The 57,671-nt window shown below is 38.0% G+C and carries 51 protein-coding genes, 1 pseudogene and 1 other annotated feature (1 of these 53 cut by a window edge); of the genes and pseudogenes, 47 read left to right on the forward strand and 5 right to left on the reverse strand.

The features are described 5' to 3' along the window. From HMPREF3106_RS02775 to HMPREF3106_RS02805, 7 genes are all read left to right on the forward strand, one after another. The coding region (locus tag HMPREF3106_RS02775; RefSeq protein WP_168160688.1) for an ATP-binding cassette domain-containing protein at window positions 1-896 on the forward strand (896 nt) is incomplete at its 5' end. A gap of 185 nt (window positions 897-1,081) precedes the next feature. Then, window positions 1,082-2,050: an asparaginase gene (locus tag HMPREF3106_RS02780; protein ID WP_070444461.1), complete on the forward strand. Its 969-nt coding sequence runs from the start codon at window positions 1,082-1,084 to the stop codon at window positions 2,048-2,050. A 15-nt stretch (window positions 2,051-2,065) separates the two neighbouring features. Continuing rightward, a complete protein-coding gene (rlmN, locus tag HMPREF3106_RS02785; protein ID WP_048709914.1) occupies window positions 2,066-3,181 on the forward strand; it encodes a dual-specificity RNA methyltransferase RlmN in 1,116 nt (371 codons plus the stop codon). A 190-nt stretch (window positions 3,182-3,371) separates the two neighbouring features. After that, on the forward strand, window positions 3,372-4,256 hold the full coding sequence (locus HMPREF3106_RS02790) for an ABC transporter ATP-binding protein (RefSeq protein ID WP_070444320.1): 885 nt from the start codon (window positions 3,372-3,374) through the stop codon (window positions 4,254-4,256). A gap of 36 nt (window positions 4,257-4,292) precedes the next feature. Beyond that, entirely contained in the window at window positions 4,293-5,483 is a 1,191-nt protein-coding gene (locus HMPREF3106_RS02795) for a hypothetical protein (protein ID WP_049555310.1), read from the forward strand. Next, window positions 5,480-6,541, forward strand: a complete 1,062-nt coding sequence (locus tag HMPREF3106_RS02800) for a hypothetical protein (RefSeq protein WP_070444322.1) — start codon at window positions 5,480-5,482, stop codon at window positions 6,539-6,541. Before HMPREF3106_RS02795 ends, HMPREF3106_RS02800 begins: the two co-directional genes overlap by 4 nt. A 110-nt stretch (window positions 6,542-6,651) precedes the next feature. Beyond that, complete coding sequence (locus HMPREF3106_RS02805) at window positions 6,652-8,250, forward strand: ABC transporter ATP-binding protein (RefSeq protein ID WP_070444324.1); 1,599 nt, start codon at window positions 6,652-6,654, stop codon at window positions 8,248-8,250. Window positions 8,251-8,314: 64 nt separating this feature from the next. Here HMPREF3106_RS02805 and HMPREF3106_RS09525 read toward each other — a convergent pair whose 3' ends face one another. Further along, a complete protein-coding gene (locus tag HMPREF3106_RS09525; protein WP_168160689.1) occupies window positions 8,315-8,455 on the reverse strand; it encodes a hypothetical protein in 141 nt (46 codons plus the stop codon). A 97-nt stretch (window positions 8,456-8,552) separates the two neighbouring features. On the opposite strand from HMPREF3106_RS09525, the gene HMPREF3106_RS02810 reads away from it, so the two are divergent. The 10 genes from HMPREF3106_RS02810 (at window position 8,553) to HMPREF3106_RS02855 (ending at window position 21,359) form a co-directional block, all read left to right on the forward strand. Next, window positions 8,553-9,404 (forward strand): helix-turn-helix domain-containing protein, encoded by an 852-nt coding sequence (locus tag HMPREF3106_RS02810; RefSeq protein ID WP_070444326.1) that lies wholly within the window; start codon window positions 8,553-8,555, stop codon window positions 9,402-9,404. Window positions 9,405-9,490: 86 nt separating this feature from the next. Next, window positions 9,491-11,104 (forward strand): ABC transporter ATP-binding protein, encoded by a 1,614-nt coding sequence (locus HMPREF3106_RS02815; protein ID WP_070444327.1) that lies wholly within the window; start codon window positions 9,491-9,493, stop codon window positions 11,102-11,104. A 379-nt stretch (window positions 11,105-11,483) separates the two neighbouring features. Next, a complete protein-coding gene (locus tag HMPREF3106_RS02820; protein ID WP_246826958.1) occupies window positions 11,484-12,263 on the forward strand; it encodes a 3D domain-containing protein in 780 nt (259 codons plus the stop codon). 179 nt (window positions 12,264-12,442) lie between these two features. Beyond that, the gene (locus HMPREF3106_RS02825) at window positions 12,443-13,390 is read left to right on the forward strand and encodes a peptidylprolyl isomerase (RefSeq protein WP_005607355.1); all 948 of its coding nucleotides are present in this window, start codon (window positions 12,443-12,445) and stop codon (window positions 13,388-13,390) included. 177 nt (window positions 13,391-13,567) lie between these two features. Next, window positions 13,568-13,822 (forward strand) — a binding site (T-box leader). A gap of 107 nt (window positions 13,823-13,929) precedes the next feature. Next, entirely contained in the window at window positions 13,930-14,778 is an 849-nt protein-coding gene (locus HMPREF3106_RS02830) for a MetQ/NlpA family ABC transporter substrate-binding protein (RefSeq protein WP_049555001.1), read from the forward strand. A gap of 271 nt (window positions 14,779-15,049) precedes the next feature. Beyond that, a complete protein-coding gene (locus tag HMPREF3106_RS02835) occupies window positions 15,050-16,513 on the forward strand; it encodes an NCS2 family permease (RefSeq protein ID WP_070437723.1) in 1,464 nt (487 codons plus the stop codon). Window positions 16,514-16,643: 130 nt separating this feature from the next. Continuing rightward, window positions 16,644-18,839, forward strand: coding sequence for a Tex family protein (locus HMPREF3106_RS02840; RefSeq protein ID WP_070444329.1), 2,196 nt, complete (start codon window positions 16,644-16,646; stop codon window positions 18,837-18,839). 708 nt (window positions 18,840-19,547) lie between these two features. Next, entirely contained in the window at window positions 19,548-19,820 is a 273-nt protein-coding gene (locus HMPREF3106_RS02845) for a DUF1507 family protein (RefSeq protein WP_070437729.1), read from the forward strand. 12 nt (window positions 19,821-19,832) lie between these two features. Beyond that, a complete protein-coding gene (locus tag HMPREF3106_RS02850; protein WP_246827507.1) occupies window positions 19,833-21,047 on the forward strand; it encodes an FtsW/RodA/SpoVE family cell cycle protein in 1,215 nt (404 codons plus the stop codon). Window positions 21,048-21,059: 12 nt separating this feature from the next. Continuing rightward, window positions 21,060-21,359 carry a YlbG family protein gene (locus HMPREF3106_RS02855; RefSeq protein ID WP_005607343.1) on the forward strand — a complete coding sequence of 100 codons (300 nt, stop codon included), beginning with the start codon at window positions 21,060-21,062 and terminating at the stop codon, window positions 21,357-21,359. Between the two features lie 40 nt (window positions 21,360-21,399). Here the strand turns inward: HMPREF3106_RS02855 and HMPREF3106_RS02860 are convergent, their stop codons facing one another. Further along, entirely contained in the window at window positions 21,400-21,717 is a 318-nt protein-coding gene (locus HMPREF3106_RS02860) for a hypothetical protein (RefSeq protein ID WP_049554336.1), read from the reverse strand. A gap of 147 nt (window positions 21,718-21,864) precedes the next feature. On the opposite strand from HMPREF3106_RS02860, the gene opp3b reads away from it, so the two are divergent. The 23 genes from opp3b (at window position 21,865) to HMPREF3106_RS02970 (ending at window position 45,422) form a co-directional block, all read left to right on the forward strand. Then, window positions 21,865-22,809 (forward strand): oligopeptide ABC transporter permease, encoded by a 945-nt coding sequence (gene opp3b / locus HMPREF3106_RS02865; protein WP_070437735.1) that lies wholly within the window; start codon window positions 21,865-21,867, stop codon window positions 22,807-22,809. Beyond that, on the forward strand, window positions 22,809-23,801 hold the full coding sequence (locus tag HMPREF3106_RS02870; RefSeq protein ID WP_049554338.1) for an ABC transporter permease: 993 nt from the start codon (window positions 22,809-22,811) through the stop codon (window positions 23,799-23,801). Before opp3b ends, HMPREF3106_RS02870 begins: the two co-directional genes overlap by 1 nt. A gap of 10 nt (window positions 23,802-23,811) precedes the next feature. Beyond that, complete coding sequence (locus HMPREF3106_RS02875) at window positions 23,812-24,858, forward strand: ABC transporter ATP-binding protein (RefSeq protein WP_070444331.1); 1,047 nt, start codon at window positions 23,812-23,814, stop codon at window positions 24,856-24,858. After that, on the forward strand, window positions 24,851-25,744 hold the full coding sequence (locus HMPREF3106_RS02880) for an ABC transporter ATP-binding protein (protein ID WP_070444333.1): 894 nt from the start codon (window positions 24,851-24,853) through the stop codon (window positions 25,742-25,744). The genes HMPREF3106_RS02875 and HMPREF3106_RS02880 overlap by 8 nt, the downstream gene beginning before the upstream one ends. 180 nt (window positions 25,745-25,924) lie before the next feature. Then, on the forward strand, window positions 25,925-26,167 hold the full coding sequence (acpP, locus tag HMPREF3106_RS02885; protein WP_049554341.1) for an acyl carrier protein: 243 nt from the start codon (window positions 25,925-25,927) through the stop codon (window positions 26,165-26,167). Between the two features lie 257 nt (window positions 26,168-26,424). Beyond that, window positions 26,425-28,218 (forward strand): oligopeptide ABC transporter substrate-binding protein, encoded by a 1,794-nt coding sequence (locus tag HMPREF3106_RS02890; protein ID WP_070437748.1) that lies wholly within the window; start codon window positions 26,425-26,427, stop codon window positions 28,216-28,218. 244 nt (window positions 28,219-28,462) lie between these two features. Beyond that, a complete protein-coding gene (locus HMPREF3106_RS02895; protein WP_070437751.1) occupies window positions 28,463-30,262 on the forward strand; it encodes an oligopeptide ABC transporter substrate-binding protein in 1,800 nt (599 codons plus the stop codon). A gap of 193 nt (window positions 30,263-30,455) precedes the next feature. Then, window positions 30,456-32,240, forward strand: coding sequence for an oligopeptide ABC transporter substrate-binding protein (locus HMPREF3106_RS02900; protein WP_070437754.1), 1,785 nt, complete (start codon window positions 30,456-30,458; stop codon window positions 32,238-32,240). Window positions 32,241-32,548: 308 nt separating this feature from the next. After that, on the forward strand, window positions 32,549-33,550 hold the full coding sequence (locus tag HMPREF3106_RS02905; protein ID WP_005607318.1) for an ABC transporter ATP-binding protein: 1,002 nt from the start codon (window positions 32,549-32,551) through the stop codon (window positions 33,548-33,550). After that, window positions 33,550-34,494 (forward strand): ABC transporter ATP-binding protein, encoded by a 945-nt coding sequence (locus HMPREF3106_RS02910; RefSeq protein WP_049554349.1) that lies wholly within the window; start codon window positions 33,550-33,552, stop codon window positions 34,492-34,494. Before HMPREF3106_RS02905 ends, HMPREF3106_RS02910 begins: the two co-directional genes overlap by 1 nt. 2 nt (window positions 34,495-34,496) lie before the next feature. Next, window positions 34,497-35,459 carry an oligopeptide ABC transporter permease gene (gene opp4B, locus HMPREF3106_RS02915; RefSeq protein ID WP_070437757.1) on the forward strand — a complete coding sequence of 321 codons (963 nt, stop codon included), beginning with the start codon at window positions 34,497-34,499 and terminating at the stop codon, window positions 35,457-35,459. An 18-nt stretch (window positions 35,460-35,477) separates the two neighbouring features. Next, a complete protein-coding gene (locus tag HMPREF3106_RS02920; protein WP_070444335.1) occupies window positions 35,478-36,398 on the forward strand; it encodes an ABC transporter permease in 921 nt (306 codons plus the stop codon). A 134-nt stretch (window positions 36,399-36,532) separates the two neighbouring features. Next, window positions 36,533-36,832, forward strand: a complete 300-nt coding sequence (locus HMPREF3106_RS09645) for a CAAX protease (RefSeq protein ID WP_246827517.1) — start codon at window positions 36,533-36,535, stop codon at window positions 36,830-36,832. Then, window positions 36,721-37,287, forward strand: a complete 567-nt coding sequence (locus HMPREF3106_RS02925) for a CPBP family intramembrane glutamic endopeptidase (RefSeq protein WP_246827508.1) — start codon at window positions 36,721-36,723, stop codon at window positions 37,285-37,287. The genes HMPREF3106_RS09645 and HMPREF3106_RS02925 overlap by 112 nt, the downstream gene beginning before the upstream one ends. Window positions 37,288-37,486: 199 nt before the next feature. Next, window positions 37,487-37,942, forward strand: a complete 456-nt coding sequence (locus tag HMPREF3106_RS02930; protein ID WP_070444337.1) for a hypothetical protein — start codon at window positions 37,487-37,489, stop codon at window positions 37,940-37,942. Further along, window positions 37,926-38,357, forward strand: coding sequence for a NusG domain II-containing protein (locus HMPREF3106_RS02935; protein WP_049554353.1), 432 nt, complete (start codon window positions 37,926-37,928; stop codon window positions 38,355-38,357). The genes HMPREF3106_RS02930 and HMPREF3106_RS02935 overlap by 17 nt, the downstream gene beginning before the upstream one ends. 510 nt (window positions 38,358-38,867) lie before the next feature. Further along, entirely contained in the window at window positions 38,868-39,443 is a 576-nt protein-coding gene (rsmD, locus tag HMPREF3106_RS02940; protein WP_049554354.1) for a 16S rRNA (guanine(966)-N(2))-methyltransferase RsmD, read from the forward strand. Between the two features lies 1 nt (window position 39,444). After that, a complete protein-coding gene (gene coaD, locus HMPREF3106_RS02945; protein ID WP_049554355.1) occupies window positions 39,445-39,978 on the forward strand; it encodes a pantetheine-phosphate adenylyltransferase in 534 nt (177 codons plus the stop codon). Next, window positions 39,965-41,008, forward strand: a complete 1,044-nt coding sequence (locus HMPREF3106_RS02950; RefSeq protein WP_160313177.1) for a SepM family pheromone-processing serine protease — start codon at window positions 39,965-39,967, stop codon at window positions 41,006-41,008. The genes coaD and HMPREF3106_RS02950 overlap by 14 nt, the downstream gene beginning before the upstream one ends. Window positions 41,009-41,067: 59 nt before the next feature. After that, entirely contained in the window at window positions 41,068-41,712 is a 645-nt protein-coding gene (locus tag HMPREF3106_RS02955) for a helix-hairpin-helix domain-containing protein (protein WP_083281583.1), read from the forward strand. Continuing rightward, entirely contained in the window at window positions 41,709-44,036 is a 2,328-nt protein-coding gene (locus tag HMPREF3106_RS02960; RefSeq protein ID WP_070444339.1) for a DNA internalization-related competence protein ComEC/Rec2, read from the forward strand. Before HMPREF3106_RS02955 ends, HMPREF3106_RS02960 begins: the two co-directional genes overlap by 4 nt. Before the next feature lie 47 nt (window positions 44,037-44,083). Next, window positions 44,084-45,103, forward strand: coding sequence for a DNA polymerase III subunit delta (gene holA / locus HMPREF3106_RS02965; RefSeq protein ID WP_070444341.1), 1,020 nt, complete (start codon window positions 44,084-44,086; stop codon window positions 45,101-45,103). Between the two features lie 40 nt (window positions 45,104-45,143). Beyond that, window positions 45,144-45,422, forward strand: coding sequence for a hypothetical protein (locus HMPREF3106_RS02970; protein ID WP_070444343.1), 279 nt, complete (start codon window positions 45,144-45,146; stop codon window positions 45,420-45,422). A 447-nt stretch (window positions 45,423-45,869) separates the two neighbouring features. Here HMPREF3106_RS02970 and rpsT read toward each other — a convergent pair whose 3' ends face one another. After that, window positions 45,870-46,124 carry a 30S ribosomal protein S20 gene (gene rpsT, locus HMPREF3106_RS02975; protein WP_049554361.1) on the reverse strand — a complete coding sequence of 85 codons (255 nt, stop codon included), beginning with the start codon at window positions 46,122-46,124 and terminating at the stop codon, window positions 45,870-45,872. Between the two features lie 181 nt (window positions 46,125-46,305). Between rpsT and uvrB the strand changes: the two genes are divergently transcribed. From uvrB to HMPREF3106_RS03000, 5 genes are all read left to right on the forward strand, one after another. Beyond that, entirely contained in the window at window positions 46,306-48,288 is a 1,983-nt protein-coding gene (uvrB, locus tag HMPREF3106_RS02980) for an excinuclease ABC subunit UvrB (protein ID WP_070444345.1), read from the forward strand. Window positions 48,289-48,300: 12 nt separating this feature from the next. Further along, a complete protein-coding gene (locus tag HMPREF3106_RS02985; protein WP_070444347.1) occupies window positions 48,301-48,945 on the forward strand; it encodes an MmcQ/YjbR family DNA-binding protein in 645 nt (214 codons plus the stop codon). Between the two features lie 37 nt (window positions 48,946-48,982). After that, window positions 48,983-49,975: an aspartate-semialdehyde dehydrogenase gene (locus HMPREF3106_RS02990; RefSeq protein ID WP_070444349.1), complete on the forward strand. Its 993-nt coding sequence runs from the start codon at window positions 48,983-48,985 to the stop codon at window positions 49,973-49,975. 517 nt (window positions 49,976-50,492) lie between these two features. After that, window positions 50,493-52,223, forward strand: coding sequence for an ABC transporter ATP-binding protein (locus tag HMPREF3106_RS02995; protein WP_083281584.1), 1,731 nt, complete (start codon window positions 50,493-50,495; stop codon window positions 52,221-52,223). Then, on the forward strand, window positions 52,220-53,965 hold the full coding sequence (locus HMPREF3106_RS03000) for an ABC transporter ATP-binding protein (protein WP_070444351.1): 1,746 nt from the start codon (window positions 52,220-52,222) through the stop codon (window positions 53,963-53,965). The genes HMPREF3106_RS02995 and HMPREF3106_RS03000 overlap by 4 nt, the downstream gene beginning before the upstream one ends. 91 nt (window positions 53,966-54,056) lie before the next feature. Here the strand turns inward: HMPREF3106_RS03000 and HMPREF3106_RS03005 are convergent, their stop codons facing one another. After that, the gene (locus tag HMPREF3106_RS03005; RefSeq protein ID WP_070444353.1) at window positions 54,057-56,003 is read right to left on the reverse strand and encodes an ABC transporter ATP-binding protein; all 1,947 of its coding nucleotides are present in this window, start codon (window positions 56,001-56,003) and stop codon (window positions 54,057-54,059) included. A 257-nt stretch (window positions 56,004-56,260) separates the two neighbouring features. On the opposite strand from HMPREF3106_RS03005, the gene HMPREF3106_RS03010 reads away from it, so the two are divergent. Further along, window positions 56,261-56,890, forward strand: coding sequence for a redox-sensing transcriptional repressor Rex (locus HMPREF3106_RS03010; protein ID WP_039849269.1), 630 nt, complete (start codon window positions 56,261-56,263; stop codon window positions 56,888-56,890). A gap of 95 nt (window positions 56,891-56,985) precedes the next feature. Here HMPREF3106_RS03010 and HMPREF3106_RS03015 read toward each other — a convergent pair. After that, window positions 56,986-57,163, reverse strand: a pseudogene (locus HMPREF3106_RS03015) (tyrosine-type recombinase/integrase); the annotation flags it as partial. A gap of 183 nt (window positions 57,164-57,346) precedes the next feature. On the opposite strand from HMPREF3106_RS03015, the gene HMPREF3106_RS03020 reads away from it, so the two are divergent. Further along, window positions 57,347-57,671 carry the 5' portion of an EXLDI protein gene (locus HMPREF3106_RS03020; RefSeq protein WP_005607275.1) on the forward strand. 44 nt of this gene lie beyond the right edge of the window, so the window shows 325 of its 369 coding nt (coding positions 1-325); it begins with the start codon at window positions 57,347-57,349; the stop codon falls past the right edge of the window.

Here is a 57,671-nt window from a genome sequence, read left to right on the forward strand (position 1 = left end):
TAGCAAACTTACTTTCAGGATTAAGTTCATTTGTACCGCTAGCTATTGGGGTATATTTAGTTATTGTTGGGGACACTAAGTTAGCCACAGTTATTGCAATTTATTTAGCGAGTGATCGTATTGTTAGCCCGTTACTCAATGCAATAGATTACTATCAAAGATTTAATTCAATAATTCCTGTAATCGAAAGAGTGGAAAAGTATACGGAGTTTGAATGGACTCATTTAGAAAGCAAATCAAGTATCAGTACGGTATTTCCAATTGAGTTAAAAGAGTGCACTGTTCAAATTGATGGAATGACTATATTAAAGAAAATTAATATAGAAATGAATGGGAATGATAGGATACTAATTATGGGGCCATCAGGTTCTGGGAAATCTACACTTTTGGAATTACTATATGGAGTGCATGTATCTGAAGTTGGTGTGCAGAAGTATAATGGAGTTCATAGACAATTAGTTTCAGGAGATGATTTGAAGAAACATATTGGCTTCTTTACCCAGGAATCAAGGATTTTCTATGAATCATTAAAATTTAATCTCTCTTTAGGGGAAGACTATTCTGATAGTGAAGTTACTTCTGTTCTTCAAAAAGTGGGACTAGGTTATTTAGTGGATAGACTAGGATTACATAACTCAGAAGTAAATCTTGATGAGTCACTTTCTGGAGGAGAGAAAGCTAGAATTTGCCTAGGCCGACTATTACTTAGAAAATACCAATTACTGCTATTAGATGAGTTTTCTTCTGCCATTGATGAGGATACAACGATGATGATTAGAGAACTTCTTATAAAGGATAACATTCCATTTATAGAGATAGCTCATAGAGTTCCGAAGAATATACACGTATATAACAAACAGTATACTTTGGAATCAGGAGAACTAACTCTAAATTGAAGTGCTTTTTATGTTGAAAAAGAAATAGAATGTGAATTACGCGAAGTAGGGACTTGTTCCGTACTTCGCGTTTTAAATTTCGAAGGTATCATCATTTTATGTGTATTCATTTATAAATACTTCTTCACTTTTTATTATTTTGTGGTATCCTATGTAAAGAGAAAATGAAAGAAAGTAGTAGCACCATGAAGAAAATTATCGTCATCAATACTGGTGGTACGATTGCTATGAGTGAAGACCGCTCAACGGGCAGCGTAACACCAACAGGAACAAATCCATTAACAAACTCAGATACTCTTTTCGCACCGATCGCAAGTGTCGTTGTAGAGGACTTATTTAACTTACCATCCCCACATATGACGGAAGAAAAAATGTGGGAAGTTCAAAAGAGAATCGTCCAAGCACAAAAGGATGGTTTTGACGGAGCTGTGGTAACTCACGGAACGGACACCTTAGAGGAAACCGCGTATTTCTTAGAGTTGACAACAGATGGAACCTTCCCAATTGTATTGACCGGAGCGATGCGTTCCAGCAATGAAATCGGAGCGGACGGTTTAGCGAACTTACGCAGTGCCATTATTACGGTAACGAGTCCAGAGAGTGTAGATAAAGGCGTTCTTGTCGTGATGAACGATGAAGTCCATGCAGCAACGTATGTGACAAAGACACATACTACAAATGTTGCGACTTTCCAAACACCCACTTTTGGACCGCTTGGCTTAGTGTCAAAGAGTGAAGTTATTTACTTCCAAAAGTTCTTACATCATGAATATTATCCAATTAAAGAACTCGTGGATAAGGTATACTTATTGAAGGCGTATGCTGGAATGGATTCGATGTTATTTGATGCCATTGCCGATTCAGATGCTAATGGATTAGTCATCGAAGCTCTTGGGGCAGGGAATCTACCGCCAACGACACTTCCTGGGTTGCAACGTTGCTTGGATAAAGGAATTCCAGTCGTTCTCGTATCCCGTGCATTTAACGGTGTAACGTACGATGTATATAATTATTCAGGTGGGGGCAAACAGCTACGTGAAGCAGGAGTGATTTTCACAACTGGGCTTAGCGGACAAAAGGCTCGTGTGAAATTATCGGTGTTATTAAGCGCTCATGCGAATAGAGAAACAATCGTTAGAGCATTTCAAGTATAGGAAAGAGGATTAAATATGGTTAGAAAAATTGGACGAGTGGTTCGTCAATATGAAGGAAAACCGATTATTTACGGCATGCCACTAGAAGAACTAACTGCTTGGTTTGAAGCAAAAGGCGAAAAGAAATTCAGAGCAGGACAATTATGGGATTGGCTTTACCGCAAACGTGTAACCAGTTTTGAAGAAATGACAAACTTGCCAAAATCACTGATTGAAGAGTTACAAGAAGAGTTCACATTCCCAGTGTTAAACGAACGTATCAAACAACAATCAACAGACGGAACACGTAAATTCCTCTTTGAATTAGCAGACGGCCTCTTAATCGAAACGGTATTAATGCCACAAGAATACGGATTATCTATCTGTGTGACCACACAAGTAGGATGTAATATCGGATGTACTTTCTGTGCCAGCGGAATTATCGCAAAACAACGTGACCTTGTTGCAGGGGAAATCGTAGCGCAAGTCATGCACGTGCAACGTACTTTAGACGAAGTGTCTCCTGGGGACCGCGTTAGTCACATCGTAGTTATGGGGATTGGGGAACCATTCGATAACTACGATAATGTCATCAAGTTCTTAAAAGTTGTGAACTCTGATAAAGGGCTTGGAATCGGGGCTCGTCATATCACTGTGTCTACCAGTGGTTTGGCTCCAAAGATTCGTGAGTTCGCTGACGAAGGATTACAAGTCAACCTTGCACTTTCACTTCACGCGCCAGATAACGATACACGTTCTCGTATCATGCGTATTAACCGTAAATATCCAATTGAAGTCGTGATGGATGCGATTAATGAATATATTGCTAAAACCAATCGTCGTGTAACCTTCGAGTACATCATGCTCGATCACGTGAATGATTCGGTGGAACAAGCACAACAATTAGCTGATCTTCTTGCGGACAAGAAACGTCTTTCATACGTGAACTTAATTCCTTATAACAAAGTTCGAGAGCATGACCAATACGAACGAAGTGGAAAAGAACGCGTAGTTGCCTTCTACGATGTGTTGAAGAAAAACCACATCAACTGTGTCGTTCGTAAAGAATTCGGACATGATATCGAAGCAGCCTGCGGACAATTACGTTCAAGCCAAATGAAACGTGACCGCGCTGAAAAAACAAAAGCATAATAAAATAGATGAACCACACTTCAGAAGAGAGGTGTGGTTTTTGTGTGCAAAAATCAAATAATAGCAGATATTTTTATTGGAATTTGATTGAAATCTACAAAAGAACTCTATTTTACAAAAGAAAATTTGCTATAATATTAACAAAGAAAGCGGTTAAATTAAGATACAAGTACAGGAAGGAGTCGCTCGAATGCTAGAAGTTCATATTCAAAATTTTTCATATGGAAAAAAAGAGATTCTAAATCAGATTGACTTGCATCTTCCACCATCTCAGATTATTGGGCTAGTAGCACCAAATGGAGTAGGGAAATCTACGCTTATCCAAATACTGTCTGGACACTTAAGAAATAATGGCATTTCGGTGTGCTATCAAGGGAAGGATTATACAAACGAACCATTATTTATGAGACAACATATCGTGAAGATGCCGGATCAATCTGAATTATACGATGAGTTAAATGGAATCGAACATTTGAATTTCTATGCCTCGATGTGGAAGGTAGCTTCTGGAACTGTTCAAACTGTGATAGAGCAGTTGAAAATGGAAGACTATATTCATCAAAAAGTGGGTGGGTATTCACTCGGGATGCGGCAACGTCTTTGTTTTGCATTGGTGCTGGTTACAAAAGCAGATTACATGCTTGTGGATGAAGTGATGAACGGTTTAGATCCTGATAATGTGGAATTGATTTCTAAAGTATTGATACAGTTACGGGATGAAGGAAAAACAATTGTGATGGCCTCTCATTTACTGAACAATCTCGATTCGATTGCCGACAAGATTTATTTTATGAAAGAGAAACGAATCGCATTGGAATATTCACCGCAAAAAGAAGGCATCGATACACTTCAATTGACCTTTATTTCAAAAGTGTATTTCGAAAAGTTTGTAGAGCAATTTTCAAAAGAAGTAGAAATAATGAATCGCGAAGGAAGACAAATTAGCATTCACCTTACGGATGGGGAGTTTCCAAAAGAAATATGGAAGTGGATACTAGAAAACATCCATCAATGTAGTGAAATTAAGATTGGTGCAAAAGGTTGCTACGCCCTTTATAAAGAACTGTACGGATAGTACATTCAAAAGTTGAAAAAGAGAGGAGAAGCTAGAATGAGAACACAATTACTGTTGATTGTTCGAAATCGATTAATGAAAATTCAGTTCATCGGTTGTGTAGTGCTGATGGTTATTTTTCTTGTGATGAATTTTCAACAAAAATCTTCTCTCAATGAACTTTTGAATACCACTTTAAATCAAGGAGATAAAATTCATTTGATACTAATCAATGAATATGAAGAGGAAGCTAAGAAAAGAAGTTTAACGGAAACAGAGGAAAAATGGTTAGAGGATGCCGTTGCTTATCATCGTGCAGTAACAGCGTTTCAAAACCAAGATTATAAAACTTATATAAAAGAACAGATTCATTTTTGGGAGTTGCGACTTGAATTAAGAGATAAAGAACAATCGCCCCTTCCGATTTACAATACAATTGGATTTAATCCTAGTAAGCAGGAACAGTTAGAGTATAAAAATGTCAAACAATATTTAATGGAATTTCGTTCTTTAGAGGAGAAGGGTCGCTATCAATTAGACGATATTTTACAAATGCAGAATCGAATTTTTTGGATGGAATGGACAAAATATAATGAACCGATGCTTTACTGGTTGCCAGTTCTATTTTCAATCTTGCTACTATTTATCAGTCCTATCCTTTTAGACGATTGGAAGCATCGAAGTATATTAGGGGTGAAGCCGATTCGTCAGTGGAAATATTTATTACAAAAAATCAGTAGTTACTGGCTGGTGAACATGGCGCTTGTAATTCTTGTTTTATTTGTAGTTTCCCTAGTACAGAGTGTATCTTTTGGCTGGGACGCCCTCACTTCGCCGTTACTTGTATTTCGTGGGGAAGAGGAGGTTCTCATGCTTCCGTTTCAATTTATCGGGATTGTCCTACTCTTTGCAGCGTGTGTTCTCCTATTCTTAATCAATCTCGTCGCATGGTGTAATCAGTTGAGTAGAAATAAGATGGTAGGGTTCATCGCAGGGCTGATGGTTATTTGGGCAGAGCCTATCTTCCGTTCCATGAAGATTTATCCTTCTTTTGCAGACAAGTTGCCACTGTATTATGTGAACTTTGGCTCTGTCATCCAAGGAATGAAAGATGATTTTTATGCGACAGGTACATTTACGATTTCAAACGGATGTGCCAGTTTACTTGTAGGAGCGTTCGTGTTCTTCTTATTCACGGTTGGAACTTCTTGTTGGCAAGAGCGTCAGATACGAGGGGGTTCGGTATGAGTAGATGGGTTCAGTTAGATAGAATGCATTTAAAAAAACGAGGATTTTTCTATAAGATACCGCTTCTTATCTTAGTAGTTGCCACGCTTGTCATTGGATATCATCGCGTTACAGGGAAACCGGCCTTAAGAGATGTGATAGAACGACAATTTGCTCAGATAGATGATCTGAAAGATTCGTTTGAGAACCAAGTGACAATTGATGAAGATACAAAGAAAGAGATGGATACTACTTTTCAAGCGCTCTATCAAACCTATGCGCAAGAAAATGGGATTTATACAGTGAAGGGGAAAACGGAGCGGCTACTTCCGATTTATGAAAAGCGATTGGAATTGGTGGAATCTCTTCTAAGGCGTGCCCCAGAAGAATGGGCGGATTCGCTAGAGAGTCCTATGCAGATTAAAGCTAAACTCCAATTATTCCATTATTTAGTTGAAAAAGAGATATCCTACCAAACCTATTACCAGTATGGTGATTTTATACAGACGATTTTCCAACTTCTTGGTTACGGTATCCTTGTCTTCTTTTTCCTTGTGCAAGTAGGGGGATATTTAGAAAGAAAACAACGGCACCGAACGCTACTAGAAGTAGTGCCAATTTCTAATAAAGAAGAATTATTGGCAGAAACGCTCTATTCTTTGAAATACTTTTATGCTTTTCCTAGTCTGCTGGTGATTCTGCCTTTTGTGGCTTATGGATTCCTAATTCAAGAGAATGTTTTTTTGTTTCCTGTATCGTATGTTTCTAATGGGGAAACAATCTTTATTTCAGCGATTCAAGGGATTCTACTGGCGATCGGATATCCATTATTAGCAATTGTTGGGTTATTCATTGCACAGATGCTGCTCTTTTCTTTGATTAAAGATACGATGGTATCGACGATTGTCCTCTTTATTCTTGGATGTTTGAGTATTGGAGGATATTCGTTAGGGACTATTTTACCGATTAGTTTGTTACCAGCTCTACAACAGGGAGTACCGCTTGTGATAGGAGCTATTGTAGGAGTGGCCTTCTCCATTTTGTTTATTGGCATAAGACTAAAAAATATAAGGAAGTGAGGAACTAAGAAATCCTCACTTTTCTTTTATTTTCCGTCCAAAGTCCTATACACATTAGATTAAGACGATGTTAAACTATGAGCATAATAATTTGAAGTGGAGAGATTTAGATGAAGGTGATTTTCCAAAAATTTAAAAAAGAGGTGTTCGTGACTATTGCGATTTTAACATTAATTGCGACCTCTCAATTATTAACAAGTATTGTCAATGCAGAGATTTTAGACTATTTAGTAAAAATGGATATGAACGGGTTTATCCGTGAGACGATTCTTTTAGTCGCAATTTTTGCTTTATATTTGTTGTTTACCTATATGTTGATTCGCTATCAAGCGTTCTTTGAACAAAAGGTAGTTACTTGGTTACGAGATCGAATTAGTCATGCCATAAAGAACACTTCTTATGAACGCTTTTATGAGAAAAATAGTCAAACCTATATTTCTTGGTTTACAAGCGATATGGAACAAATCAGAACAAAAGCTTTTACGCCTACGGTTGAAGTCGTTGGGGGAGCCATCTCTGCTGTATTTTCTGCGGTAGCGCTATTTATGTATCATTGGTCTATTGTATTATTAACCGCTTTTTGTATTATTTTGATGGCAGTATTACCCGCATTGTTTTCTGGAGAGTTAACAGCTAAAACGATGAAAACATCTGAAGAAAACGAGCATTTTTCAAAACATGTTTCGGACTTATTAAGTGGATACGATACTTTATTCGTATTTAGAAAATTGAACTATTTGACTCAAAAAATCCATGAAAGATCTGTCAAAGTTGGAGATACACAACGAGATTTTAGTAAAACAATGGCAAAAGTTGCCGTAAGTGGTGGAATTAGTAATTTATTTTGCCAAGTTTCTGTCTTTGTTTTAACAGGATATCTAGCCTATATCGGAGAAGTGAGTATCGGTAGTATCATTGCGACAACAGGCCTTAGCGGAATCATTTTTAATGTTCTTGGAAATATCAGTCAGAAAATCGGTTCGATTAAAAGTACAGCTCCTCTCTTTGAAAAATATGAACTACTTGAGTCTGCGCAAAATAATGAGAATGTGGATAAAGAAGATTCTCATACGTTAATTGAAGTAACAGATGTCTCTTTCAATTACGGAGAAAAGGTGATTTTAAATCATGTGTCTCTTGGATTCAACGAAGGACAAAAATACGCGATTACTGGTGAAAGCGGAACAGGGAAATCAACGCTATTAAATATTATCGCTGCTAAATTAACGGAGTATTTAGGAGAAGTAAAATTTGCTGGGGTCGATGTGAAGAAACAATCCTATGATGAGTTATATCGTCAAATGGTCTATATCGCCCAAAAGCCACATATCTTCACGACAACCATTCGCGAAAACGTAACGCTCACAGAAGAGTATACGGACGAAGAAGTTTGGGCATCCCTTGAAAAAGTCGGACTCGCCACGATCGTACGAAACTTGCCACAAGGATTAGACACCGTTCTAGGCGATGGCGATTCAAATCTATCTGGCGGCCAGTTGCAACGCATTGCCTTCGCGCGTGGACTCATAAAAAAACCAAAAGTCTTCTTGCTGGATGAAGTTAGTTCCAACTTAGATGAAAAAACAACTATTGAGGTGTTGAAGCCAATCTTAGAAGATAAGAGTGTGACAGTCCTATGGGTAACGCACCATCTTCCTGAAGACTTGAAAGAAACAATCGATCAAACGATTCAGATGAGTGAGTTATAAGAATCTACTAAAACTAAAAAGAGACTTTCTATGAACTGTAGAAGTCTCTTTTTTGCTTGCTTTATTAATCTCCCCCGCGAATATTGATAATTTCAAATAATTCATATGAGTTCAAAGAAACATTATGCTTTAGGGCATTTGAAGCAAATACTGCCATTATAACCCCAGTAATAATTATAGTTGCGACCAAAAATTTTCGCATCACAAACTTCCTCCTTTCATATTCCTTATATTGAATTGTAACTTTTGGAAATTTATAATAGATATAAATCACAGTATTGTTGGAATGAGGCAGAATAGAAATGGAAAATAATGGTTATTTCATAAAAAAATTACGATTGTCTAAGAATCTTACTCAATCGCAACTTGCAGAAGGAATTCTATCAAAGAATTTTTTATCTCGTTATGAAAGAGGGGAGAGTCAAGTTAATGATTCAACATTCCTTCGATTACTAGAACGAATGAATATTTATTTTAGTGAGTTTGAGGAATTGTTTCAAGGAGAGAATAGCCAGAAAGAATTTTTGAATGAAGTCATCAAAGCAAAAAAAGAAAATGATGCGTATTTATGGGAAGTGTTAAAAAAACGCGAAGAAGAGGCGTTCGAAAAAAATAAGAATATAAGGCATTTACATAACAAAATTCTTATGGAAGCATTTCTTGCAGAGATGGATGGGCAAACATTGTCGAAAATATCAAAGCGTCAGATTTTAAACTACTTATTTGATATTGAGAATTGGGGGTTGTATGAAATCGAGCTTTTTGGGAATTTCACAATATTCTTTTCTCCTGAAGAAAACCATCAATTTGTTCATTTGTTGAGAAAGAAAAAGAATCACTTCTCTTCAGAAAGAAGATATATTGAAATTGCATCGAAATTATTATTGAATATTTTATTGAAAGACATTCTTCTAGGCTCTAAATATGGAGATGATATTTTAAGAGAAATTGAGCAATTATTAAACAGAGAAGGATTTTATGCGGAAAAAATGTCTGCACAATTTTTCAAAGGGATATTAATGATTCAGCGAAATCAAAAAACGGACGGAGAAAAGTTATGCCTTAAATCTATTCAATTCTTCTATGATTTTGAAGAAAATCATAAAGGAAAGTTATATCGTCAATTTTTATCAGAGCAGTTAAATCACAAGTAACACGATATGATTACTTTTTATGGCAAAAGAGGGGAGAGAATTATACTGAATTTGTTCGAACGAATCTATTTGAAGGAAGAAGAATAATGATTGAGATAGCACGAAAATTCAAAAAAGAAATTATAGCTTGTTTATTCTTATATATCATTATAGAAGGATTGAATTTGTCGACCAGTTTAATGAATACAAAATTAGTTGATAATTTAGTACAATCCGATTTTGAACATTTTTTTCAAAACGGCCTTATATTAATTACGATATTTGTATTCTTCTTGTTGTTTCAATATGGAATGATTCGTTATAAGGCATTCGTTACACAGAAAATTGCCACGTATTTACGAAACCGAATTGCGTTAGCTATTTCTAAAACAAGTTATGAGGAATTTTATAGTAAAAATAGCCAGAAATATATTTCTTGGTTTACCAGTGATATCGATCAAATTGAGAAAAAAGGAATCTCCATTGGGTTAGAATTTATTGCAGGGATGATTTCTGTCCTATTATCGATGATTGCGTTGGCGTGTTTTCATTGGTCACTTATTGTAGCCACATTAGTCTTGATTGTTTGTCTCTCCTATTTACCAAAGTTGTTTATGAAAGAGCTATCTAGCAAAACAGAAGAAGTAGCAATATCGAATGAGGAATTTTCAAAAACAGTTTCAGATTTGCTAAGTGGATATGAAACCCTATTTGTTTTTAGAAAGTTCAATTATTTCTTGGGAAAAATCAATAACCAATCCACTCAATTAGGAGGTACTCATTGCCGCTATAGCCAAACTCTAGCGAAAGTAGCAATTGCTGGTGGAGTAGGAAATGTGATAAGTCAAGTGTCTATTTTTTTGCTAACAGGATATCTAATCTTGCAATCAGAAATGAGTGTAGGAAGCATTGTGACTACAACGGCCTTAGCTTCAACCATTTTCAATATGATAGCCAATATTAGTCAATACGTTGCTATGATTCAAAGTACAGAGCCATTATTAAATCGGTTCAAGGAATTAAAGGAAGGGGCAGTAAAAGAGTCCTCTAATTCAAAAGAGAAACAGGAAACAATGATTGCAATTAATAATCTTTCGTTTTCATATCAGAGCCAGCTTATTCTACGTGATATATCACTAAACGTTACCGAAAATAAAAAATACGTATTATTAGGTGAAAGTGGTAGTGGTAAATCGACATTAATGAATCTAATTAGTGGCAAATTAAGTGGTTATATTGGTGAAATTATTGTAGATGGGATTGATGTTAATTCTGCGTCGCCTGAAATCTTGTACGAGAAAATTTGTTATATTAGCCAGAAACCTCATCTCTTTAGCGCGACTATTCGTGAAAATTTATGTTTCGATAAGCCTGTTGAGGATGATAAGCTCCTTACAGTCTTAGAACGAGTTGGGTTAAAAGAAATTGTTCTAGCCTTACCGAATCAGTTGGATACAGTTATCGGAGACAAAAATACAGATTTATCCGGCGGCCAGTTGCAACGAATTGCCTTTGCACGTGGACTTATAAAAAAACCAAAAGTCTTCTTACTGGATGAGGTCAGCTCCAACTTAGATGAAAAGACGACGGTTGAGGTGTTGAAACCTATCCTAGAAGATAAGAGCGTGACCGTTCTATGGGTAACACACCATCTTCCTGAAGCCTTAAAAGAAAATATCGATCAAACGATTCAGATGAGTGAATTGAATCATGTAAATTAAAGAAAATGAAGAGCCTTCCTACTGTTAAATAGGAAGGTTTTTTTGATGTAATATTCGATTTAATGCGATTTTTTCTTTGAAAAGAGCCAAAAATGATGTAATAAATGAAAAAAGTATGACTAAGAATCTAAGAAAGTTCTACGAAAACGTTACAGGAAGATATCGAATATTGCAGAAACATATGTTCTTGTCATTTGTTTGTAATAATAACATCAGAAAAAGTCAAAAAAATTAAGTGACCTTAACAAAGGGCGTAAAATCAACACTTTCATTTTTTTTCATGGTAACATAATTGCATTCATTAAGTTCGCGGCTCAAAAAATTTATGCGAACGAGATTTTTGAATTCTATAAAAGAGTCAAAAGTCGGAAAGGAAAATATGAAACCAATCAAGAAACGATTGATGATGGTGACAGCATCACTTGCACTATTTGGCTATGCAGGTTTTACAGCAAATTCAGCAAGTGCAAATGAAGTAGAATGGACAGCACGTACTGTTGAACAAGTAAAACAAGATGTGAAAAAAGATGACAAAGGGGTACAAGAGTACACAATTAAATGGGGAGATACTTTATCAGTAATCTCTGAAGCAACAGGCGCTTCACTAGATTCACTTGTTCAAGTAAACGAGATTCAAAATGCGAACCTTATTTACCCAGGAACAGTATTACGCTTCTCAGCAGACCAAAAAGAAGTGACTGTCAATAATGGCTCTCAAGAACATTCTTACCGTGTTCAAGATAACAAAGAAGTTAAAGAAGTAGAGAAGTCAGAAGCAACAACTTCAGCAAGCAATGAGACTGCACAAGCAACTCAAGCAACTGAAACAACACAAGCTGCTCAAACGACTCAAGCTGCTTCATCAAGCCAAAATGGCTACTACTTAACAGTAGAAGCTACTGCTTATTCATATAATGAAGCTGGTTTATCAAGCTACACTGCTGATGGAACAAACCTTGTGAATGAACCAAATGTGATTGCGGTTGACCCAAGTGTCATTCCATTAGGATCATATGTTGAAATTCCAGGTTACGGTATTTTCCGTGCTGCAGATACAGGTGGCGCGATTTACGGAAACAGAATTGACGTTCACTTAGTGAATTTAAATGATGTTTATAACTTCGGACGTCGTACAATTACTATTCGAGTATTACAATAATCACTGAATAGAACTTAACTTAACTTTTTGAGGAGTCGGGCTTACTAGACCCGGCTCTTTTTTAGTTCAAAAGAAAGTTAAGAAAAGGTAAGACCTGACTAGAAAACTAGGAAAGAGTTTAGAACTATGGTATATTAATACCATCGATTAAAAAAGAAACCAATAGGAGAGGGAATTTTATGAAGAAAAAATTCACAGGAATGTTAGTGCTTGCTTCAACTTTAGCATTAGCAGCTTGCTCAAATAATACGAATTCAGAAACAATTGCTACTACAAAATATGGTAATGTGACAAGAGAAGAATTTGTGAATGCAATGAAAGATACCGTTGGGGAACAAACTTTACAACGTTTAGTCTTAACAAAAGTGTTAGAAGGATCAGTAGAAGATTCTAAAAAATTAAAAGAAGATGCTGAACAAGAAGTTGCTAAATTAGTAGCTCAATATGGTGGTGAAAACGGCATGTTAGCTGCTTTGAAACAAAGCGGAATCGCTTCAGTAGATGCATACCGTCAAACTATTTACTTAAACAAATTAATGACGGCTGCTGTTAAAAAGGCTGCAGCATTTACAGATGAAGATATTAAAAAATACTACGATGAGTGGGAACCACAAATCAAAGTACAACATATCTTGATTGCTGCTAAAGCAACCGCTTCTGATGAAGAAAAAGCAGCTGCAAAAGCAAAAGCAGAAGAATTAATTCAAAAATTAAAAGATGGCGCTGATTTCTCAGAATTAGCAAAAGAAAACTCTGCCGATACAGGTACAGCTTCTAAAGGTGGAGAAATCGGACCTTTCAAACGTTCAGATATGGTGAAAGAGTTCTCTGAAGCATCTTACAACTTGAAAAATGTAGGAGATATCACAGAAACTCCAGTTGAAACTCAATTCGGTTACCACATTATTAAGATGTTAGACAAAGGTGAGAAGAAACCATTTGATGAAGTGAAATCTCAAATGGAAGATGAAATGTTACAAGCAAAATTAAAAGATTCAGCATACTTACACCAAACAATGGTGGATTTATTGAAAGGTGCTGACGTGAAAATTTCTGATGAAAGCTTACAAAATGCATTGAAGAACTTCTTAGATGCAGCTGATTCAACAACAACATCTTCTAAATAATTCTTATACAGCATTTGCTGATAACGAAAACGAAATTTTCCTCGAGGGGCTATTTAAAATAGCTTCTCGAGGATTTTTTATGAGCAGATTTGTGTTTTTAGTGTCTTTTCTGTTAAAAAGTGTCTTTACTTCATAGATAACCGTTGACATATTAGAGAATAGCTGTATAATTCAATCTATAACGCGATGAGATGGAAAGTAATCTTTGAGGCATTGGTAGAGAGCTTGGGGTTGGTGAAACCAAGTAGTGATAAGAAGATGAAAATGGCCATTGAGTGGACTTTTTGAGCTTGTGAAGTAAGGAAAGTACGGGGCGCCCGTTATAGCGACACGATTTCAAAGAAGAATCAATGGAATCGATTGAGGTTTATTCAGTGATGAATGAACGAATAAAGGTGGTAACACGGTATTATTGAAATGATCGTCCTTTGTCCATTTTGGGCAGAGGATTTTTTTATTGTGTTCGAAAAAATGAGGGGGAATGGGTAGACAATACAGGTTGATGAAAAATAATAAATACAATTATTGGAGGAAAAACAATGAAAATCAAACACTTATTTTTAACGGCAATTGCGGCGATCACATTAGCTGCATGTGGCAGTCAAACATCAAAAGAAGAAGTAAAGGAATCTACTACTGAAGCAGCTCAAACGGTTAAAGTTGCAGTTGTCGGAAGTGCAGCCCATGAATTATGGGATTATGTTGCTGAAAAGGCGAAGAAAGAAAACATTAATATCGAAGTTGTAGAAATGAACGACTATGTTTTACCAAATACAGCTTTAGAAGAAGGTTCAGTTCAAATGAACGCCTTCCAACACCGTGCATACTTAGCGCAATGGAACAAAGATAAAGGGAGCGATTTAAAAGAAATCGGAACAACTTTCATCACACCTTTATACTATTTCTCAACAAAATATAAATCATTAAAAGATTTACCTGAGAAAGCTAAAGTTTTAGTTCCTAAAGAGGTAGCGATTCAAGGTCGTGCATTAGTAGCGCTACAAACTGAAGGATTAATTACATTGAAAGAGGGCGTTGGAACAAAGGCGTCACTAGCAGATATTACAAGCAACCCTCGTAATTTAGAAATCATCGAAGCAGAATCTGCTCAAGCTCCTCAAATGTTACAAGATGTGGATGCAGCTTCTATCAATGGTTCAATGGCTCAAGATGCTGGATTGAAGATTGAAGATAACATCTTTACAGATGCAAACCATTTAGATACGATTCCAAAAGATCGTTATAACATTATCGTTGTGAATGGAAAAGATGCAGACAACCCAGTTTATAAAAAAATCGTTGAATTATACCAAACAGACGATGTTGCTAAAAAAATGGATGAAATCGGTCCTGGACAATATTTCCCAGTTTGGAAATCTGAAAAATAATCAAGTATAGAAAGAAGTAGCTTTGGGCTGCTTCTTTTTTGTTGTCTCTATAGTTTAAAAACTATAGAGAAAAATGGATGATGTAGTTTAATGTTCGATAAATCATGAATTCTATTTACTTATAAAGGCTATAAAATAAATACGTTAAACAAAATAACGAACAATAAAATAAATGATGTTTAAAATAGTTCGACACCTATATTGTTTTTCTATTAAATTTTCTGTATACTAAATTCATCACTCATTCTTTTATAAAGGGGTTCGAAAATTAATGGAAAAGTTTTTTAAACTGAAAGAGAACGGCACGACGGTAACTACTGAATTCTTGGCAGGGTTAACGACATTTTTCGCGATGTCTTACATTATTTTTGTCAATCCGAACATTCTAAGTAAAACAGGAATGCCATTCCAAGCGGTCTTCTTATCAACGATTATCGCAACAGTTGTCAGCACATTAGTGATGGGTCTTTTCGCAAACGTTCCTTACGCATTAGCACCAGGGATGGGGTTGAATGCGTTCTTTACATTTACAGTTGTATTTGGCCTTGGATTCACTTGGCAAGAAGCATTAGCAATGGTATTTATTTGTGGTTTATTCAACATTTTCATTACAGTAACAAAAGTTCGTAAGATGATTATTAAAGCCATTCCGGTCAGTATGCAACATGCCATCGGGGGCGGGATTGGGATTTTCATCGCTTATATTGGTTTAAAAAACGCCAACCTATTAGAATTCCTTTCTGATTCAAAAACCATTACTCAAGTAAACGGCGTTACGTATAATGTCGCAACAGAAGCATACAAAGGCGGCGTGTTCAGCGTGAACTCAAACGGTGGGATTGTTCCATCACTTGTAAACTTCACGTCTCCAGGAGCCCTCCTTGCAGTGATTGGTTTAATTATCACCGTATTCTTATTATTGAAAAAAGTTCGAGGAGCTATCCTTATCGGGATTGTGTTAACAACACTTTTAGCGATTCCAATGGGTGTTGTCGATTTATCAAAAGTCAGCTTTGAAAGCAACTCTCTTGGAGCAGCGTTCAATGATTTAGGCACAACATTCATGGCCGCTTTTGGTTCAGAAGGAATCGTGAAACTCTTCTCTAATCCAGCGCGCTTACCATTAGTATTAATGACAATTTTCGCATTCAGCTTATCCGATACATTTGACACGCTTGGAACCTTCATCGGTACAGGTCGTAAAACGGGTATCTTCTCTGAAGAAGACGAACGTCAACTTGAAAACGGCTCGGGGTTCTCTTCTAAGATGGATAAAGCCTTATTCGCAGATGCGATTGGGACTTCTATTGGGGCTATCTTTGGGACTTCTAACACTACAACCTATGTTGAAAGTGCAGCCGGAATCGGAGCTGGTGGACGTACTGGTTTAACAGCAGTCGTAACAGCAGGTCTATTCCTATTATCAACCTTATTAGCACCATTCGTGGGCATCGTTCCTGCAGAAGCGACAGCACCAGCGTTAATTATCGTTGGGGTGATGATGCTTTCTTCATTCGCTGATGTGAAATGGGACGAGTTGGACGAAGCGATCCCAGCGTTCTTTGCCGGCATCTTCATGGCACTTTGCTACAGTATCTCTTACGGTATCGCAGCAGGATTCATCTTCTACTGCTTAGTGAAAGTCATTACTGGTAAATCAAAAGACATTCACCCAATTTTATGGGTCGCTACAGGATTATTCATCCTTAACTTCATTATTTTAGCTCTTCTATAAGAGTCAAAATCAGCTGAAAGTGAACAAACCTTTTTAAACTTTAGCCATAATCAGGCACCTAGGCATTTTTGCTTAGGTGCTTTTCCTTTTATTTCATGATAGGATAGAGAAGACAGAAAGGGAGTTGACTATGACAGAACAAACAACTGAAATCACTGCTTACGAGCGTTCCGTAGCGCTTGTGAAGGCAGAACTCACTCAATATAAACCAAAACAAATCGATACGGTATTAGGCCTCTTGCAAGATGGCAACACCGTACCGTTTATTGCACGTTATCGTAAAGACCAAACCGGTTCTTTAGATGAGGTGCAAATCCGTGAAATCGAAGAGCGCCAACGGTATTTGGAAAACTTCGAAAAACGGAAAGAAGAAATTAGCCGTCTGATTGACGAGCAAGGCAAACTCACGCCAGAGATTACGGCTGCGTTAAGCAAGGCGACAACGTTAACAGCGTTGGAAGATATTTATCGTCCGTATAAACAAAAACGCCGCACAAAGGCAACGATTGCTAAAGAAGCCGGATTAGAGCCATTTGCATTATGGTTACTCATGACGACAAAGGATTCTGTAGAGGAAAAAGCAGCAACCTTTATCAATGAAGAAAAAGCGATTCTAACGGTCGAAGATGCAATTAACGGTGCCGTAGAAATTATCGCTGAATGGATTTCCGATGAAGCGAAATACCGTAAACAATTACGTCAATTTACGCAAAAGAACGGAATCGTGAAGTCTGTCGTGAAGAAGGAAGAGCTCGACGAGAAGAAAGTCTACGAAATGTACTATGACTACGAAGAGCCAGTGAAATCCATCGTTCCTCACCGTGTGCTTGCCCTTAACCGTGCAGAAAAAGAAGATGTAGTCCGCGTGACGATTGAAGTCGACGTGACAAACCCTCTTACAAAGATTAAAGAAGAGAAAATCAAAAATCCTTCTTCGCCGTCAGCTGCGATTGTTGAAGGCGCGATTGAAGAAAGCTACAAACGATTCATCGGACCAGCTATCGAACGCGAAATCCGTAATGAATTAAGTGAAAAGGCGCAAACGCAAGCGATTGCCATTTTCGGGGAGAATTTGAAGAATCTATTATTACAAGCGCCAATGAAAGGCCAAGTCATCTTAGGACTCGACCCAGCATACCGTACAGGATGTAAATTAGCGGTAATCGACGAAACAGGAAAAGTACTTGGTAAGTCTGTGATTTACCCTCACGTAGGAGCTTCAGAAGCCAAACGCGCTCAAGCAGGCGGACAATTCCGTCGCATCGTGGAACAATATGGCGTGACACTTGTGGCAATTGGAAACGGAACGGCTAGCCGTGAGTCTGAACAATTTGTGGCAGAGCAATTAAAACAAATCCCACGCAAAGTTGTTTACACCATCGTCAGCGAAGCAGGAGCGTCAGTTTATTCTGCCAGCGATATAGCCCGTCAAGAATTTCCTGATTACCAAGTTGAAGAGCGTTCAGCAGTTAGCATCGCTCGTCGTTTGCAAGACCCACTTGCAGAACTTGTAAAAATCGATCCAAAAGCTGTTGGGGTTGGACAATACCAACACGACGTTCCGGAAAAACAACTAGATGAGCAGTTAGACTTTGTTGTTGAAACAGCCGTGAACAAGGTTGGGGTAAATGTGAATACGGCTAGTGCCGCTCTCTTAGAGCACATTGCAGGATTAACGAAAACAACCGCAGCAAACGTGGTCACTTTCCGTGACGAAAACGGCAAGTTCACAAACCGTACGCAATTGAAGAAAGTACCTCGCTTAGGGCCAAAAGCTTACGAGCAAGCCGTTGGGTTCTTGCGAATCATCGATGGAACAAACCCATTTGACGGTACCGACATTCACCCAGAGTCTTATGATGTCGCTAAAGCCATTTTGAAAAAAGCCAATGCCGAAAAATTAGCGTTGGGTTCACCAGAGTTAGAAGAAGCTCTTAAAGGCCTTAATACTAAAGAATTAAAAGAAGAATTTGGCATCGGACAAGAAACACTGGAATTAGTGATGGATGGATTATTGAAACCAGGACGTGACCCACGTGAGGAAGTCGCAGGCCCAATCTTACGAAGCGATGTCTTGAAGATGGAAGACTTACAAGTGGGAATGGAACTCGAAGGAACCGTTCGTAACGTAGTGGACTTCGGCGCATTCGTCGATATTGGTGTGAAACAAGACGGTCTTGTGCATATTTCGAAATTGAAAAAAGGCTTCGTGAAACATCCAAGTGATGTCGTTGCGGTTGGAGATATCGTAACAGTGTGGGTGACGGAGCTTGACCTCAAAAAAGGTCGTGTCGGCCTCTCTATGATCGGACCGGAAAATAAATAAGTAGATAAGCTATTACTCTGTTCTGACGGAACTCTTCATAGTAGCGACAATAGCTGTACCGGGGTGAGCCTTTTAGTCTCACTCACTACTGAGCCTCAAAGGGACTCTACGGGAAACCCCTAGAGTCCCTAATTCACATCAGTTACACTCGCTATTGTTGCTACTATAGATTCCGAGCAGAACTTCGTAATAGCTTTTTTTGTTTTCGTCATAGAGAAGCCTTAGTGGAAAGGAAGCGTGTATGGCAATTCCTAGTAAGAGCTCCATAAAAGATTTTCTGTACAACCATAAATAAGAGTTAGTACTAGCACAGTTTTAGCTAGATGGAAAGATAGAATTCTCTTTTAGTTACTTGCACAGAAAAACTACTAAAAAGTAGAATACAAAAAATAATTTGCTGTATAAAGATGATTCCGCAAAGACTAACGGATTCTATAATCACAGTAACGTGATATGTATTAAAGCGAATTACAGGGCGTAGAAATTTATTTCATACGCCTTGTTTGAGGATTTAAAGGTGAGAGACTTAGTGGCTCGAACCGGTGCAACGTTACAGTGATGATGAAGCAATCCGTTAGGCGAAGAGGAATCATCAGTCCATCACAGCGAACTCTAAATTTTCAGTAAATTCCACTTGCATTAGTGGTATTTTTTTATAGATGCAAGTATACTAGAATAGTATATGCATAACGGAAAGGGGAATGTGAGATGACTCAAAATCCTGCTTTAGTTCAGTTGAAAGAAAATGCAAAACAAATCTATCAACTGATTTCAAAACAAAAAACACATCTTTGCTTGGCGAAATGCCCTGCTTTCGAAGAGATTATCGACACACAATTATTCGGTTTATCAAAACAAGTAGAATTTGCTGTAGCGATGGATTTAATCCATGCAAATGAAGGACATAAAATTATGGCGGATTTGGAGTATGCTTTAAATGATATGTATACCCAAATCTATGAAGAAACGTACCAAAAGTAGAGGAGGACTCTCGTGTTAAATTTTCATGAAAAAATGAAACGCCTCATAAAAGTAGATCCGCTAATTATGGGGTTATATGTATTACTTTCTGTATTTGGACTAGTTATGGTCTATAGCGCAAGTAGTTATTATGCTTTAGTCAATCAAGGAAACTCCGAAGCTTTTATGGTAAAACAGCTCTTATATATCGTCCTTGGGGTGCTATTGGCGCTAGGAATTTCCATTCTTCCAGAGAAATGGATGAAGAGCGAAAAAGTGATGGGCGCTACTTTTGGGGTCATTTTTATACTACTGGTTGTCGTATTATTCACGAAAGGAATAAATGGGGCAAAGAGTTGGATTAACTTAAAAGTGTTTAATTTGCAACCGTCAGAATTAGTAAAACTATTTGTAATTTGGATTTCTGCTTATTTATATAGTAAGAATGAAAGAAGTAAACGAGATTGGAGATTCTATTTAGTCCCAGCTGCTGTCACTATCTTCCTTTTTGGAATGATTATGCTTCAACCCGATTTAGGGACGGGGATAATTGTTGTTGCAGTGGCCCTTTTACTAGGGTTAATGACGGGTGTTTCTAATCGTGCATTAGCTTCCTGGGGTGCAGTTTTTGCGCTTCTATATGGAATTACGTATTTAGATTCGTCTGTTTTTGAAAAAATCGGACTAAAAGCCTATCAAGTCAGTCGTTTTACATCTTTTCATAATCCGTGGTCGGATGCAACAGGTTCTGGATATCAATCCATTCAAGGGTTTCTAGGATTATCTAGAGGAAATTGGTTTGGAACAGGTTTATCAAATTCTGTTCAAAAAACGGGGTTCCTTCCAGAAGCTCATACGGACTTTATCTTGGCTATTGTTGGGGAAGAACTTGGGTTTGTTGTTATTTTCGTCTTGATGCTGGCCATTGTAGGGTTCATTATTGCGATGATCTATAAAGGAAACAAGTGTAGAAGCCTGTTTGCAAAATACTTATGTTATGGAGTAGCGATTTTATTTTTAATTCAATCCGGAATTAATATCGGGGCGCTAGTCGGATTTGCACCGTTAACAGGGGTTCCACTGCCACTTATCAGTTATGGAGGCTCTAGCTTCCTAGCTTCTAGTGTAGGGGTGGGCTTTGTGCTTTGGGCTATTCGAAATGATCAAAAACAAAAAGAACCAACTCCTCCAAAAGAAGAAGCGACTCCAGAAGAAGAACAACAACCAATAGAATTAAAAGCGATGTAGAAGGGAGAAAGAATGGAACAACAAGAAAGACAAGCACTCGTTGTTTGGTTGTATACATTGAAACCAATTAAACAATTGAAGCGATTTGGAAATATTCATTATATTTCAAAGCGTTTGAAATATATCTACTTATATGTGAACAAAGATGAAGTAGAAAGTGTGATGGAACGTTTATCTAATTTCCATTTTGTTCGTAAAGTTGAGCCTTCTCTTCGAAAAGAAATTCGAATGGATTTCACTCAGATTCTTCCTGAATTAAGAGAAGAAATTGAAAAAGAGAAAGCTGAACAAAAAGCTTCAGAGAGATTATAGAAAAATCCGTGTACTCACTTTGTACACGGATTTTTGTCATTTATAAAAAGAGGCCGATAAAGATGGATAGCGCCCCTAAAACAGTAGCCACTACCAGAAAAAGAATGACAGAAGAATAGGAGAAAACAATCCATTTTTTTCCTTCTGTTTCAGAAGAGAGACGACGAGAGAATGATTTCAAAAAATCTGTACGACTTAAGTAGGCGAAGAGGCCTAGCATTAAGAAAACTAAAGCGCACATAAATAAAGCGTTGCTAAAGTGTAGAAAGGAGAAGCCACTGGTGACGCTCACGAATAGTGCACAAAGAAGAATGATGCTACCGGAAAAGATTCCGATTTGTTTAAAATCAAATTTCATAAAGTTGCTCCTTTTCATTGATTCTCTACAATGTACCAGAACATTTAAAAAAGCGCAATTTCTTTTGTGAAACTAATTAGTTGAAACTTTAATTCTTTAGATAGTATGATGAAACAGAATTAGAAGATAAATAATGGAGGTGTAAGGTTGAAAAACTATCTTAAATATATCGCAAAACGTGTTTTTTACATGTTTTTAACACTATTTTTAATTGCGACAATTACGTTCTTTTTAATGAAACTATTGCCGGGGTCTCCATACGCAAATGAGGAGCAACTAACGCAGGCTCAACTCGAAATTATGAATGCGAAGTATGGTTTAGATAAACCCGTATTCGTTCAATACTGGATTTATATTACGGGTCTATTCCGTTTAGATTTTGGACAATCTTTCCAATATAATTCGACGGTAGCGAATTTGATTTTCTCTAGGGTAGGACCTTCTTTCCAACTCGGATTCCAAGCGCTAATCTTTGGAACGATTGTGGGTTCTCTCTTAGGGATGGTGGCAGCCATGAGACAAAATACTTGGGTAGATACTCTAGCGACGTTCTTTGCGATTATCGGACGTTCTGTTCCAAGTTTCGTGTTCGCTGTCGTTTTACAATTGTTGTTTGGGGTGATATTCCCTATTTTCCCAATTGCTTTATGGAATCAAGGTTTTGTTTCCTCAATTTTACCGACACTAGCGCTTTCGATTTCACCGATTGCCGATTCAGCTCGTTTTGTAAGAACGGAAATGGTAGAAGTGTTGCATTCGGATTATATTGAACTTGCTAAAGCAAAAGGATTAAGTCGTTTGGAAGTGGCATTTCGACATGGTTTTAGAAATGCGATTATTCCACTCGTGACGATTCTTGGACCGATGCTCGTAGGATTGATGACAGGGTCAATGGTTATTGAAAATATTTTCTCTATCCCTGGTATCGGTGAGCAATTCGTGAAGTCCATTTTAACGAATGACTATCCAACGATTATGGGTGTAACGATGTTGTATTCAACATTACTCGTTTTTGTGATTTTAATTGTCGATTTACTATACGCTTGGATTGATCCTCGTATTCGTATTACAGATGAAGGAGGGGGAGTATAATGGCAGAAGTATCTGAAAAAGACTTATTCCAAAGAGTAGATTTGAGTCATACGGCTGACCGAGAAAAAATCGCTTCTCCGTCTTTAAACTTTTTACAAGACTCTTGGAGACGATTAACGAAAAATAAGGGAGCGGTATTTTCTCTAGTCATCGTACTAGCGATTATTTTGCTAGCCATCTTGGCTCCAGTGATTGCTCCGTTTGATCCTCTCGAACAAAATGCGCAATTTGCGAATTTACCTGCTCGTATTCCTGGACTCTTTAGTGGTCTTCGAAATGGTGTAGATGTGTATGCGCAACAAGGAGTTCCTGAAGGAGTCAACTTCTATTTTGGGACAGATAATTTAGGAAGAGATTTATTTTCACGTGTTTTATATGGGACACAAACTTCATTAATTATCGCCTTTGCTGCTGCTTTGTTTGATATTACTATCGGAGTGACTTACGGAATTATTTCTGGATGGTTTGGAGGACGGGTAGATACCGTTATGCAACGATTCTTAGAAATTATTTCAGCAATTCCAAACTTAATTATTCTTGTTTTAATGTTATTAGTGATGAAACCAGGCCTCGTTTCGATTATCGTTGCGATTGGGTTTACGAGTTGGGTAACAATGGCTCGTGTTGTCCGTGCGCAAACATTAAAATTAAAAAATCTTGAATATATTTTAGCTTCTCGTTCTTTAGGACAAAGTTTTTGGAAAATTGCCTTTAAGCATTTACTACCGAATATGGCAGGCTTGATTATTATTCAAACCATGTTTTCAATTCCTTCAGCAATCTTCTTTGAAGCCTTCTTAAGCTTCTTAGGAATTGGGATTCCAGTTCCGGATGCTTCACTCGGTTCGCTGATTAATGGAGGATATAAAACATTCCGTATTTATCCAAACTTAATGTGGTTCCCATCAGGAGTCCTCTGTGTCTTAATGATTAGCTTTAACTTATTAGCAGACGGACTTCGAGATGCATTTGACCCGAAAATGAAAGATTAGGAGGATTCGAATGAGCGAAACAATTTTATCTATTGAAAACTTACGAATCCACTTCAAAACTTTCGCAGGAGAAGTACAAGCGATTCGTGGAGTTAATCTTAATCTACAAAAAGGGGAAACTCTTGCTTTAGTGGGAGAATCAGGATCTGGAAAAAGTGTGACTGCTAAAAGTGTAATGCAATTGTTGTCGAACAATGCGATGGTTAAAGAAGGATCTATTCTATTTAAAGGAGAGAATCTCTTAGAAAAAAGCGAACGTGAAATGCAATCCATTCGCGGGAAAGAGATTGCGATGATCTTCCAAGATCCAATGACCTCTTTGAATCCAACCATGAAAATTGGACTACAAATTGCAGAAGTGATTATTAAACACGAAAAAGCTTCAAAAGAAGAAGCCTATAAACGTGCAGAAGAATTACTAGAGCTTGTAGGAATTCCAAATCCAAAAGAACGGATGAAGCAATATCCTCACCAATTCTCTGGCGGTCAGCGTCAACGGATTGTGATTGCGATTGCACTAGCATGTAATCCTGATATTTTAATTGCCGATGAACCAACAACGGCTTTAGATGTGACGATTCAAGCACAAATTTTAGAGCTATTAAAAGAATTGCAATGTAAATTCCAAATGGCCATCATCTTTATTACGCATGATCTTGGGGTTGTGGCAAATGTCGCAGACCGTGTTGCCGTGATGTATGCAGGTAAAGTTGTTGAAGTCGGAACTTCTGATGAAGTTTTCTATAATCCTCAACATCCTTATACATGGGGGCTCCTTCGTTCGATGCCGACTTTACATACAGGAGATACCTTATATGCGATTCCAGGCTCACCACCAGATTTATTAGATCCACCTAAGGGAGATGCATTTGCTCTTCGTAGCGATGTGGCGCTTGAAATCGACCGCGTAAAAGAACCGCCTATGTTCCAAGTGTCTAAGACGCATTTTGCAGCTACTTGGCTACTGGACCCACGTGCGCCAAAAGTAGAAGTGCCTGAGGAGATTTTGAGAAGACGTAAAATCTTTTTTGGAGAAGGAGGTGCGTCTAATGACTAATACAACTGAAAAGAAGAAACTGGTTGAAGTGAAACATTTAAAGCAGTATTTTGGAACAAAGAAAAATGTCGTAAAAGCCATTGATGATATTTCCTTTGATATATACGAAGGGGAAACTTTCGGGTTAGTAGGAGAATCAGGTTCTGGAAAATCAACAACAGGAAGAGCACTTTTACGCCTATACCAACCGACAGATGGGGAAATCCTTTTTGAAGGGAAAGATATTGCGACACTAACCAAAGGGAAGGAACTTCTTGAGTTTCGAAAAGAAGCGCAGATGATTTTCCAAGATCCTTATGCTTCACTAGATAGCCGGATGAAGGTGCGTGATATTATTGCAGAAGGTATTGATATTCATCATTTGGCTTCAACAAAAGAAGAACGAAACCAAATGGTCGATGAGTTGCTAGAAACAGTGGGGCTCAACCGAGAACATGCCAACCGTTATCCGCATGAATTTTCAGGAGGTCAACGTCAACGAATCGGGATTGCCAGGGCGCTCGCCTTAAATCCAAAATTCATCGTTTGTGATGAGGCAATTTCTGCACTAGACGTTTCGATTCAAGCACAAATTGTGAATTTGCTAAAGAAACTCCAGAAAGAAAAAGGACTCACTTATCTCTTTATTGCTCATGATTTATCCATGGTGAAATATATTAGTGACCGGATTGCTGTCATGTATCGTGGCCGTATTGTAGAAATGGGCTCTGCAGAATGTGTCTATACGAATCCACAACACGCTTATACGAAGAGTTTGCTATCTGCTATTCCTCTTCCAGATCCTCGTGAAGAGAAAAATCGCAAGCGGATTGTTTATAAAGGTGAAGATTTCGATGAGAATGCTACTCTGCAAGAAGTGGAACCTGGTCATTTCGTTTTAAGATAATGAAGAAATAGAGGAAAATCGTACTTTTTATGGAAGCTATAGACATTTTTGGTAGAATTCTGTAAAATAACAGTACTATCTGAATTAATAGATAGTCCGCTTTCAAATGCGGATGAATAAGGTTTGAGGATTTGATTGCATTTCCTCCTAGGAAACCTTAATGAGAAGGGAGAGAAAGTTATGTCAAATCAAGTAGTTTTTGATAAAGTAGCTCAATTGATTGCAAACCGTTTTAGCGTTGACGCTTCAACCGTAACGGAAGGCATGACATTCCAACAAGACTTAGGCGCAGATTCACTAGATGTCGTGGAATTAGTTATGGAATTAGAAGATGAATTTGGAATTCAAATTTCTGATGAAGATGCAGAAAACATCACAACAATTGGAGACGCAGTGAATTATATCACTGAACATCAAGCTTAATATTCAAAAAGGATGGTAGATTTTTCTACCATCTTTTTTTATTAACAAAGAAATAAAATATTCATGATGTTCACAAATTAAAGACAATTTCTACATAATGTGTACAAAATGTTGAAGTGGTGCGGTTTTTATAATTAAAAATAAATGAAAAAATAATAAAAAAATAATGAGAAATAATATTTAAGGTTGAAGTGAGATGGGAATAAGAGTAAAATCTAAGATATTCTAAAAACAAATCCAAACTTGGAGGGAAACACATGAACAAAAAAGCAATTGCTGGTTTATTAGGTGCTGCTTCATTAGTAACTTTAGCTGCATGTAATAATAACAAAGCGAATAACGCGGGTGGGGAATCTGCTGCAAAAGCATCAGAACGTAAATTCCCAACTGAAGTATCAAATGAAGGGACAGTTGTAAAAGGCGGAACAATTAACTATGCGATTGTATCTGATTCACCATTTAAAGGGTTAATTAACCCATTACTATCAATTGATAATTCAGATGGTGCATTAGAAGATTTTGCTTTTGCAAACTTATTCGAATTCGATGAAAACCAACGCATCAAAAAAGATGGCGGTATGATGGAATTCACTTTAGACAGAGAAAATAAAACTGTAACGTTAAAATTACGTTCTAAAGACTACAAATGGTCAGACGGACAACCTTTAACAATCGATGACTATATCTTTACTTATGAATTTGTTGGTAATAAAGACTATAACGGTGTTCGTTACGATGAAAATGCTGAAAATGTTGTTGGTATGGAAGAATTCCACGCAGGAAAAGCAGATAAAATCTCAGGACTTGAAAAAGTGGATGACCAAACTGTTAAAATTCACTTGAAAGAAGTATATCCAGCTTTAGAAAAAGGTGGAAATGCTATTATGAGTAATATCTTGCCAAAACATATCTTCAAGGATATGACTTATGATCAAGCAGTGGCTTCAGACGCGGCTCGTACTAAAGTTGTTGGTAACGGACCATTCATCGTTGATAAAGTAGTTCCAGGGGAATCTGTAACATTCAAGAAAAACCCTTATTACTACAAAGGTGAACCTAAAGTGGACGGCGTAAAAGCGGACATTGTATCTCAAGACTCAATCGTTCAAGAAATGAAAGCTGGTAAATATGACTTTGCTTCAATGCCTCAAGAACAATATGATACTTATAAAAACTTATCAAATATCACATTGCTTGGTAACATCACAAACAGTATTTCTTATGTTGGTTTCAATATGGGTCACTTTGACAAAGAAAAAGGTGAACACGTATTTGAACCTTCTAAGAAAATGAGTGATCCAGCTTTACGTAAAGCAATTGCTTACGCATTAGATAATGAACAAGTAGCTAACGAAACTTATCAAGGTTTACGTATTGCAGCAAATACATTATTAACACCATTCTTCGGTGAAATCTATGCGGATAAATCAGAAGTTCCAGGATTCACATACAATCCAGAAGAATCTAAGAAAATCTTAGCCGACGCAGGTTATAAAGATACGGATAATGATGGCTATGTAGAAGATAAAGAAGGTAAACCATTAACGATTACATTATTAGTTCCAGTTGGTAGCCAAACAGATGAAGCTGTTATTCAACAATACATCGAATGGTGGAAAAATGTTGGTTTACGCGTAGAATTATTAAATGGTCGTGCATTAGATTTTAACGCATACGCTGAAAAATTAACAAAATATGCGGATGACTTCGATATGTGGTTAGGTGGATTCACAATTGGTTACAACCCTGACCCAGATGGATTATACGGACCAAAAGCTCGTTTCAACTTCTCACACTACGTGAATGATGAACACAATAAGTTAATCGAAGAAATTGCTTCTGAAGCTTCATTCGATCAAGCTAAACGTGTTGAATTATTCAAAAAATGGCAAAAATTCGTATTCGAAAACCCATTCCAAGTTCCACGCTTCAACACTTACTCACTAACAGCAGTAAACAAACGTGTTAAACATGTAGATATCGCTCAAGGTAAATCAACAGGATGGGAAGAAGTAGAATTACTTTCTGATACTGGTGTTGCTGATAAATAATTGAATGAAATCTTATTTTAAGGCCTTGCTTTTGCAAGGTCTTTTTTTGTATAAAAAGAAGTTTAAAAAGAAAAGAGTTCTTAATGAAATATAGTCTAAATCAGGTACTTAAAATAAAGTTAAAAAAGAATATAGATTTTTCTTGCAAATAATTAAAATTCTGTTAAAATTAACATCAAGAATTAATTTGTCAGACAATTCATCTGAAGTTAGGATGGACTTGAAGTCTGAGAGTGGAGGAAAAATGAAAAAGAAGAGCTTATTATTTTTATCAGCTGCAGCGGCAGCAGTAACATTAGCAGCATGTGGGAATGCTAATAATGGAAATAGTGGAAACACTTCATCTGAACCAGCAAAAGCAAGTTCAAAATCAAAATTCAATTCAGAAGTTACTCATGAAGGAACTGCAATTAAAGGCGGAACATTAAAATACGCTTTAGTAGCAGCTTCACCATTCAGTGGTATTTTCATTGATGAATTATCAACAAACACGACTGACTCATCAATTGCAAGTCAAGTAGACCAATCAATGTTTGAATATGATGAAAACCGTAAATTAACAAATACAGGTTTAGCTTCATTAGAATTAGACGTTGAAGGGAAAACAGCAACTGTAAAATTAAATGCAAAAGACTATAAATGGTCAGATGGACAACCGTTCACTATCGACGATTATATCTTTGCGATCGAAGCAATCGGTAATAAAGACTATACAGGGTCTCGTTATAATGACCGTTACCAAAACATTGTTGGAATGAAAGACTTCCACGAAGGTAAATCAGATAAAATCTCTGGTGTTGAAAAAGTGGATGACTACACTGTTAAACTTCACTTTGAAAAAATGTTACCATCAATGCAATTAGCAGGTGGAGCTATTCCAGCATATACAATGCCAAAACATATCTTCAAAGATATTCCAGTTAAAGATTGGGAACAAAGTGACTATGTTCGTGGTACAAAAGTAGTTGGCTTAGGACCGTTCACGATTGAATCAATCGTTCCAGGGGAATCTGTAACCTTAAAAGCAAACGAAAACTTCTATAAAGGTCGTCCTAAAGTAGATAAAATGGTGATGCAAGTAGTTTCTCCAGACTCAATCGTTTCAGAAATGAAAGCTGGAAACTACGATATCGCAAGCATGCCAAGTGCTCAATACGAAGCATTCAAAGATTTAACAAACGTAACATTCTTAAGTTCATTTGCGCCTTCTTATGAATATATTTCATTCAAATTAGGAACATTTGATAAATCACAAGGTAAAAACGTAACGAATCCAAACGCTAAAATGAGTGATCCTGCTCTTCGTCAAGCAATTGGTTATGCACTAGATATCGATTCAGCTGGTGAAAACTTATACCACGGATTGAACTATGGTACAAACTCTATCATCTTACCATTCTTCAAAGATGTATATAACAAAGAGCAAGAAGGATTTACTTACAACCCAGAGAAAGCAAAACAATTATTAGATGAAGCGGGTTATAAAGATGTTGATGGTGACGGAATCCGTGAAAATAAAGATGGTTCTAAATTAACGATTAACTTTGCCGCTCGTACTCGTGACGCAGCGAATGAGTCATTAATCCAACAATACTTAATTTGGTGGAAAGAAGTTGGTTTAGATGTACAACTTTATACAGGTCGTACAATTGAATCAAATAACTTCTACGTTAAAATCCAAGCAGATGATCCAGAAATCGATATGTTCGCTGGTGGTTGGGGAACAGGTTATGATCCAAACCCATCTAACTTGTTTGGTGAAACAGCTAAATTTAACTTCTCTCGCTATGTAAATGAAAAAGGTACTGAAATTATGAAGAAAATTTCTTCAACAGACGCTTTTGACGATGCGAAAAATAAAGAGTTCTACAAAGAATGGCAAGCATATGCTAAAGATGAAGCTTTCATGATTCCAACTTTAGTAGGGGATAGTGTAACTGCTGTTAATAAACGTGTGAAATACTATGACACTTCAATTGCAACAAGTGGTTCTAAAGCTCAAGTTTACCAAATCGAATTGACTTCTGAAGATGGAGCAAAATAATAAAATGAAGACAAGTCTAGGAAATTTCCTAGGCTTGTTTTGTTTTTGAAAAAATTCAAAAATGAGTAAAAAATGATGAAAATTAAAATAAGATTAAAAAATACTTGCAATTTGATAAAAAATCAAGTATTATAGTCCCAACATAAATTTATGGATTCGAAATAAGCGCAAAACAAAAGAACGGAGAATGAATATGAACAAGAAAAAAATGATGATTTTGTTTTCTGCAACGACAGCTTTAACCTTAGCTGCTTGTGGCGGAAATAATAGTAGTTCGTCGACAACAAGTACTGAAGCTAGTACACCCAAAACGAAGTATGCATCAGAAGTCACTCATGAAGGCACGCCGATTAAAGGCGGCACATTAAAATATGCTATCGTATCTTCATCACCGTTTGCTGGAATTTTTGCGGATGAGCTATCTCAAAATACTACCGATTCAACGATCGGGGGGCTTATAGATGAAAGCATGTTTGAATATGATGAGAACCGTAAATTAACCAATACAGGTCTAGCAAGTATTGAATTTGATGTTGAGAATAAAACAGCAACGGTCACTTTAAATTCAAAAGAGTATAAATGGTCGGATGGTCAACCAGTGACAATCGATGACTATATTTTCGCTTATCAAGCTATCGGAAATAAAGACTATACAGGTGTTCGTTACGACGGTGATTTTAAAAATGTCGTCGGAATGGAGGAATATCACAGTGGAAAAGCAGATAGTGTTTCAGGTCTTGAAAAAGTGGATGATTACACTGTAAAAATTCACTTCAAAGAAATGAGCCCGTCAATGCAATTAGCGGGAGGTTCTGTTTCTGCATACATCATGCCAAAACATATCTTCAAAGATATTCCTGAAGCGGAGTGGGAACAAAGTGATTACGTTCGTGGTAAAAAATTCGTTGGACTAGGACAATTCAAAATTGATTCTATTGTAGCCGGAGAATCTGTGACACTCGTTCCAAATGAACACTATTATAAAGGTGTTGCTAAAGTAGATAAAGTCGTAATGGAAGTCGTTTCACCAGATAATATCGTGTCAGAAATGAAAGCTGGTAATTACGATATCGCGACAATGCCAAACGCGCAATATGAAGCTTATAAAGATTTAACAAATGTGACTTTCTTAAGTTCACAAGCTTCAACCTATGAATATATCGGTTTCCACTTAGGAAAATATGATACTGCTACAGGTAAAAACGTAACAAATCCAAATGCAAAAATGAGTGATGTAAACCTACGTCAAGCGATGGCGTATGCACTAGATGTTGAAGCAGCGGGTCAAAACTTGTATAACGGATTACAACATGCCTCAAATTCTATTATCATTCCGTTCTTTAATGATGTTTATAATAAAGACCAAGAAGGATTTACTTACAATCCTGAAAAAGCGAAACAATTATTGGATGAAGCAGGATATAAAGATGTGGATGGAGATGGGCTTCGTGAAAACAAAGACGGTTCTAAGTTGAAAATTACTTTTGCCGCTCGTACACGTGACGAAGCCAACGAATCATTAGTACAACAATACTTAAACTGGTGGAAAGAAATCGGGTTAGACGTTCAACTGTACACAGGACGTACGATTGAATTGAACTCATTCTATGATAAAGTTCAAGGAGACGATCCAGAAATCGATGTGTTTGCAGCAGGATGGTCAACAGGTTACGATCCAAACCCAGAAGGATTGTTCGGGGAAACAGCGAAATTTAACTTTGAACGTTATGTAGATCCAGAAGGAACTGCAATTATGAAGAAAATCAGTTCAACAGAAGCCTTTGACTCAGCGAAAAACATTGAGTTCTACAAAGAATGGCAAAAATACGTTCATGATAAAGCGTTTATTTTCCCAACGTTAGTCGGAGAATCGATTACTGCTGTTAACAAACGTGTGAAATACTACGATGTTAACTTAGGTAGTCAAAAATCAGCTCTATATCAAATCGAATTAACGAGTGATACAGCAGCGAAATAAGGTTTCAAAAAGACTGGCACTGCCAGTCTTTTTCGTTCCTATAGAAAAAAGCTTTAAAAGAAAAATCAATTGGAAGATTTTTTCATTTTTTAGAATGAATCAAAATTAAAATAACATGAGAAAAGTTAATTTTTTGCTCATAAATAATAGCATTCAAGTCTAATTCATGGTAAACTAAAAATACGTTGTATTTGCGCTGGAATTGTCTTACAATTTGCATTCAAGCTGGAATCAACGTATAATGGAAACAATGTTTATTATTTTAAAATACAAATAGTTACACTACAAAAAATAAGGAGGAATCGGATTTGACAATTGATAAGCCACTATTAGAAATCAATAACTTGCACGTTGGTTTCCGTATCAAAGATGATTTTTATGATGCAGTAGATAATGTATCTTTAACATTAGAAAAGAATGAAATTTTGGCCATTGTTGGGGAGTCAGGATGTGGGAAATCTACACTAGCGACAACTATCATGGGATTACACAATAAAAACAACACAAAGATTACTGGAGACATTATTTATAATGATGTGAATTTAGTAAACTTAAATGAAGCGTTATATAACAAAATTCGCGGAAATGATATCGGAATGATTTTCCAAGATCCATTGGCTTCATTAAATCCTTTGATGACGATTGGTGCTCAAATCGACGAAGCTCTTTATTATCATACAGATTTAAATGAAAAAGAACGTACAGAACGTGTATTAGAATTGTTAGGACAAGTAGGGATTCCAAACCCACAACGTACTTTCAAACAATATCCACATGAATTATCAGGTGGGATGCGTCAACGTGTGGTTATCGCGATTGCATTATCATGTAAACCACCAATCATCATTGCCGATGAACCAACCACTGCCTTGGACGTAACCATCCAAGCGCAAATCTTAGACTTATTAAATGATATCCAAAAAGAAACAGAATCTGGAATCATCTTAATCACTCACGACCTTGGGGTAGTAGCAGAAACAGCTGACCGTGTAGCCGTGATGTATGCTGGACAATTTGTAGAAGTGGCACCAGTTGCTGAATTATTTACAAACCCACAACATCCTTATACTCGTTCATTACTACAATCAATCCCACAAGCGGGTTCAGAAGGTCAAGAATTACACGTAATCAAAGGAACAGTGCCACCATTACCAAAATTACCACGTAAAGGTTGCCGTTTCGCTCCACGTATTCCGTGGATTTCAGCGGACGCTCACGAAGAAGATCCAACACTTCATGAAGTTGGGCCAAATCACTTCGTTCGTTGTACATGTTATAAACATTTCCATTTTGAAGGGGAGGAAGCATAATGAGCGGTTTTGTAACCATTGAAGATTTAAAAGTTCACTATCCGATTCGTAGTGGCTTCTTTAACCGAGTAACGGATCATGTTTATGCGGTTGACGGAGTGTCACTTGAAATTGAAGAAGGGAAAACTTACGGTCTTGTTGGAGAATCAGGTTCTGGGAAATCAACTATCGGTAAATCGATTATTGGTCTAGAACACGTAACAAGCGGTAAAGTCATTTACGAAGGGCAAGACGTAACAAACAAAGCACGTCGTCGTACTTCAGACTATAACCGTAACGTACAAATGATCTTCCAAGATTCACTATCAAGTTTTAACCCTAAAAAACGTATTTTAGATATCGTAGCTGAACCATTAAGAAACTTTGAACGTTTATCTCCAGAAGAAGAGAAAAAACGTGTTATCGAATTAATGGAAATTATCGGATTATCTGAAGAAGCATTATTAAAATATCCACACCAGTTCTCAGGTGGTCAAAGACAACGTATCGGTGTTGCTCGTGCTTTAGCAAGTAACCCTCGTTTAATCATCGCCGACGAACCAGTATCAGCGTTAGACTTATCTGTACAAGCGCAAGTGTTAAACTACATGAAACGTATCCAAGATGAGTTCAACTTAAGCTACTTATTTATTTCCCATGACCTTGGGGTTGTAAAACATATGTGTGATGAGTTATTCATCATGTACCGTGGACGTTTCGTTGAAACTGGACGTGCTGAGGATATTTATGCAAATCCACAACATATTTATACAAAACGTCTATTATCTGCGATTCCGGTTATCGATCCAGAAAACCGTGAAGCAAACAAACTTCGTCGTAAAGAAGCTGAGAAATTCTATCAAGAAAATCAAAAACTTTATTATGATGAAAACGGTCGTGTATTCGATTTACAAAAAATCTCAGACACACATGCTGTTGCATTAAATCCAAAAGGAGGAAACTAATTATGTGGAAAACCATTTTACGTCGTGTGTTATTGATGTTGCCACAAATCTTCATCCTTAGTGTGTTAGCATTCTTAATCGCGAAGATGATGCCAGGGGATCCATTTACAGGTTTAATTACTCCAGAAACGGATCCAAATACAATTGAAGCTTTACGTGTGAAATCTGGATTCTATGATCCACTTCCTGTACAATATTGGAACTGGATTTCTAAAGCTTTCCGCGGAGACTTCGGTCAAAGTTATACTTACAAATATGAAGTTACAAAATTAATCGGTGAACGTATTGGTAACACAGTTTGGTTATCATTATTAACATTGATTTTAACTTACTTAATTGCATTACCATTAGGGATGATTGCAGGTCGCTACCAAAACTCTTGGGCTGACAAAGCAATCGTAGTATATACATTCATTACTTACTCAATCCCAGTATTCGTATTCGCCTTAGTATTATTATGGTTATTTGGTTATACATTAGGTTGGTTCCCAACTCGTGGTTCTGTCGATTCAGACGTCGTGAGCGGAACATTAGCTTACTACTTGAACAAATTCCACCACTTAATTCTACCAGCGTTTACGATGGCGATTCTTTCAACTACTGGTACGATTCAATACTTACGTACAGGGGTTATCGATGCGAAGAGCCAAGACTACGTTCGTACAGCACGTGCGAAAGGGGTTCCTGAAAATGTTGTGTTCAACCGCCACATCTTCCGTAACTCAATCTTACCGATTGCAGCTTTCTTAGGATATGAATTCACTGGTTTAATCGGTGGTTCTGTGTTTATCGAAAACATCTTCTCATATCCAGGAATGGGGAACTTATTCGTATCATCTATTACAGGACGTGACTACTCAGTAATCTTAGCGTTACTATTACTATTTGGTACAGCTACACTTTTAGGTACGCTATTATCAGATATTATTATGAGTATTGTAGACCCACGTGTCCGTGTACAATAATAAAAGGAGGAGTAGCAAATGGAGCAAAATAATGTAAATACAGTTGAAGAAACTGTCGTTGAAGAAAGCACCGTATCTACACCGCCTGCTGGTTTTCAGGTTATTGTACGGGAGTTTTTAAAAGATAAAATTGCCTTAACAGCGTTAATTTTATTAGTGTTAATTTTCTTAGTGATCTTTATTGGACCAATGTTTATTAATGAAGATACAGCTCTTAAAGTAAACATTTTAGGTCGTTATAAAGCCCCATCAAATGCGCACATTTTAGGGACTGACGAAAGTGGTCGTGACGTTTTAGCCTTATTAATTATCGGGGCTCGTAACTCAGTATTAATCGGTTTCTCAGTTACAATCTTGACATGTATCATCGGTATCATCGTTGGATTGATTTCTGGTTACTACGGTAAATGGGTGGACACAACTTTAATGCGTGTCGTTGACTTTATCATGATCTTACCAACATTGATGATCATCATTGTGTTCGTAACAGTGATTCCAAACTACACAATGTTCCACTTCGTATTTATCATGACAGCCTTCTATTGGGTAGGTTCTGCTCGTTTATTCAGAACACGTACTCTTCAAGAAGCAAGTTTAGACTATGTAAATGCGTCTAAGACTTTAGGTTCAAGTGACTTACGAATCATGTTCCGTGAAATCTTGCCAAACTTAAGTTCATTAATTATCGTTAACTTAATCTTACGTTTAGCAGGGAACATTGGTATTGAAACAGGGTTAACTTACTTAGGTTTCGGTTTACCATTTACAACACCATCACTTGGTACATTAATTTCTGCAGCGAAAAATGCGGACATCATTGAAAACAAATTATGGGTTTGGTTACCAGCCACAATCTTAATCTTAATCATGATGTTATGTATCAACTATGTTGGTCAAGCCTTACAACGTGCAGCGGATTCTCGCCAACGTTTAGGTTAATTATCAAATTACAAAAGAGATTGAAGGAAACTTCAGTCTCTTTTTTTTGTGCGCAAAACCAGATATAGAAAAGATGCCAAAAATAGTATAATATAGATGGTAATTTAGAAGAGATTTTTAGTAGAGGATGAATCATGAAGAGTAAGGCCATTATCAAAATGTATTTATTACCAACATTGCTTCAGATAACGGTTATCGCTGCATTGGTTGGAATACTGAAATTAAGAGGATTTGAATTAGGGTACAATTCACTTTTACGGATACTTTTTATTTCTTTAGCGGGTGCATCATCGGCACTTTGGGGAATCGTTTATCAAGTTAAATGTCATTCCAAAAGACCCTTAGAAATTTTAAAAGATTTTTTCAATATAAAGCAATCCGTAAAAAGCTATACATTAGTTCTGATTTTTTGGTATTGGATTTTTCTTCAGTAATCTTAAATAAAGGATTGAAAATAGAAAGTCTATTACTACCACTCCTTCTTTTCTTTAAGGCGATTGTATTTGTTGGCATCGAAGAATTAGGGTGGAGATATTCATTTCAACCCACTTTAGAGAAAAAGATTCCACATATTGCTTCAACGCTGATTACTTTTGTGTGTTGGGGTGTATGGCATCTCTTGTTCTTTTATATTGATGGGAGTTTAGGGGATGTTCATGCTCTAGGATTTTTACTAGGATTACTAACCAACTCTTTTATTTTGTCAGCATTATTTGCCTATTCCAACAGTCTATGGATCTGTGTGATGACACATGCGCTGATAAATACATTCTCTCAAATGAGTATAAATGATAATGTCCTTCTAGATTATATAGCAAAAGTAATTTGTATCTTCTTAGCGGTTTATTTATATCATGTATCCAAAAATAAAAGGACTATAGATAAGTAAAAAAGATTATTTTACGAAACAGTAAACGGAATTGGTTTGCTGTTTTTCTAAAATGAATAGGAATACAATGGAAAGAGAATGAAGAGCCTAAAAAATCGGCCCAAAAGAAGCCGTTCTTAGTATCTAATAGAGAAGAAAGTGTTGGATTTCGATGTTTGGTTGTGAAATAGAAGGGAATCTAGTAAAATAGAGGTTACAAATGGAGAAAGGAGTGGCCACGATGTACGTAAGTGAATCATTTGAAACGGTATTAAAGAACCGTGAATTGAAACTGGATAAGAAAGATTTAGGCAATGACGGAATTGCGTTTCTGGGTCTGTATTCAGAAGGAGAAGATGAGTTTCCGTTTAGCGTCGTGTTTGATGATAGTCAGGACCGTACCGATTACCAAATCACTTATGAAGGAATCGGAAATGGAAAAGACTTAGGTTTAGATTTATTCGATGTACTTTTTACCATTAATCGCTTAAACCAGGAGTTAGTGGCCTACTATACGCTACTCATGGATCCAGACGGTGAACTTTTTATTCGCTATGTGGGAAGAGTAACTCCATTTGAAACTTTCACTTTGTATGAATTACTCGTGATTGGTTCAAAAATTGCCTCAGAAGTACGAAGAACATTATTAGAGTTAAAGGATGAGAACGATATTTAAGAAGTATTCTGATTTGATAAAGCCATTCGACATTATTATTGTGCTCGTGTTATTGGTCTTATCATTTTTACCAAATGCAATTTATGCTTACCAACAAGCAACCGTCAAAGAGGAAGCCAAAATATATGCCATCATTACCATTGATGGGGAGGAAGTTCAGCGCATCGAGTTGAGCGAAAACACGCCTCGTGAAGAGTTTTATTTTGAACCTCATGATAATCAATATAATATTATCGAAGTTGATGGAACTAGAATTAGAGATAAAGAGGATAATAGCCCTGATCAGATTGCTGTGAATACGGGCTGGATTTCTAAACCGGGGCAGACCAGCATCTGCTTGCCACATGGGCTGATGATTGAGATTGTCTCAACCGAGCCTGCCAATAGTGATAATGACACCATTATCCCATTATAGAAATATGTAAAGTTCGCTGCAGTTGTAGCGAACTTTTTTGCTATCTCGACAGTTCCCTTTCCAAGGAGGAGAGTATTTTGCCCGTAGCCTTAGCGTTTGTCAAATGGATTAAAATCAAACAGTGCATTTTTTATAACCCAAGACTATTTCGGAGTTTTTAGTAAGAATATCCTACTAGTAAGAATTTCTCTATGAAGTAGACGATGAGGAGAATCAAGCAGATTTTATAATAGCAGTAATGGGGGCTAGCATTCAAAGTGAATTACGTACTCTTGAAAATTTATTTTCTAGAGTACGTTTGAATCTTGAAAGAGCTTGAGACCATGGCTCAAGCCGTTGCCCCATTACCGCTATTATAAAAAATCCGCAAGGATTCGATTCATCGTCATTCCCCCATCACTCAAGAAGCACCAAAAGAAATCCTTCAAGCAGTTGATGCACTTATTTTATAAAAAACTCACGAAAGAGCGCTGGAATATGGTATTATAGTGAAATAAGGAGGAATGCACTGTGCGAATTATTTCAGGAGAATTTGGCGGAAGACGCTTAAAGGCAGTACCGGGCCAAAATACTCGTCCGACGACTGACAAGATAAAAGAATCGCTCTTCAATATTTTAGGCGGTTATTTTGACGGAGGAGTCATGCTCGATATGTACAGTGGAAGTGGAGCCGTTGCCATTGAGGCCGTTTCTCGTGGGATGGACCGTGCGTTTCTATTCGAGAATAATCGCCTTGCACAAAAGACGATTGAGCAAAATATCGAGATTACAAAATCGCCCGAGCAATTTCATTTAAAACGACAAAACGTGAAACAAGGACTCAAAACCATTGCAAGTGACCCAGCGTTTGAACCGTTCGAGTTGGTGTTTATGGACCCACCGTATCGCTTGCAAGAAATTGTAAAAGACATTGAGCAGTTGCAAGAACTCAACCTTCTTTCCTCAGACTGTGTGATTGTCTGCGAGGTGGACAAGGAAGTGCAACTTCCAGAGCGAATTTTAGAATTTGAGCAATATAAGCGCGTGGAGTACGGGATTACAGCCTTAGTGTTCTTTGACCGTGCGACTAGCGAAGAGGAGGCTTAGTATGAGAAAAGCGGTAGTAGCAGGAAGCTTCGATCCGATTACGAATGGGCATTTAGATATTATCGAGCGAAGCAGTGAGCTCTTCGATGAAGTCATTGTGGTTTTATCTCATAATGTTCAGAAAAATTATTTATTTTCATTAGACGAGCGAAAATTACTGGTTGAAAAAGTGATTGCGCATGTATCCAATGCTAGAGTGGTAGCCGTAAGCGGAGGATTAACCGTAGAGGCTGCAGCCAAGTTAGGAGCAAGCGTTCTTGTGCGCGGGGTTCGAAATGCAACTGACTTCGAATATGAAGCGACTCTTGCATCCCATAACCGTGTTCAAAACGGGGAAGTTGAAACGGTTCTTTTGCTCAGTAAGGAAGAGTATCGCTTTGTAAGCTCTTCGATGATGAAGGAATTGGCACGTTTTGGTGGGGATGTCAGTCCTTTTGTCCCTGAAGTTGTGAAAAGCGCCTTAGAAGAAAAGTATAAGGATACGCCAGAACGAAAAATTAGAATGGATGAGGAGATTACAAATGTCGAAGACTAAGAAATTTTTTTATATTATTTTAACAGTTATTCTGTTAGCGATTATTTCATTCATTCCCATTCCTTACGTCATTGAATCTCCCGGAACGGCTGAAGATGTATCTCAGTTTCTAACGGTCAATGGGACAAAAGATGAAGATGAAGGGACACTGCGAGTGCTGACGGTCTATGTAGAGCAAGCAACCGTCCTAACTTCTTTAAAACAATTTTTCAAACATCATGAGATTTTACCTGAAGAAAAAGTATTTGGAAACTATACTCCAGAAGAATATAATCAATTACAAGAGTTCAGTATGCGAAATGCTCGTTCAAAAGCAGTTCGTGTCGCCTTTGAAGCAGCTGGAAAGTCAGTAGAAAGTAAAGTCAACGGTATTTTTGTCACTCGAGTGGATCAAAATTCTAATTTCCGTGATAAATTAAAAGTCGGAGATATCATTGAAACAATTGATGGAAAGAGACTTGAAAATACGGATGAGAGTCTTGAAGAACTACAAGATTATCTTTCTTCATTGAAACCAGGTCATTATTTATCGCTGATGGTCAAACGCGATGGAAAATCCCAACTCATTCGGGAACAATTAAAAATGAACAGTCGTACTGGTAGAATTCGTTTAGGATTTGATGGAGAGATTGATGAAGACGTAACTTCGGATCCGTCGATTGAATTTGATCCGCATGGTGTTAGTGGTCCTTCAGGTGGTTTAATGTTTACGCTTGAAATCTATAATCAAATTACAAACAGCCATTTGAAAAAAGGACATAATATTGCGGGAACTGGAACGATTGAATTAGACGGAAAAGTTGGAAGAATTGGCGGGATTGATAAGAAATTAGTAGCTGCGATTGAAGCTGGAGCTACTGTTTTCCTAGCACCAGATGATGAAATTACGGATGAGATGCGTGAGCGCTATCCAGACATTAAGACAAATTACGAAGAAGTAAAAGAAGCAGCTGAAAAGTTAGGGACAGATATTAAAATCTATCCTGTAAAAACTTTACAAGAAGCGATTGAGATTCTAAAAAATCTATAACAGGAGAGTCGTTTTTCTCATATCTTTAATTGGAGTAATCTTTTTAAGGAGTGAGAAAAATGGCTTTTTTTGATGCATGGAAAGATAAATGGGAAGAACTGAATTGGAAAGTAAAAGGGAGTGTTTTATTTGTTTGCCTCATTATCGGGATGGGGCTTTTTTGGATGAGTCGCCAAGGGGAAGAGGTGGAAGAAGCTGCCACATCCCTAGCAGAGACAACCATTCTTCCTCAAGAGGTAGAAGATAAAACAACGGTTTCGACCGTCATTTATGTTGATGTAAAAGGAGAAGTTCACCACCCAGGAGTCTATCAAATGAAAGCAGAAAATAGAGTGAAAGACCTCATTGAGGCTGCAGGAGGGTTCACTCCATTAGCGGATGATCATAAATTGAATTTATCGCAACTCTTAGAGGATCAAATGGTGATTGTAGTCCCCAAAAAGGGAGAAGAAGTGAATTCGGAGCTCGCTCAAGCGCCCACGTCTCAAAAAAAGGAAGTTGGAAAAGAAGGCAAAGTCAATATTAATACAGCAACCGTTGAAGAATTGAAGACATTAAAAGGGATTGGGGAGAAAAAGGCAGAAGCCATTATAGAATATCGAAAGAAAAATGGATCCTTTAAAAACAAGGAAGAGCTGATGAAAGTGAGAGGGATTGGAAAGAAATTATATGAATCCTTTCAGGAAAGAGTGATTGTCCAATGATTTACTTTGTTCTTGCAAGCGTGATTGGGACGGCGATGGTCGTTTTTTCAGTCGGGAAAGTGGGCTTTGTTCTTCCTTTATTGCTAATCGTAGTGGGTCTTATCCGTGAACAATCAATACGAAAAAAAGCAATGGGTCTAATGCTCGTTGGAATTTTTTCTATTCGCTCATTCTATTATGTCCAGGCTATTACACAAACTCCTTTTCACCCTTCACAACCTCTTCATGGGCAAATGATATTAAATCCCCATCACCTCAAAGTGAATGGGGATTTGTTAACAGGAACTGCTCTTTTAGAAGCAGAAGGAAAGAGTGAAAGAGTATTTTTCCGTTATACGTTTACTTCAGAAGAGGAGCAAAAGGTGCTTCTAGAACTGGATCATGTGGTAAAGGTATCTGTTGAAGGAAGTATCGAGGAAATCGAACCTGCTCGAAATAAAGGGAATTTCGATGCGAAAAATCACTATTTGAGTTTGGGGATTCTTCATTCTTTCAAAATTGAGAGCCTATCAAGTAGAAAAGTCGCTGTCAAAGGAATCCATGCATCTATTGAAAATCTTCGCTTCTGGTTGCTACATCAAGTGCGCATGCAGAAGGAAAATCAGATCAAACAATATACATTAGCATTGCTTCTTGCGGAAAAATCAGGATTTGATGAAGAAGTTTGGGAACTGTACAAACAATTAGGAATCCTGCATGTATTAGCGATTTCGGGGCTTCATATTTCGTTAATGGTTTCGGTTCTGCAAAAGTTTTGTTGGAAGTGCGGGATTACCCGTGAGAAAACGGATGGTGTATTAATGTGCTTTGTTCTGTTCTATGGTTTTGTTATCGGATGGGGCATTAGTGGGACACGCGCGATTGGAATGGTGATTCTCTCTACTTTTTTGAAACGATGGACACCTCTTCGTCGTCACTATCAACTGTGGAGCCTTTTAGGGATGGTTATTGGTTCAATCCTCCTTTGGCCAGGAATTCTTTGGAATGTCGCGTTTCAATTAAGCTATGTTCTTAGCGCAGTAATTCTTCTATTATCCAAATGGCAAAAGAGTGTGCTTCCTAAAGCCAACGCTTCATTGTGGATTCCAATTGGAGTGAGTGTTATAGCTTTGCCACTCGTCTGTCAATATTTCTTTTATTGGAATGTTCTCAGTATCGTGCTTACTGCATTATTTTCCCTATTGTTTGAAGGGGTTCTATTCCCCTTATTAACGATTTATTTGATTGCGGTATTATCGGGGTGGGGGGATTTTGTGGCTATTAGTTGCTTTCTAGGAGAAGCGCTTCTTTCGGGGCTCACTCAAGTATTAACCTTTTGTCAGAAGTTCACTTTTACAAAGTTTACATTTGGGATTTGGGAATCATGGGAGTGGATCGGTTATTTTTTGCTGATTCTTTTCGCTCTTGTGCTATATGAACGAAGGAAGATGACGGTAAAAAAAGGACTCTTTTGTTTGGGGGCTCTTATTTTACTTCTGATAGAAGTTCCCTATCATTGGGGAAATGAATTAATAATGATAGATGTCGGACAAGGAGACTCGATTTTAGTAATGGCTCCAGGATGGAATCAAGCGACATTAATCGATACGGGTGGATTGAGCGATTTTGCCTCCAAAGAAGAATGGAAAAGGCGCAAGAGAAAACCTCAAGGAGACACAACCGTCATTCCTGCTCTTCAAGCAGAAGGACTTTCAGAATTGTCGCAAGTAATGCTTTCCCATGGAGACGAAGATCATGTCGGGAATCTTCAAGCAATTGCAAAACAGATTAAAATCAAAGAAATAGTGATTGGAAAAGGGATGGAGAAGATTCCATTGATGCAACAACTGAAAAGGGACTATCCGTCCATACGGTGGAAGTTGGTTTCTTCTGGAAATGAGTGGAAATGGAACCAAATGAAGTGGCAAATTCTGTGGCCTAAATACGTTTCCAAAGGAGAAAATGATGATTCAATTGTAGCTCTTCTAACGATTCAAAAGCATACCGTGTTACTCACTGGCGATGCTTCTGAAAAAGTAGAAGACAATATTCTAAAAGATACTCCCAATTTGAATTTTTCTATTTTAAAAGTGGGGCATCATGGAAGCCGAACGTCTACAAGCGAAGCATTGCTACAAAAAGCTTCCCCTTCTATTGCCTTACTTTCTTGCGGGAAGAATAATCGTTATCGCCATCCTTCAATCGAGACGGTAGGGAGGCTGAATGGCATACACGCTCATATTTTCCGCACGGATCAAGATGGACAAATTCGTCTTGATTTTAGAAAAGAACAGATCGAAATTTCTACGAAACTCTCGAAAAAACGTCAAAAATTGAAAGAATAGACAAAGCCCACGTTTCAAGATAAACTTAAAGGACAGGAGGCGGAAAGATGGAATTTGAGAAACAACTCGATCGCATTAAAAACGGGCAAGTGAATCTGGTTTATTTAGTTCAAGGAAAAGAACCTTATTTACAAGAACTTGCGCGGAAAGTGTTTTTAGAGACCATTGTGGCTCCTGAAGATCAAGACTTGAATGTGGGACGATTCAATATGGAGGAAGTCTCTATTCAAACAGCTATTCAAGATGCAGAGTCGGTTCCTTTTTTTGGAGAGAGAAGATTAGTACTGGTTGATAATCCAAGCTTTTTTACAGGGGAAAAAGAGAAAAAATCAATGGATCATCAATTAGAAAGGTTGCAAGCCTATTTAGAAAACCCAATGGAAAGTTCAGTAATGGTATTCTTTGCTCCGTATGATAAGTTGGATCAACGAAAGAAAATCGTGAAACAGTTAAAGAAAGTGGCGGTTTTATTAGATGCTAGTGAACTAACAGAGAGAGATGTTAAACAATATATTCAAGATTCTCTGCGTAACCACCAGTACTCAATCCAAGAAGAAGCGCTGGAGACCTTACTCGTTAAAACGCAATATTCACTAACGAATAGTATGAAAGAATTGGATAAACTGACGATTGCTTCCATTGATACAAAAATGATTCCACTGGAATTAGTCGAGAGTTTAGTCGCCAAAACATTGGAACAGAATATTTTTGAACTCGGGGAATCAATTTTGAAAAAAGAAGGAGTCAAGGCGCTCCAAATCTATCACGATATGTTACTACAAAAAGAAGACCCATTGAAGATGAATGCGATTCTTTTAGGACAGTTTCGATTATTGCTTCAAGTGTCCTACTTGAAAAGAGAAGGGTATCAAGAACCAGAAATTCAAAAGACACTGGGCGTACATCCGTACCGTGTGAAGATTGCCCTGCAACAATCTAGAAGATTTGGGTTACCGCTTTTAGAAAAGGCCTTTATGCAATTGGTCGACACAGAATATGCTTTAAAGACGAGTGTAGGCATTAAAGAGATGCAACTGGAATGGTTTATCTTACAGTTTTGCGCGTAGAAAACAATAAAATTCAAATATATAATATGGAGGAATATGTATGAGCCCAATGATTATCATTATCGCTGCAGTTGTAGTGTTAGTATTACTAAGTTATGTAAAGGTAAAAACAAACAATGTTTCTAATAGAGAAAGTTCCTATTCGAATACTAATCGTTCATCTAACGAAGAAGTAGAGTATATCCCAGAAGAACTCGAAGAACACTTACGTACATTAAAACGCGACGGTCGCCTTATTCAAGCAATCAAAGACTTACGTGACGAAACAGGAATGGGCTTAGCCGAAGCCAAACAATTTATCGATGACTTATCTGTCTAATAAAAGCAGAGTGCCAGGGGAGGAATCCAAACCTCTTTCCCCGGCACTCTCTTTTTTTCTTTCCCTTAACCTTTGAATTGCCCGGGCTCTCTTTTCTTTCCCGAAGCAGTCCTATTGTTCGGACTTCTTTTTCATCTCTAATAATATACGCCTCACGGATACCGTATTAGAGTAGAACACAAACGAAGAACTCCCTGGATTCATCGGAATCATCGTCATGAACTAGAAAGCAATGTGAATTACTGAGGCTTAGTGAATTTCACTTAGCCTCAGTTTGAAGCTTGCTAACCTTGAGACTTCGGCTCAAGGTGGTGCCATGATGATGATACCGATGAAAAATCCAGAGGAGTTCGAAGGGGATGTTCCAAGCTCTTCATTCGTTACCCGTGAGGCGTTCCTATTTTTGAGCATAAAAAAAGAGCCCGAGATCAATTCTCAGGCTAATTATTATTTGCTTAATTTTGCAGTAAGACGTGATTTGTCACGAGAAGCTTTGTTTTTGTGGATTAATCCTTTAGAAGCAGCTCCGTCGATTGCTTTGTGAGCAGCACGTAATAATTCTTCAGCATTTTCAGCACCTTCAGCTACTGCAGCTTCGAATTTTTTGATAGCAGTACGCATAGCAGAAGTTTGTGAGTTGTTTGCTAGTGTTGACTTTTTGTTAGTACGAACACGTTTGATTTGTGATGCGATATTTGGCAATGGGTTCACCCCTCTTTCATTTTACATGTATAATCACTGATCAGTTGTTTCCAACACGGACTATTATACAAAAGTCCAGTATGAAATGCAAGCAAGGTATAGGGTTGGGAGGGTGCAAGCTGGCGGTAAATATTGTTTATTGATGGTATAATGGAAAAGAATCGAAAAAAGAGGTGAAGGTATGAATGAATTTAAACTAGTGGCTCCGTATACGCCACAAGGAGATCAACCTCAGGCCATCCAGGAATTAGTGGAGGGGCTTAATAAGGGAGTTAAAGAACAGACGCTTCTTGGTGCGACAGGTACTGGGAAGACATTTACAATTGCTAATGTGATAAAAGAAGTGAATAAACCGACATTAGTGCTAGCCCATAATAAAACATTAGCAGGGCAATTATATGGAGAGTTAAAAGAGTTCTTTCCAGAGAATGCGGTCGAATATTTTGTTTCTTATTATGATTACTACCAACCAGAAGCTTATGTGCCTTCTAGTGATACTTATATTGAAAAAGAATCCAGTGTCAATGATGAAATCGATAAGTTGCGTCACTCTGCTACAAGCGCGCTTTTAGAAAGAAGAGATGTCATTGTAGTTGCTTCCGTATCTTCCATGTACGGCTTAGTAAATCCAGAAGACTACCGCGACCATGTATTGTCTCTTCGTGAAGGAATGGAAATAGAAAGAGACGAGTTGCTTCGTCGTTTAGTTGAAATGCAGTTTGAGCGCAATGACTATGATTTCAGAAGGGGAACATTCCGAGTTCGAGGAGATGTCGTCGAAATCTTCCTCGCTGGACATGATGCGACGGCATTTCGAATCGAGTTTTTTGGAGATGAAATCGAAGCGATTAAAGAAGTAGATGTGTTAACGGGAGAAATTAAGGCAACGGTAGAGCATGTCCCAATCTTCCCAGCAACTCACTTTGTCGCGAATGAAGACCAAATTTCTAAGGCGGTTGCAACGATTAAAGAAGAACTCGCCCTCCGCTTAAAAGAATTAAGGGACAATAATGAATTGCTTGAAGCGCAGCGATTAGAGCAAAGAACCAATTACGATATTGAAATGCTCCTTGAGATGGGATATTGTAATGGGATTGAAAACTATTCTCGACATATGGATGGGAGAAAGCCAGGGCAACCGCCATATACATTGCTTGATTTCTTCCCAGAAGATGCACTATTTGTAGTGGATGAGTCTCATATTACGATGTCTCAAATTCGTGGAATGTATAATGGGGACCGCGCGCGTAAGGAGCAGTTAATTAAGTACGGATTTAGATTGCCAAGTGCGTTAGATAATCGTCCATTACGCTTTGAAGAGTTCGAAGAGAAAGTTCCGCAAATTATTTATATTTCGGCGACTCCAGGGCCATATGAATTAGCACATACGCCAAAAGTTACCGAGCAAATCATTCGTCCGACAGGCTTGCTCGATCCGCCTGTGGAAGTTCGTCCAATTAAAGGGCAAATTGATGACTTAATTAGTGAAATTAATTTACGTGTTGAACGAAATGAACGTGTCTTTATTACGACGCTTACGAAGAAAATGTCTGAAGATTTAACCGATTACCTAGAAGAAGTAGGCATTAAAGTGAAGTATCTTCATAGTGATATTAAGACATTGGAACGTACTGAAATCATCCGAAACTTGCGATTAGGAGAATTCGATGTATTGGTCGGAATCAACTTGCTTCGTGAGGGCTTAGACGTACCAGAAGTCTCTCTAGTGGCGATTTTAGATGCAGACAAAGAAGGCTTCCTACGTAGTGAGCGAGCTTTAGTGCAAACGATTGGACGTGCCGCACGAAACGCAAATGGACGAGTGATTATGTATGCCGATAAGATTACGGACTCTATGCAAAGGGCGATTGATGAAACAAACCGTCGTCGTAGTGTCCAAGAGGCTTATAATAAGGAACACGGCATCGTTCCGAAGACCATCGTGAAGAATATTCGTGATTTAATCGCGATTACACATGAAGTGGAAAAAGAAGATGCTCCAAGCACCGCAAAAGACTTCAAGAAAATGTCGCAAGAACAAAGACGCGAAGCCATCGAGTTGCTGGAATTGGATATGCGTGCAGCTGCCAAAGCACTGGATTTCGAAAAAGCGGCTGATCTGCGTGATGTGATTTTAGAGTTAAGAGCTGAGTATAAATTATAAGAGGGTTATTCAATGAAATGGAATTTAAAAGAAGACCTGACAGAACATGAAGGAGAAACAATTCTTAGTCATATAGAAGGTTTCTCCTTCTATATTGTCAGTGCCACAAAAGAAAAGGGATTAGAAATCATTGCTTTAGATGAGTTTAATGAACGGTACACTTTGTTTGATGTAGAAACAACAGGAAGTAGTATTGCCCAAGCTCTTCGAGAAGAAGCCGGTGAAATTGCTACCAAGTGGATTCATCCTCTTCAGGGAGAACTGAGCGCCACGAGGGAAAAATGGACGAATTGGATTCATAGTAATATTGTTCCTTTTAGTTCGCAACCGTTCAAAAGATCATCCGCTACGTTGTTTAGAGTGGAAGAGGAAGGAAAATGCTATGCCTTGATGACGGAAATCCCGTTCCATAAATTAGGGGTTGCAAGTGAAGAACGAGTGTTAATCTTGAATGTGAAAATTGATCCTGACACGAAGGAAAAGCTATTAATGAATGAAGGTTTCTTTGAAGTGTATCATATGAATAAAAAGCATTGGATTTCAATTGCGCTGAATGTATGCACAGATGAAGCACTCATTAAAGAGTGTATCTATTACAGCTACAAATGTGTTGCAAAGAAAGACAATTCTTTACTTTCTAAAAGAGGTTCGTTATAATTTTCAACATAGCGTTTTAGCAAAAGGAGATTTTTTTATGGTAAATATTGCAATTGTAGGAGCGACAGGGGTCGTTGGAACAAAAATGATTGAACGTTTAGAGGAAAGTAACTTACAAGTAGACCACTTATATCTACTTGCCTCAGCACGTTCAGCAGGGAAAGTACTACAGTTTAGAGGAAAAGAGTATGTAGTCGAAGAATTAACGGAAGACTCCTTCAAGCGTGATATTGACTACGCCATCTTCTCAGCAGGCGGCGGCACTTCATTGAAATTTGCGCCCATCGCAGAACGTGACGGAGTGATTGTCATCGATAACTCAAGCGCATGGAGAATGGATCCAGAGATTGATTTAGTCGTACCGGAATGTAACGCACCAACATTAGAGCGCAAAATTATCGCAAATCCAAACTGCTCAACGATTCAATCGGTAGTGCCATTACGTCCATTGCATGATGCTTTTGGATTAAAACGTGTGGCTTATACAACTTACCAAGCTGTTTCAGGTTCTGGACAAGCAGGGATTAATGATTTAAGAAATGGGGAAAAAGGGGAAGCTCCAACAAATTACCCACACCCAATTTACAATAATGTATTGCCACATATCGATGTATTTTTAGAAAATGGCTATACAAAAGAAGAAATGAAAATGATTCAAGAAACGCGCAAGATTCTTGGCTTATCAGATGATGTAGCTGTGACAGCCACTTGTGTGCGTGTACCTGTATATAACTCACACTCTGTAGAAATCAATGTAACTTTCGAAAAAGATACAACACCGGAAGAAATTCGTGCATTATTAGCAAAAGCACCAGGCGTAATCGTATTAGATAAACCTGAGGAAAATGTGTATCCAACACCATTACAAGCAACTGGACATGACGAAGTGTATGTGGGACGTATTCGCCGTGACATTTCTCAACCAAACAGCTTCCACATCTGGTGTGTAGGCGACAATATCCGTAAAGGTGCTGCAAGCAATGCTATCCAAATTGCGGAGTACATTGAAGCGCACAATTTACGTAAATAATGAAATAGAAGACTGGGCACTTGGGTGACAGTATAGTGAATAATGTTGATTACTCCAAATCCTTACGGATATCTTCATAATAGCTATAACGTTGCACTGGTTCGAGCCTAGGTCTCTCACCTTTAAAGCCTCAAAGGGAGCGTACGGAATAAAATTCCTACGCTCCCTTTTGCGCATTTAATGCCATTCCACGTTATGGCTATTATAGAATCCGTAAGATTTTTCGTAATCAACTTTCTAATAAGCAAAAGTTGCCCAGTCTTCTAATGATTATTTACTCCACTACACTCAACGGTTAGGTTAAAAAAGGTTTTGTTGAGGATGGAAAAATGAGATGTATCGTTTATGATACGTATTAAAAATGATGCATTTTTAGAAATTTAAAAGTGAATGTCACATTTTTGTTACGTAACATAATTGTTACATCTTTTATAATCAAAAACAGGAAGCGAGGGGTTCTGCTTTTGCACGGCATAAATTGTGATACAATGAAAGTACTATTGATGTAAAAGGAAGTATGATTGTGAATCGATTAAAACCTTATTTAAAGCCATATTTGAAAGAAACAATATTGGCACCTTTATTCAAATTATTCGAAGCAATTTTGGAGTTATTAGTACCGCTTATAATGGCAGTCATCATTGACAAAGGAATTGGAAACCAAGATACCTCCTTAATCCTTGGTCAAGGGGCTATTTTAATCGTCCTTGGGATTTTAGGGGTCGTCGTGTCCATTACGGCCCAATATTATGCAGCTAAAGCGGCAACTGGATTTACAGCGGAAGTGAGACAGGCGCTTTTTTCAAAAATTCAATACTTCAGTTTTTCGCAACTCGATGCGCTGGGAAATGACACTTTACTGACGCGTTTGACGAGCGATATGAATCTTGTACAAAATGGGTTAAACATTGCGCTGCGTTTGTTGCTTCGTTCGCCGTTTATCGTCGGTGGGGCGATTGTAATGGCCTTTGTTGTGAATGTGGAAATGGCATGGACGTTTGCCATCACAGTTCCAATCTTAGCAGTCGTCGTATTCGGAATTATTTACTGGACAATTCCAATGTATCGCCGGGTTCAAGGGCAACTAGATCGTATTATGCGTCTCGTTCACGAGAATTTACTAGGTGTTCGTGTGATTCGGGCATTTAACCGCGAAGAAAAAGAAATTCAGTCGTTTAGAGAAGATACCGAAGCGTTGAATCAGGCGCAACAAAAGGTGAGTGCTCTATCAGGAGCTATGAATCCTATTACGTTTGTGATTGTGAATCTAGCGCTTATCGTCATTTTATATAGTGGGGCGATAAAAGTGGATACAGGAACGTTGTCAAAAGGAGACGTCATCGCCTTAACAAACTATATGTCACAAATTCTAGTAGAGCTTGTAAAATTAGCCAATCTTATCGTGTTAATGACGAAATCCGTTGCGAGTGCGGATCGTATTGACAATATTCTATCAATGGAACCGGATATGGTCGAAGGCACCCAAGATGTCAATCCAGATAGCGATGTAGCAGTGGCGTTTAAAGACGTGACGCTGACATATCAAGGGGACCAAAATGCAGCACTTAACCATATCTCCTTTACCGCGTTAAAAGGACAAACCATCGGCGTTATCGGTGGGACTGGTAGTGGGAAATCGTCTCTTGTGAATATGATTCCTCGTTTCTATGATGCAACCCAAGGAAAAGTGGAAGTATTCGGCAATGACGTTCGTGACTACCGATTTGCATCGATTCGTGGCGCAGTCGGAATGGTCTTGCAAAAGGCGCAACTCTTCCGTGGAACGATTGCCGACAATGTCCGTTTTGGATATGCATCTGCTTCAAGTGAAGTCGTAGAACAGGCACTCGGTGTCGCTCAAGCCAGCGAATTTGTTGAAACGAAAGAAGGCGGACTGGATTATGGCATTGAACAAAATGGACGCAACTTATCAGGTGGGCAAAAGCAACGGATGACGATTGCCCGTGCGATTGCGAAACAAGCACCAATTTTAATTTTAGATGATAGTGCTTCGGCATTAGACTTTGCGACCGATGCAAAATTACGTGAGGCCATCAAGAACCAAACGCCACGTCCAACAACCTTTATCGTGTCGCAACGGGCGGCTTCTGTGCAGTACGCAGACTTAATTCTTGTGCTTGATGAAGGGAATCTGGTCGGCAAGGGCACGCATGAAGAGCTATTAGCCAATAACGAAATTTATCAAGAAATTTACTATTCACAATTTCCAAAGGAGGATGAAGCATGAGACAGAAAACTCAATGGGAAACGATTCGTAAGGTCCTCTGCTACATCCGTCGCTACCGAATTTACTTTGTAGCGTCCATTCTTTTGGCAAGTGTGAATGTATTTGGGACCTTAATGATTCCAAAATTAGTTGGGAAAGCCGTGGACCAAATGCTCGGCACTGGCCAAGTCTTCTATGAAGGACTATTTGCCATCCTATGGCAGATTGCACTCTTTACATCCATGGCAGCGATTGCGCAGTGGTTTATGAACCTCAGCAATAACAAGATGACGTACTCGGTTGTGCGAGACCTTCGTAGAGACGCGCTTGAAAAAATCGAGACATTACCGCTCAGTTATTTAGATATTCATCCAGCTGGAGAAATCGAGAGCCGTATCATCGCGGATGCAGATCAATTTGCGGATGGATTACTAATGGGATTCACGCAGTTATTTACGGGTGTGATGACGATTCTAGGAACGTTATTCTTTATGCTTAGTGTGAATATGACATTGACGCTTGTAGTAGTGGTGATAACGCCAGTATCATTTGTAATGGCCAGCTTTGTCGCAAAAAAATCCTATCATTTCTTTAAACAACAATCGGAAATTCGTGGCGACCAAACCGCCTATATGAATGAGATGATTGAGGGGACACGAGTGGTCACGGCCTTCCAGCAACAAGAAAAAGTCATCGAGGACTTCTCGGTGATTAATAAAGACCTAACAGATGTATCGCTTAAAGCTATCTTCTTCTCGAGCATTACCAATCCAGCAACGCGCTTTGTTAATAGCATCGTCTATACCAGTGTGGGCGTGTTCGGAGCGTTCTTCGTGATTAGCGGTGGCGTGACGGTCGGTCAATTATCAGCCTTCCTCAGTTACGCCAACCAATATACGAAACCATTCAATGAAATCTCAGGGGTTATTACCGAACTTCAAAATGCGATTGCTTGTGCCAACCGCGTATTTGAACTATTGGAACAACCGTCCGAACGTCCAGAACGAGAAGGTGCGGTCTCTCCTGAAACCTTTGATGGAGCGGTGGAATTTAGCCATGTGGACTTCTCTTATGTGAAAGGCCAACCGCTGATTGAAGACTTCTCGCTGGATGTCAAACCAGGGCAACGCGTGGCGATTGTCGGTCCAACTGGAAGCGGAAAGACGACATTAATTAACTTATTGATGCGTTTCTATGAGATTAATAGTGGAAAATTAGCTATCGATGGCCATTCGATTGAAGACATCTCCCGTCATTCATTGCGAAATGGATTTGGAATGGTGCTTCAAGAAACATGGCTTCAAACAGGTACGGTGCGTGAAAATATCACGATGGGAAATCCGACGATTAGCGAAGAAGAGATGATTCGCATCGCTAAACTCTGCCATATTCATGGATTCGTGAGCCGTCTGCCGCAAGGGTATGATACGGTGATTTCAGATGACGGTGGGGATTTCTCACAAGGGCAAAAACAATTGCTCTGCATCGCGCGTGTCATGATGGGACAACCGAATATGCTGATTCTCGATGAAGCAACGTCTTCTATTGATACACGTACCGAATTGAAGATTCAAGAAGCTTTCCAACATTTGATGGAAGGGCGCACGAGCTTTATTGTGGCGCACCGCTTGTCGACGATTCGTACAGCCGATGTGATTCTCGTCTTAAAAGACGGACATGTCATTGAAAAAGGAAATCATGCCAGCTTGATGGAGCAACGTGGGTTTTACTACAATCTCTATCAAAGTCAGTGGCAACATTAAACTAAAAAGAAGCGTAGACTCTATAAAAAGGGTCTACGCTTCTTTGAATGGCTGAAAGTAGAAAATTATCATATATGATAATTTCAAACGATTATTGATTAAATTCTTCTAAAGCTAGTGAAGCTTCTTCCCACTCGGCGAGAAGCGTTTCTTGATGTTCAAGAAGGGCAGCTTCTTCAGTTGAGAGGGCAGCGGATTTATCTGGATCGGAATAGTTTTCTTCCAGCGTCATTGCCTCGTGGACTTGTTCTAGCGCCGTTTCGATATCATGCATTTCGGTTTCGAGTTGCTCGATACGTCGAGTGAGCGTTCGGATTTGACGTTGTTCTTCTTTAGAGGCATGGTAGCTAGCTTTAGCTTCTGTCATCGGCTCAGCTGTTGCTTCAGCACTCTTGGCTTCTTGCAGTGCGGCGAGTTCTTCTTTTTCTTGCTTTTTCTCAAGGTAGTAGTCGTAGTCGCCAAGGTAGAGTGTGCTTCCTGTTTCTTCGATTTCAAGAATGGTCGTTGCGACCTTATTGATAAAGAAACGGTCATGGGATACAAAACAAATCGTCCCATCGTAGTCGATGAGAGCATCCTCCAATACTTCTTTACTGTCGATATCCAAGTGGTTGGTTGGTTCGTCGAGCAGTAGGAAATTATCATGCTCCAGTGACAATTTGCAAAGGGCTAGTCGGGCTTTTTCACCCCCACTGAGTTGAGCGGTTGTTTTTTCAACATCACTTCCGGAGAATAGGAAACTTCCAAGAATCGAACGCACATCTTTTTCAGGCATTGTTGAATGACGAGACCAAAGCTCTTCTAGAACTGTTTGGTTGGTAGAAAGGCCAGCCAAGTTTTGGTCATAGTAACCAACTTGAACGCCAGCTCCTAAGTCAATCGATCCTTTGATTAAAGGAAGTTCACCCGTAATCGACTTCAAAAGGGTTGATTTCCCAATTCCATTTGGCCCCACAATGGCAATGGCTTCACGCTTGCGAAGTTGGAAGGAAATCGGACCGCTTAATGCTTCGTGGTCGTAACCGATATAAGCATCGTTTACTTGTAATACTTGGTTTCCGGATTCGCGTTCCACGGTAAATTCAAAACGAGCAGAGCGCTGATCGCCTTTTGGTTTTTCTAAACGTTCCATTTTCTCGAGCTTCTTACGACGCGATTGCGCACGTTTTGTGGTTGAGGCGCGCACTAAGTTTTTTGCAATGAATTCTTCTAAGTCGTGAATCTCTTGTTGCTGCTTTTCGTAAGCTTTTTGCTTGAGTAAATAGCGTTGTTCACGTTCCTCTAAATAGTGCGAGTAGTTTCCCTTGTAATATTCACAGGCTTTATGGCTGATTTCGTAAACTTCATTACACACGCGGTCTAAGAAATATTGGTCGTGGGATACGATCACGAGAGCGCAATTTGAAGAGCGCAAATAATCCTCTAACCATGTTAAAGTTTCAATATCCAGGTGGTTCGTCGGTTCGTCTAAAATCAGTAAGTCGTGTTTCTCTAATAAAATCCGAGCTAAAGCTAACCTAGTACGTTGTCCTCCAGAGAGCGATTGAATCGGTTGGTCGTAGTCTTCTGGATAGAAACGGAATCCATGAAGGACGGTACGGATTTCGGATTCGTATCCATACGCGTTCTTTTGGTTCAAATCTTCTTGCAGTTGGTCATAGCGTTTTAAGGCAAGTTCGTAGGCTGCAGGGTCACTAAGAAGGTCGGGATTCCCGAGTTGTTCAGCCGCTTTTTGTGCTTGTTTCTTCAAAATTTCTACGTCTTCGTAGAGATGAATCATTTCTTCCCAAACGGTTTTCGTTGAATCGATGGCCGCATATTGGTCTAAGTAACCGATGGATAGGTTTTTTTTCTTTGAGACAGAGCCAAGAGAAGGTTCTTCGATACCAGCCAACATTTTTAACAGCGTTGATTTTCCAGTGCCATTACGTCCGACGATGGCAATCCGCGAATTTTCTTGAATATGAATCGTAATATTTTCAAATAGGACTTCATCTGCAAAAGTTCGAGCGAGTCCTTGTCCTTGTAGTAGTATCATGATAGGTCCTTTCAGTGAGTATTCATCTCATTCTATCATAAAAAAGAGGTGGACAATATTGAAAAGAATTCAAGATTGTTTTCACATTCACAAACAACAGGTTGTGAATAAAATCGTACAAGTATTGCTGTATATAAGCGGATTTTATAGGAGTAAGTGAGGAGCAAACAAAGTATTTGTGAAAATTCACATCGTTGTGATAGAATACGCATGGATGTAAAAGAAAAGGAGTCTTAGACATGAAAGATTATAAAGAAATGAAAGAAATCGAAGTGCCACGTGCAACTGCAAAACGTTTGGCAATTTATCATCGTTATTTACGTTTCTTGCATGATGCAGGAAAACGTCGTATTTCATCAACTGAATTAAGTGAAGCTGTAAAAGTAGATAGCGCAACGATTCGTCGTGATTTTTCTTATTTTGGAGCTTTAGGAAAACGTGGATATGGATATGATGTAGAATACTTATTGGAATTCTTCAGCCATACGTTAAACCAAGATCGCTTAACAAATGTAGCTTTAGTAGGTGTTGGTAAATTAGGACAAGCGTTACTAAACTACAATTTCCACCAAAGCAATAATGTTCGAATCAGTGCAGCATTTGATGTGAACCCTGATATCGTCGGAACGATTCAAACAGGAGTTCCTGTGTATAGCATGGATGAAATGATTGAACAATTAAAAGTTCAACAAATTCAAGTAGCGATTCTAACCGTTCCTCAAGATGTGGCGCAAGATACAGCAGATCGTATTGTAGAAGCAAATGTTCGAGGCATTTTAAACTTCACACCAATTCGATTAAACGCTCCAGAAAACGTTCGAGTTCAAAACGTGGACTTAACAAACGAACTTCAAACACTGATTTATTTCCTCGATAATCAAAAATAGAAGATAGTGCATGATAGAAAAGCCTTTATAACAAGGTTTCTATTATGCCTATTTTTTTTAATTGTCTAGTATGTTTAGGTATGTGTTTAGATATTTTAAAACCCCACATAATTCGCAAACAATTTAGCACTATTTTCTGTTAAGTGTGTATAGATATTCATAGTAGTTTGAATATCAGAATGTCCTAACCGTTCTTGAACATCTTTCATAGGTACGCCACTTTCAAAAAAGTAAGCTATAATGAGTGTGCCTAAAACCATGAATAGAAATGATTTCGAACCCATTTTTAATACAATTTAATTTGTACTAAATCTTGACAAAGGACCAATTGTCTTTTTGCTGTAAATATTATACACTTGTAGTATTAGAATAAAAAGAAAAAAATATATTGAATATTAAGTCTTAAAAAGTACCGGCTTTACCTAAAAATATTTAAATATAAGGAGTGAGTATAAGATGGACTATGAAGAAATTAAACTAAATGTTTCCAATGATAAAATCAGCGAATACAAAGTTTTTTATGGAATAAAGCTGTATTCTGATGTTTTTACATCTGAAGACAAAAAGACATTGACCTCTAAAAGGATTTATAGTACTAAAAAGAAAAATTATGTTTACTATGAAAGAACAGATGTGAATTGGAATTATTGGAGTGATAAGAGAAAATATGATTCTAATTTTGATACAAATGAAATGAAACGAAATATCGTATTTGAGGTATCACAGGACTTAAATTCGTTTTCAAAGTACCTTGATGAAAAGATTATTAAAAAGCTCATAC

Source organism: Granulicatella sp. HMSC31F03, assembly GCF_001807725.1.
Classification (GTDB): Bacteria; Bacillota; Bacilli; order Lactobacillales; family Aerococcaceae; genus Granulicatella; species Granulicatella adiacens.

Coding starts and splice junctions, on each gene's coding strand:
- HMPREF3106_RS02860 (WP_049554336.1), bottom strand. CDS start 21,717: ATGAAATTTGATTTTAAACAAATCGGAATCTTTTCCGGTAGCATCATT.
- HMPREF3106_RS02815 (WP_070444327.1), top strand. CDS start 9,491: ATGATTGAGATAGCACGAAAATTCAAAAAAGAAATTATAGCTTGTTTA.
- HMPREF3106_RS02895 (WP_070437751.1), top strand. CDS start 28,463: ATGAAAAAGAAGAGCTTATTATTTTTATCAGCTGCAGCGGCAGCAGTA.
- HMPREF3106_RS02920 (WP_070444335.1), top strand. CDS start 35,478: ATGGAGCAAAATAATGTAAATACAGTTGAAGAAACTGTCGTTGAAGAA.
- HMPREF3106_RS02930 (WP_070444337.1), top strand. CDS start 37,487: ATGGAGAAAGGAGTGGCCACGATGTACGTAAGTGAATCATTTGAAACG.
- holA (WP_070444341.1), top strand. CDS start 44,084: ATGGAATTTGAGAAACAACTCGATCGCATTAAAAACGGGCAAGTGAAT.
- HMPREF3106_RS09645 (WP_246827517.1), top strand. CDS start 36,533: ATGAAGAGTAAGGCCATTATCAAAATGTATTTATTACCAACATTGCTT.
- HMPREF3106_RS02835 (WP_070437723.1), top strand. CDS start 15,050: ATGGAAAAGTTTTTTAAACTGAAAGAGAACGGCACGACGGTAACTACT.
- HMPREF3106_RS02790 (WP_070444320.1), top strand. CDS start 3,372: ATGCTAGAAGTTCATATTCAAAATTTTTCATATGGAAAAAAAGAGATT.
- HMPREF3106_RS02960 (WP_070444339.1), top strand. CDS start 41,709: ATGATTTACTTTGTTCTTGCAAGCGTGATTGGGACGGCGATGGTCGTT.
- HMPREF3106_RS02875 (WP_070444331.1), top strand. CDS start 23,812: ATGAGCGAAACAATTTTATCTATTGAAAACTTACGAATCCACTTCAAA.
- coaD (WP_049554355.1), top strand. CDS start 39,445: ATGAGAAAAGCGGTAGTAGCAGGAAGCTTCGATCCGATTACGAATGGG.
- uvrB (WP_070444345.1), top strand. CDS start 46,306: ATGAATGAATTTAAACTAGTGGCTCCGTATACGCCACAAGGAGATCAA.
- rlmN (WP_048709914.1), top strand. CDS start 2,066: ATGGTTAGAAAAATTGGACGAGTGGTTCGTCAATATGAAGGAAAACCG.
- HMPREF3106_RS02990 (WP_070444349.1), top strand. CDS start 48,983: ATGGTAAATATTGCAATTGTAGGAGCGACAGGGGTCGTTGGAACAAAA.
- HMPREF3106_RS02935 (WP_049554353.1), top strand. CDS start 37,926: ATGAGAACGATATTTAAGAAGTATTCTGATTTGATAAAGCCATTCGAC.
- HMPREF3106_RS02825 (WP_005607355.1), top strand. CDS start 12,443: ATGAAGAAAAAATTCACAGGAATGTTAGTGCTTGCTTCAACTTTAGCA.
- HMPREF3106_RS02840 (WP_070444329.1), top strand. CDS start 16,644: ATGACAGAACAAACAACTGAAATCACTGCTTACGAGCGTTCCGTAGCG.
- HMPREF3106_RS02810 (WP_070444326.1), top strand. CDS start 8,553: ATGGAAAATAATGGTTATTTCATAAAAAAATTACGATTGTCTAAGAAT.
- HMPREF3106_RS02950 (WP_160313177.1), top strand. CDS start 39,965: ATGTCGAAGACTAAGAAATTTTTTTATATTATTTTAACAGTTATTCTG.
- HMPREF3106_RS02805 (WP_070444324.1), top strand. CDS start 6,652: ATGAAGGTGATTTTCCAAAAATTTAAAAAAGAGGTGTTCGTGACTATT.
- HMPREF3106_RS02985 (WP_070444347.1), top strand. CDS start 48,301: ATGAAATGGAATTTAAAAGAAGACCTGACAGAACATGAAGGAGAAACA.
- acpP (WP_049554341.1), top strand. CDS start 25,925: ATGTCAAATCAAGTAGTTTTTGATAAAGTAGCTCAATTGATTGCAAAC.
- HMPREF3106_RS02925 (WP_246827508.1), top strand. CDS start 36,721: ATGTCATTCCAAAAGACCCTTAGAAATTTTAAAAGATTTTTTCAATAT.
- HMPREF3106_RS03010 (WP_039849269.1), top strand. CDS start 56,261: ATGAAAGAAATCGAAGTGCCACGTGCAACTGCAAAACGTTTGGCAATT.
- HMPREF3106_RS02845 (WP_070437729.1), top strand. CDS start 19,548: ATGACTCAAAATCCTGCTTTAGTTCAGTTGAAAGAAAATGCAAAACAA.
- HMPREF3106_RS03005 (WP_070444353.1), bottom strand. CDS start 56,003: ATGATACTACTACAAGGACAAGGACTCGCTCGAACTTTTGCAGATGAA.
- HMPREF3106_RS02795 (WP_049555310.1), top strand. CDS start 4,293: ATGAGAACACAATTACTGTTGATTGTTCGAAATCGATTAATGAAAATT.
- HMPREF3106_RS02870 (WP_049554338.1), top strand. CDS start 22,809: ATGGCAGAAGTATCTGAAAAAGACTTATTCCAAAGAGTAGATTTGAGT.
- HMPREF3106_RS02995 (WP_083281584.1), top strand. CDS start 50,493: ATGATTGTGAATCGATTAAAACCTTATTTAAAGCCATATTTGAAAGAA.
- opp4B (WP_070437757.1), top strand. CDS start 34,497: ATGTGGAAAACCATTTTACGTCGTGTGTTATTGATGTTGCCACAAATC.
- HMPREF3106_RS02855 (WP_005607343.1), top strand. CDS start 21,060: ATGGAACAACAAGAAAGACAAGCACTCGTTGTTTGGTTGTATACATTG.
- HMPREF3106_RS02820 (WP_246826958.1), top strand. CDS start 11,484: ATGAAACCAATCAAGAAACGATTGATGATGGTGACAGCATCACTTGCA.
- HMPREF3106_RS02880 (WP_070444333.1), top strand. CDS start 24,851: ATGACTAATACAACTGAAAAGAAGAAACTGGTTGAAGTGAAACATTTA.
- HMPREF3106_RS02890 (WP_070437748.1), top strand. CDS start 26,425: ATGAACAAAAAAGCAATTGCTGGTTTATTAGGTGCTGCTTCATTAGTA.
- HMPREF3106_RS02780 (WP_070444461.1), top strand. CDS start 1,082: ATGAAGAAAATTATCGTCATCAATACTGGTGGTACGATTGCTATGAGT.
- HMPREF3106_RS02910 (WP_049554349.1), top strand. CDS start 33,550: ATGAGCGGTTTTGTAACCATTGAAGATTTAAAAGTTCACTATCCGATT.
- HMPREF3106_RS02830 (WP_049555001.1), top strand. CDS start 13,930: ATGAAAATCAAACACTTATTTTTAACGGCAATTGCGGCGATCACATTA.
- HMPREF3106_RS02800 (WP_070444322.1), top strand. CDS start 5,480: ATGAGTAGATGGGTTCAGTTAGATAGAATGCATTTAAAAAAACGAGGA.
- HMPREF3106_RS02955 (WP_083281583.1), top strand. CDS start 41,068: ATGGCTTTTTTTGATGCATGGAAAGATAAATGGGAAGAACTGAATTGG.
- HMPREF3106_RS02970 (WP_070444343.1), top strand. CDS start 45,144: ATGAGCCCAATGATTATCATTATCGCTGCAGTTGTAGTGTTAGTATTA.
- HMPREF3106_RS03000 (WP_070444351.1), top strand. CDS start 52,220: ATGAGACAGAAAACTCAATGGGAAACGATTCGTAAGGTCCTCTGCTAC.
- HMPREF3106_RS02900 (WP_070437754.1), top strand. CDS start 30,456: ATGAACAAGAAAAAAATGATGATTTTGTTTTCTGCAACGACAGCTTTA.